The 57,671-nt window shown below is 44.5% G+C and carries 54 protein-coding genes and 2 tRNA genes (2 of these 56 cut by a window edge); 29 read left to right on the top strand and 27 right to left on the bottom strand.

The window, feature by feature from the left end:
• From uvrA to QEP08_RS14975, 4 genes are all read right to left on the bottom strand, one after another.
• A protein-coding gene (gene uvrA, locus QEP08_RS14960) for an excinuclease ABC subunit UvrA (protein WP_285059213.1) crosses the window boundary here: on the bottom strand, positions 1 to 610 show its 5' portion. 2,234 nt of this gene lie to the left of the window's left edge; only the first 610 of its 2,844 coding nucleotides appear in the window; the start codon lies at positions 608 to 610; the stop codon falls past the left edge of the window.
• Positions 611 to 692: 82 nt separating this feature from the next.
• Complete coding sequence (locus QEP08_RS14965) at positions 693 to 1,745, bottom strand: ferredoxin--NADP reductase (RefSeq protein WP_285059215.1); 1,053 nt, start codon at positions 1,743 to 1,745, stop codon at positions 693 to 695.
• A 43-nt stretch (positions 1,746 to 1,788) separates the two neighbouring features.
• A complete protein-coding gene (locus QEP08_RS14970; protein ID WP_285059217.1) occupies positions 1,789 to 2,502 on the bottom strand; it encodes a LytR/AlgR family response regulator transcription factor in 714 nt (237 codons plus the stop codon).
• On the bottom strand, positions 2,499 to 3,512 hold the full coding sequence (locus QEP08_RS14975; RefSeq protein WP_285059219.1) for a sensor histidine kinase: 1,014 nt from the start codon (positions 3,510 to 3,512) through the stop codon (positions 2,499 to 2,501). Before QEP08_RS14975 ends, QEP08_RS14970 begins: the two co-directional genes overlap by 4 nt.
• Positions 3,513 to 3,753: 241 nt before the next feature.
• Between QEP08_RS14975 and QEP08_RS14980 the strand changes: the two genes are divergently transcribed.
• Positions 3,754 to 4,191, top strand: coding sequence for a DUF6223 family protein (locus tag QEP08_RS14980; protein ID WP_285059221.1), 438 nt, complete (start codon positions 3,754 to 3,756; stop codon positions 4,189 to 4,191).
• 58 nt (positions 4,192 to 4,249) lie between these two features.
• Here QEP08_RS14980 and QEP08_RS14985 read toward each other — a convergent pair whose 3' ends face one another.
• Positions 4,250 to 4,873 (bottom strand): lytic transglycosylase domain-containing protein, encoded by a 624-nt coding sequence (locus tag QEP08_RS14985; protein ID WP_349019041.1) that lies wholly within the window; start codon positions 4,871 to 4,873, stop codon positions 4,250 to 4,252.
• 538 nt (positions 4,874 to 5,411) lie between these two features.
• Here QEP08_RS14985 and QEP08_RS14990 point away from each other — a divergent pair.
• A complete protein-coding gene (locus QEP08_RS14990; protein ID WP_285059225.1) occupies positions 5,412 to 6,887 on the top strand; it encodes a pseudouridine synthase in 1,476 nt (491 codons plus the stop codon).
• Positions 6,888 to 6,893: 6 nt separating this feature from the next.
• Positions 6,894 to 8,006, top strand: coding sequence for a lactonase family protein (locus tag QEP08_RS14995; RefSeq protein WP_285059227.1), 1,113 nt, complete (start codon positions 6,894 to 6,896; stop codon positions 8,004 to 8,006).
• Between the two features lie 18 nt (positions 8,007 to 8,024).
• Here the strand turns inward: QEP08_RS14995 and bshA are convergent, their stop codons facing one another.
• The 3 genes from bshA to tilS all read right to left on the bottom strand — a co-directional run bounded on the left by bshA (position 8,025) and on the right by tilS (position 11,152).
• Positions 8,025 to 9,170, bottom strand: coding sequence for an N-acetyl-alpha-D-glucosaminyl L-malate synthase BshA (gene bshA / locus QEP08_RS15000; RefSeq protein ID WP_285059228.1), 1,146 nt, complete (start codon positions 9,168 to 9,170; stop codon positions 8,025 to 8,027).
• 85 nt (positions 9,171 to 9,255) lie between these two features.
• Entirely contained in the window at positions 9,256 to 9,741 is a 486-nt protein-coding gene (locus QEP08_RS15005; RefSeq protein WP_285059230.1) for a hypothetical protein, read from the bottom strand.
• Positions 9,742 to 9,796: 55 nt separating this feature from the next.
• Positions 9,797 to 11,152, bottom strand: a complete 1,356-nt coding sequence (gene tilS / locus QEP08_RS15010; protein WP_285059232.1) for a tRNA lysidine(34) synthetase TilS — start codon at positions 11,150 to 11,152, stop codon at positions 9,797 to 9,799.
• A gap of 62 nt (positions 11,153 to 11,214) precedes the next feature.
• Here tilS and QEP08_RS15015 point away from each other — a divergent pair, with 62 nt between their 5' ends.
• Positions 11,215 to 13,608, top strand: a complete 2,394-nt coding sequence (locus QEP08_RS15015; RefSeq protein ID WP_285059233.1) for an OstA-like protein — start codon at positions 11,215 to 11,217, stop codon at positions 13,606 to 13,608.
• Here the strand turns inward: QEP08_RS15015 and rdgB are convergent.
• Both rdgB and QEP08_RS15025 read right to left on the bottom strand, forming a co-directional pair.
• Positions 13,571 to 14,161 carry an RdgB/HAM1 family non-canonical purine NTP pyrophosphatase gene (gene rdgB, locus QEP08_RS15020; RefSeq protein WP_431844615.1) on the bottom strand — a complete coding sequence of 197 codons (591 nt, stop codon included), beginning with the start codon at positions 14,159 to 14,161 and terminating at the stop codon, positions 13,571 to 13,573. The two genes, QEP08_RS15015 and rdgB, sit on opposite strands and share 38 nt — an antisense overlap.
• Positions 14,158 to 14,736: a hypothetical protein gene (locus tag QEP08_RS15025; protein WP_285059234.1), complete on the bottom strand. Its 579-nt coding sequence runs from the start codon at positions 14,734 to 14,736 to the stop codon at positions 14,158 to 14,160. Before QEP08_RS15025 ends, rdgB begins: the two co-directional genes overlap by 4 nt.
• Positions 14,737 to 14,893: 157 nt before the next feature.
• Between QEP08_RS15025 and QEP08_RS15030 the strand changes: the two genes are divergently transcribed.
• The 3 genes from QEP08_RS15030 to QEP08_RS15040 all read left to right on the top strand — a co-directional run bounded on the left by QEP08_RS15030 (position 14,894) and on the right by QEP08_RS15040 (position 17,832).
• Positions 14,894 to 15,436, top strand: coding sequence for a hypothetical protein (locus tag QEP08_RS15030; RefSeq protein ID WP_285059235.1), 543 nt, complete (start codon positions 14,894 to 14,896; stop codon positions 15,434 to 15,436).
• Positions 15,437 to 15,498: 62 nt separating this feature from the next.
• Complete coding sequence (locus QEP08_RS15035) at positions 15,499 to 16,863, top strand: peptidylprolyl isomerase (protein WP_285059237.1); 1,365 nt, start codon at positions 15,499 to 15,501, stop codon at positions 16,861 to 16,863.
• 6 nt (positions 16,864 to 16,869) lie between these two features.
• Positions 16,870 to 17,832 (top strand): AAA family ATPase, encoded by a 963-nt coding sequence (locus tag QEP08_RS15040; RefSeq protein ID WP_285059239.1) that lies wholly within the window; start codon positions 16,870 to 16,872, stop codon positions 17,830 to 17,832.
• Here QEP08_RS15040 and QEP08_RS15045 read toward each other — a convergent pair.
• From QEP08_RS15045 to mutL, 7 genes are all read right to left on the bottom strand, one after another.
• The gene (locus tag QEP08_RS15045) at positions 17,829 to 18,713 is read right to left on the bottom strand and encodes a glycerophosphodiester phosphodiesterase family protein (RefSeq protein WP_285059241.1); all 885 of its coding nucleotides are present in this window, start codon (positions 18,711 to 18,713) and stop codon (positions 17,829 to 17,831) included. The genes QEP08_RS15040 and QEP08_RS15045 overlap by 4 nt on opposite strands.
• 17 nt (positions 18,714 to 18,730) lie before the next feature.
• A complete protein-coding gene (locus tag QEP08_RS15050) occupies positions 18,731 to 19,588 on the bottom strand; it encodes a DUF4440 domain-containing protein (protein ID WP_285059243.1) in 858 nt (285 codons plus the stop codon).
• Between the two features lie 76 nt (positions 19,589 to 19,664).
• Positions 19,665 to 21,125 (bottom strand): cysteine--tRNA ligase, encoded by a 1,461-nt coding sequence (cysS, locus tag QEP08_RS15055; RefSeq protein WP_285059244.1) that lies wholly within the window; start codon positions 21,123 to 21,125, stop codon positions 19,665 to 19,667.
• 18 nt (positions 21,126 to 21,143) lie between these two features.
• Positions 21,144 to 22,259, bottom strand: coding sequence for an endonuclease/exonuclease/phosphatase family protein (locus QEP08_RS15060; protein ID WP_285059246.1), 1,116 nt, complete (start codon positions 22,257 to 22,259; stop codon positions 21,144 to 21,146).
• Positions 22,260 to 22,262: 3 nt separating this feature from the next.
• Entirely contained in the window at positions 22,263 to 23,129 is an 867-nt protein-coding gene (locus QEP08_RS15065; RefSeq protein WP_285059248.1) for a rhomboid family intramembrane serine protease, read from the bottom strand.
• Positions 23,122 to 23,847: a rhomboid family intramembrane serine protease gene (locus QEP08_RS15070; RefSeq protein WP_285059250.1), complete on the bottom strand. Its 726-nt coding sequence runs from the start codon at positions 23,845 to 23,847 to the stop codon at positions 23,122 to 23,124. The genes QEP08_RS15065 and QEP08_RS15070 overlap by 8 nt, the downstream gene beginning before the upstream one ends.
• A gap of 5 nt (positions 23,848 to 23,852) precedes the next feature.
• Positions 23,853 to 25,721 (bottom strand): DNA mismatch repair endonuclease MutL, encoded by a 1,869-nt coding sequence (gene mutL / locus QEP08_RS15075; RefSeq protein WP_285059252.1) that lies wholly within the window; start codon positions 25,719 to 25,721, stop codon positions 23,853 to 23,855.
• A gap of 144 nt (positions 25,722 to 25,865) precedes the next feature.
• Here mutL and QEP08_RS15080 point away from each other — a divergent pair, with 144 nt between their 5' ends.
• Positions 25,866 to 27,500, top strand: a complete 1,635-nt coding sequence (locus tag QEP08_RS15080) for an amidohydrolase (protein ID WP_285059254.1) — start codon at positions 25,866 to 25,868, stop codon at positions 27,498 to 27,500.
• Positions 27,472 to 29,298, top strand: a complete 1,827-nt coding sequence (locus QEP08_RS15085) for a serine hydrolase domain-containing protein (protein ID WP_285059255.1) — start codon at positions 27,472 to 27,474, stop codon at positions 29,296 to 29,298. The genes QEP08_RS15080 and QEP08_RS15085 overlap by 29 nt, the downstream gene beginning before the upstream one ends.
• Before the next feature lie 183 nt (positions 29,299 to 29,481).
• On the opposite strand, the gene QEP08_RS15090 is transcribed toward QEP08_RS15085, so the two are convergent.
• Positions 29,482 to 30,444 carry an isopenicillin N synthase family dioxygenase gene (locus tag QEP08_RS15090; protein WP_285059257.1) on the bottom strand — a complete coding sequence of 321 codons (963 nt, stop codon included), beginning with the start codon at positions 30,442 to 30,444 and terminating at the stop codon, positions 29,482 to 29,484.
• Positions 30,445 to 30,686: 242 nt separating this feature from the next.
• Here QEP08_RS15090 and msrA point away from each other — a divergent pair, with 242 nt between their 5' ends.
• Positions 30,687 to 31,286, top strand: coding sequence for a peptide-methionine (S)-S-oxide reductase MsrA (gene msrA, locus QEP08_RS15095; protein ID WP_285059258.1), 600 nt, complete (start codon positions 30,687 to 30,689; stop codon positions 31,284 to 31,286).
• Between the two features lie 23 nt (positions 31,287 to 31,309).
• Here msrA and QEP08_RS15100 read toward each other — a convergent pair whose 3' ends face one another.
• A complete protein-coding gene (locus QEP08_RS15100; protein WP_285059259.1) occupies positions 31,310 to 32,404 on the bottom strand; it encodes an SDR family oxidoreductase in 1,095 nt (364 codons plus the stop codon).
• 81 nt (positions 32,405 to 32,485) lie between these two features.
• Between QEP08_RS15100 and QEP08_RS15105 the strand changes: the two genes are divergently transcribed.
• Positions 32,486 to 33,271 (top strand): AraC family transcriptional regulator, encoded by a 786-nt coding sequence (locus QEP08_RS15105; protein ID WP_285059260.1) that lies wholly within the window; start codon positions 32,486 to 32,488, stop codon positions 33,269 to 33,271.
• A gap of 57 nt (positions 33,272 to 33,328) precedes the next feature.
• Here the strand turns inward: QEP08_RS15105 and QEP08_RS15110 are convergent, their stop codons facing one another.
• Together QEP08_RS15110 and QEP08_RS15115 are read right to left on the bottom strand one after the other, a co-directional pair.
• Positions 33,329 to 33,925: a GIN domain-containing protein gene (locus QEP08_RS15110; RefSeq protein ID WP_285059261.1), complete on the bottom strand. Its 597-nt coding sequence runs from the start codon at positions 33,923 to 33,925 to the stop codon at positions 33,329 to 33,331.
• A 172-nt stretch (positions 33,926 to 34,097) separates the two neighbouring features.
• Positions 34,098 to 35,078, bottom strand: coding sequence for an outer membrane beta-barrel protein (locus QEP08_RS15115; protein WP_285059263.1), 981 nt, complete (start codon positions 35,076 to 35,078; stop codon positions 34,098 to 34,100).
• 227 nt (positions 35,079 to 35,305) lie between these two features.
• Here QEP08_RS15115 and QEP08_RS15120 point away from each other — a divergent pair, with 227 nt between their 5' ends.
• Positions 35,306 to 35,938 carry an NAD(P)H-dependent oxidoreductase gene (locus tag QEP08_RS15120; protein WP_285059264.1) on the top strand — a complete coding sequence of 211 codons (633 nt, stop codon included), beginning with the start codon at positions 35,306 to 35,308 and terminating at the stop codon, positions 35,936 to 35,938.
• A gap of 371 nt (positions 35,939 to 36,309) precedes the next feature.
• The gene (locus tag QEP08_RS15125; RefSeq protein WP_285059265.1) at positions 36,310 to 39,033 is read left to right on the top strand and encodes a carboxypeptidase-like regulatory domain-containing protein; all 2,724 of its coding nucleotides are present in this window, start codon (positions 36,310 to 36,312) and stop codon (positions 39,031 to 39,033) included.
• Between the two features lie 26 nt (positions 39,034 to 39,059).
• Here the strand turns inward: QEP08_RS15125 and QEP08_RS15130 are convergent, their stop codons facing one another.
• Complete coding sequence (locus QEP08_RS15130) at positions 39,060 to 40,610, bottom strand: PspC domain-containing protein (protein ID WP_285059266.1); 1,551 nt, start codon at positions 40,608 to 40,610, stop codon at positions 39,060 to 39,062.
• Positions 40,610 to 40,978, bottom strand: a complete 369-nt coding sequence (locus QEP08_RS15135; RefSeq protein WP_285059268.1) for a PadR family transcriptional regulator — start codon at positions 40,976 to 40,978, stop codon at positions 40,610 to 40,612. Before QEP08_RS15135 ends, QEP08_RS15130 begins: the two co-directional genes overlap by 1 nt.
• Positions 40,979 to 41,212: 234 nt before the next feature.
• Between QEP08_RS15135 and QEP08_RS15140 the strand changes: the two genes are divergently transcribed.
• Positions 41,213 to 41,368 carry a hypothetical protein gene (locus QEP08_RS15140; protein ID WP_285059270.1) on the top strand — a complete coding sequence of 52 codons (156 nt, stop codon included), beginning with the start codon at positions 41,213 to 41,215 and terminating at the stop codon, positions 41,366 to 41,368.
• A 1-nt stretch (position 41,369) separates the two neighbouring features.
• Here the strand turns inward: QEP08_RS15140 and QEP08_RS15145 are convergent, their stop codons facing one another.
• Entirely contained in the window at positions 41,370 to 42,512 is a 1,143-nt protein-coding gene (locus QEP08_RS15145; protein WP_285059272.1) for a putative sensor domain DACNV-containing protein, read from the bottom strand.
• A 36-nt stretch (positions 42,513 to 42,548) separates the two neighbouring features.
• Positions 42,549 to 44,816: a TonB-dependent receptor gene (locus tag QEP08_RS15150; RefSeq protein ID WP_285059273.1), complete on the bottom strand. Its 2,268-nt coding sequence runs from the start codon at positions 44,814 to 44,816 to the stop codon at positions 42,549 to 42,551.
• Between the two features lie 116 nt (positions 44,817 to 44,932).
• Between QEP08_RS15150 and QEP08_RS15155 the strand changes: the two genes are divergently transcribed.
• The 3 genes from QEP08_RS15155 to QEP08_RS15165 are packed head-to-tail and all read left to right on the top strand — an operon-like array spanning position 44,933 to position 47,209.
• Positions 44,933 to 45,601, top strand: coding sequence for a metal-dependent transcriptional regulator (locus QEP08_RS15155; RefSeq protein ID WP_285059274.1), 669 nt, complete (start codon positions 44,933 to 44,935; stop codon positions 45,599 to 45,601).
• A gap of 9 nt (positions 45,602 to 45,610) precedes the next feature.
• Complete coding sequence (locus QEP08_RS15160; RefSeq protein WP_285059275.1) at positions 45,611 to 46,894, top strand: DUF2130 domain-containing protein; 1,284 nt, start codon at positions 45,611 to 45,613, stop codon at positions 46,892 to 46,894.
• A gap of 9 nt (positions 46,895 to 46,903) precedes the next feature.
• A complete protein-coding gene (locus QEP08_RS15165; protein ID WP_285059276.1) occupies positions 46,904 to 47,209 on the top strand; it encodes a hypothetical protein in 306 nt (101 codons plus the stop codon).
• On the opposite strand, the gene rlmF is transcribed toward QEP08_RS15165, so the two are convergent.
• On the bottom strand, positions 47,206 to 48,162 hold the full coding sequence (gene rlmF, locus QEP08_RS15170; protein WP_285059278.1) for a 23S rRNA (adenine(1618)-N(6))-methyltransferase RlmF: 957 nt from the start codon (positions 48,160 to 48,162) through the stop codon (positions 47,206 to 47,208). The genes QEP08_RS15165 and rlmF overlap by 4 nt on opposite strands.
• A 102-nt stretch (positions 48,163 to 48,264) precedes the next feature.
• On the opposite strand from rlmF, the gene QEP08_RS15175 reads away from it, so the two are divergent.
• From QEP08_RS15175 to QEP08_RS15205, 7 genes are all read left to right on the top strand, one after another.
• The gene (locus QEP08_RS15175) at positions 48,265 to 48,624 is read left to right on the top strand and encodes a diacylglycerol kinase family protein (protein ID WP_285059279.1); all 360 of its coding nucleotides are present in this window, start codon (positions 48,265 to 48,267) and stop codon (positions 48,622 to 48,624) included.
• Complete coding sequence (gene recO / locus QEP08_RS15180; protein ID WP_285059281.1) at positions 48,614 to 49,339, top strand: DNA repair protein RecO; 726 nt, start codon at positions 48,614 to 48,616, stop codon at positions 49,337 to 49,339. Before QEP08_RS15175 ends, recO begins: the two co-directional genes overlap by 11 nt.
• Before the next feature lie 186 nt (positions 49,340 to 49,525).
• Positions 49,526 to 49,600 (top strand) — tRNA-Val (locus tag QEP08_RS15185).
• Between the two features lie 219 nt (positions 49,601 to 49,819).
• Positions 49,820 to 49,894: transfer RNA gene (locus QEP08_RS15190), tRNA-Val, on the top strand.
• Positions 49,895 to 50,018: 124 nt separating this feature from the next.
• Entirely contained in the window at positions 50,019 to 50,582 is a 564-nt protein-coding gene (locus QEP08_RS15195) for an acyl-CoA thioesterase (RefSeq protein WP_285059283.1), read from the top strand.
• Between the two features lie 95 nt (positions 50,583 to 50,677).
• On the top strand, positions 50,678 to 51,871 hold the full coding sequence (fabV, locus tag QEP08_RS15200; protein WP_285059285.1) for an enoyl-ACP reductase FabV: 1,194 nt from the start codon (positions 50,678 to 50,680) through the stop codon (positions 51,869 to 51,871).
• Between the two features lie 65 nt (positions 51,872 to 51,936).
• On the top strand, positions 51,937 to 52,638 hold the full coding sequence (locus QEP08_RS15205) for a hypothetical protein (protein WP_285059286.1): 702 nt from the start codon (positions 51,937 to 51,939) through the stop codon (positions 52,636 to 52,638).
• Positions 52,639 to 52,650: 12 nt separating this feature from the next.
• Here QEP08_RS15205 and QEP08_RS15210 read toward each other — a convergent pair whose 3' ends face one another.
• Complete coding sequence (locus QEP08_RS15210) at positions 52,651 to 53,475, bottom strand: NHL repeat-containing protein (RefSeq protein WP_285059288.1); 825 nt, start codon at positions 53,473 to 53,475, stop codon at positions 52,651 to 52,653.
• Positions 53,476 to 53,650: 175 nt separating this feature from the next.
• Here QEP08_RS15210 and QEP08_RS15215 point away from each other — a divergent pair, with 175 nt between their 5' ends.
• The 5 genes in view from QEP08_RS15215 to QEP08_RS15235 are tightly spaced (at most 33 nt apart) and all read left to right on the top strand, a layout consistent with a single transcriptional unit that may run on beyond the window.
• On the top strand, positions 53,651 to 54,028 hold the full coding sequence (locus QEP08_RS15215) for a transmembrane 220 family protein (protein WP_285059289.1): 378 nt from the start codon (positions 53,651 to 53,653) through the stop codon (positions 54,026 to 54,028).
• Between the two features lie 3 nt (positions 54,029 to 54,031).
• Positions 54,032 to 54,697, top strand: a complete 666-nt coding sequence (locus tag QEP08_RS15220) for an EboA domain-containing protein (protein WP_285059291.1) — start codon at positions 54,032 to 54,034, stop codon at positions 54,695 to 54,697.
• A gap of 23 nt (positions 54,698 to 54,720) precedes the next feature.
• Positions 54,721 to 55,707, top strand: a complete 987-nt coding sequence (locus QEP08_RS15225) for a TatD family hydrolase (protein ID WP_285059293.1) — start codon at positions 54,721 to 54,723, stop codon at positions 55,705 to 55,707.
• Positions 55,708 to 55,740: 33 nt separating this feature from the next.
• Entirely contained in the window at positions 55,741 to 56,634 is an 894-nt protein-coding gene (gene eboC / locus QEP08_RS15230) for a UbiA-like protein EboC (protein WP_285059294.1), read from the top strand.
• 15 nt (positions 56,635 to 56,649) lie between these two features.
• Positions 56,650 to 57,671: the 5' portion of a 3-dehydroquinate synthase gene (locus QEP08_RS15235; protein ID WP_285059296.1), read on the top strand. 154 nt of this gene lie beyond the right edge of the window; 1,022 of the gene's 1,176 nt are visible here — the first part of the coding sequence; the start codon lies at positions 56,650 to 56,652; its stop codon lies beyond the right edge, outside the window.

Here is a 57,671-nt window from a genome sequence, read left to right on the forward strand (position 1 = left end):
GGTCGACCTGCATTTTTGGAGTAATGTCCTGGATTTCCCCATCAATCCGCACCTTTACATAACCCTGTTTGCGGATCTGCTCAAAAAGCTCCCGGTAATGACCTTTACGCCCTTTAACAACAGGCGCCAGGATATTGACCGCCATATTCCCGTATTTGTTAAAAATATTATTCAGGATCTGGTCCTCGCTCATGCGTTCCATTTTCTCACCGGTATTGTAAGAAAAGGCATCAGCGGTACGTGCGTAAAGCAAACGCATAAAATCATAGATTTCGGTAATGGTACCTACCGTAGAGCGTGGATTTTTGCTGGTGGTCTTTTGTTCAATCGCTATTACGGGGCTCAATCCCGAAACCTTGTCCACATCAGGCCTTTCCATACCGCCCATAAACTGGCGGGAATAGGCACTGAAAGTTTCCATATAACGGCGCTGCCCTTCCGCATAAATGGTATCAAATGCCAGTGAGGATTTGCCGCTCCCGCTTAAACCGGTGATCACCACCAGTTTATTTCTGGGAAAGGAAACGTCTATATCTTTAAGGTTGTGTACCCTGGCACCGTATACTTCTACATCTTTTTGCTCGCCAAGGTCTATGGTAGTTTTGCTCATATATTCTAAAAAACAGGATAAATTGCCAGAAAATCAAGGTTAACAATTTCCTGGCCACAAAGGTAAATCATATGTTTCGCTTTTACCAGACTATTGTCGTCTCATTTTCAGTCGGATGACCGGTACATACCAGAACCCGTCCTGCCGCTATTTCATCGTCGACCAGCACTTCATTGTAGTCCATGCGCACATGCCCTTTTGTACAATTAGCCGTACAAGTACTGCAGATGCCGGCGCGGCAACTGTAAGGAATATCGATATGATGGTCCAGTGCCACCTGCAGGATTGTCCTGTCATAAGGCACGGCAATCCGGTGCTCCTGTCCTTTCAACTTTAAAACAACACTATATGTTGAAGTATCTTTTACCGTTTTCTCAGTCATATCGTCTTCATCTACCTCATCTTCAGGAAGTACAAAAGTCTCCCTCTTAATCTGGGAAATGTCAAATCCAAGTTCCAGCAGTTTGATCCGGCAGGTCACCATATAATCGACCGGCCCGCAAGTATAGAACAACGCATCCGCCCGGTCATACTCCAAATATTCGTGTACGATCTTTTCAATCAGGAACACATTGAGCCTGGCCATAAGCAGGTTTTTGGCCCCGCTGGAAACATAAATAATCCTGAAGCGGTCAGCAAATTGCCCCTGCAACTGGTTCAGCTCTTCGTAGAACAAGGTCTCATCCACCGACCGGCTGCTGTAAACGAGTATGATCTTTGATTGCTGTTCTGTATACAACGCAGTCTTGATGATGGAAAACAGCGGGGTAATGCCCACCCCCGCGCCAAAAAGGAATACGGTCCTTCTCAATGAAGCCTGCGGTTGATAAGTAAACAAACCATTTGGGGGCAGCGCCGTCAGCACATCCCCGACCGAAGTCCTGTGGTGCAAAAACCGGGAGATCTCACCATTTTCCACCCTTTTGATCGCTATGGACAAGGGTTCATCTACATCCGGCGAACTGCAAAGCGAGTACGACCGCCGCAGTTCCCTGCCATGGATCTCAAACACCAGGGTCAGAAACTGGCCCGCCAGGTATTGCGGTTTAACACCATCCGGAACATCAAAGGTCAATACCAGTGTGTCGCCCGGGGTATATTTCATATGTGTTATGCGCAGCCTGATCAGTTCCATAAGTTGGCAAAATAGCAAATTGCAATCTATTAGGAAACAATTATCAATGAGATTTCAGCACCTTGTTTATATTTTCCCTGAAAGTTTCACTGACAGGAATCTCAGTGGCACCAATGCAAACAAAATCCCGTTTCACCGCTGTAATTTTGGACATGGCCACAAGAAAGGATTTGTGAGTACGTACAAAGGTGCCGGCAGGGAGTTTTGCCTCAATGGATTTTAGCGACATGCGGGTCAAAACAGGCTTAGTGCCCGAGGAAAGGTAAATCTTAATGTAATCTTTGAGACTTTCTATGTAATCAATATCAGCAGCAACGATCTTTACATGTGTATATTCAACATTGACAAAGAAATCATGGTTTTTTTCCGTTGCTGCAGACATTGCGGAGTTCATCATACGGAACAAATCCGCAGCCCGGTTACAGGCTTTCAGGAACCGCTCAAAACTGAAAGGTTTTGTGATATAATCGGCCACCTGAAGGTTAAAACTCTCCACCGCATATTTTTCATAAGCCGTCACCATGATCACCAGAGGCGGGCGGTCCAGTGACTGCAGAAACTGCAGGCCGTTTAACCGGGGCATCTGTATGTCGAGGAAGATCAGGTCAATCTGCTCCTCCTGCAATATTTCCAATGCTTCCAATGCGCTTTTACAGGATTTTACCAATTCTAAAAAAGGAACCTCACTCATGTGGTCCTCAAGCAATTCACGAACCAGGGGTTCATCATCTACAACAATACACCGCATCGTCATCATAGTTTCAATGTTAAATTAATACAAAACAGGCGCTCATCAGTACTTATGACCAGATCGTGCCTGCCTGGATAAAGCAATGTTAACCTCGAGCGGACATTATTTAATCCTATACCGGAACTTTCGTCCTTGCTTGAACCCCTTTCCCCGTCAAATTTGTTCTTTACCTGGAAAACCAGCACTTCCTCCCTCACAGTTAAGCTGATGTCTACAAGCGGCTGGTCCGCGTAACCTGTCCCGTGCTTAAATGCATTCTCGACAAAAGGGATCAGGAGCATCGGTTCAATGCTGCAGCCGGTTTCTCCGGGGGACAGCTCCGTGCGGAATACAATTTTTACATCACGCCCAAACCTCAGTTCCTGCAACGCGATATAGCTCTCCAGGTATTCTATCTCCTGCTGCAGGGATATTTTTTCACCGGCATTGTAAAGCATGTAACGCATCAACCTCGAAAGCATTAAAAGCGATGTCTCGATATCACCGGACTTCTTTCTCGCGAGAGAAACGAGGTTTGTCAATATATTAAACAGGAAATGCGGGTTGATCTGAGAACGGAGGAATTTTAGTTCCATCCTCAATTGCAGGGCTTCATTTTCTTTCTGCAATTTTTCCGCACGGATCTTATCAACCGCTATGCAGTAGAAGACACTGACAATAAATACCAGGACAGAAGGGAAGAGTATGTGGGACCTTGCATCCTGCAGCGCGTCGGGAAACCACCATAAGAGGATATAGAATTTTACCCAGAAAGACAAAATGATCAGTAAAATGGCTGCGACCATATAAATCCACCAGTAAGCTCTGTTCAGAAGCTTTGGATAGAGAAAGAGGGTGTTCCCATAAAAAATGATCATGTGGATAATGCCTGACAGCGTAAAATAGAGTCCCGGAAGCGGGCCTATTTTATACTGGTTGTCTGAATCTGAAACCAGGTAAGGCAAAAAGAGCACAATACTCCAGGCCAGTGGGTGGAGTATGAAATTAAAATACCTGTGTTTAACTATATTTATCATCCATACCAAATCTATTGATTTTATATTTGCCGGAACCTGGCTCCGGCAGCAATACCAAAGATGCAGATCCGACCGGATAACCCCGCATTATAAAGTCGACTGATCTTTTGGACTTGTCGCCACATCTGCCCCTGTTGTCTATTTGTCAGAAAAATCACGGATACCACAGTTAGTTTTGTGCATCATCGAGTGGATGATGCACAAAACTAACTGTAATTTAAACTATAAAAATCCAGGACAAATGAAAAAGCCAATCACATCAGGCAGCACCCTGTTCCACACCATAGCAGCCGCCCTGCTTGTACTTGCCATACCGGCAACCGCACATGCCTCATCAGCAGCGGGCAATATCGGCTCCGGACGATTCTTGCCGACTGTGGCCGCCCTGATAGGACTGACCGGAGTGCTCATCGGCAGATGGGCGCTGATCCACTCCAAGCGCACCGAAAACCGCAAGGTCAAAAGCGGAGCACTGCTGGCTTTAATATCGGGACTGATCAGTTTGGCCATCGGCATGCTGCATGCGGTCAACTCCGCCGGCGGTTTTGGCACCGGCAACGGACTGGCCGGAGCAATTGTGGCCATGATATTGGGGCTGACCGCACTGGTCCTCGGTGGACTGGCCCTGGCCCGGTCCAGGCGGGCCTACACAGACAACAGCACCAAAAAGCCGTTCTGATTTAATCAGAACGGCTTTCCCCAATGTCAACGTCTCTTATTTGTGTGTGTTTAAAATCTTACTGGTATGCCTTAAATGTACTTTCAGCTTTATAAGCCAAAAGCGTTCTAGGCGCCCTGTAACCATAACGTACAGGATCTTCTACGATCTCTTTCATAGAAATCAGCTTGTATACATAGCTGGCAGTTTCACGGTTTAGCTTCATTTTGAAGTAATTGTCCTGATTCTGGCGGTCTATTTGCCTTTTCATATGGTTATCACCCACATTATATGCGGCCGCAACCAATGTCCAGCTATCAAAAATCCCGTAAAGTTCTTTGATGTATTTTGCTGCAGCGATGGTCGATTTGCGCAAATTCTTGCGTTCATCTACCTTTGAATTGACCTTCAAACCGTAAATACGTGCGGTACCCGGCATAAACTGCCAAAAACCTGATGCACCTTTAGGCGAAGTACCTTCCCTCAATCCGGATTCTACCAGCGGAACATATTTAAAGTCCTCAGGTATACCGTATGCCGCAAGGATGGGCTCTATCACAGGAAACCATTCTGCCGCCTTTCTATGCAGGCGATTGGTCTGTAAACGACTGTAGCTGAATGCAGAAAGATAGGTTTTCATTTTGCGCTCTACCCTGGAATCTCCTAAAGGGAGCGTTTCTTCTGCGAAATTTAACTGGGCCATAAGAGATAATGGCACCGGATTTTTTTTTGTTATTGTTACTGTATCTTTTATTGACGTTGTTTTGTCATCTTCCGATTGACTTTTTGCTTCGTGGGGCATGTTGTAAGCAAACACTTTTGCCATAACCAGTAATGCAATTATTACCGTACATGTTATTATGTGTTTCTTTATCATTTTCCTCCTTTTTTTGGTTAATAATATAAAACGCCTGCAAACATACGACATATTATCCTTATTATCAAGCATTTACAGAAATACCTGCGAAAATCGCAGTTTAAATAGCTTTAAAGCAAGTTTTTAAAAGTGATTTATCTGCCTCAAAACGGCGAGTTCAAAAGGCCTGAAAAAGATGCCTTTGTTGTTTAAAATAACTTATTCCGGTATAGGACAGTGCTGCTATTACTTATCCCCCATAAAGAGGAAAAGCAGCGCTGCGTAGAAAGACAATAATCCAAATGACCTGGCAGTTAAAATTGTGGATGAAAGCAATTTTGCCTAACTTTGCCAACCCGCATAATTTTGCGGCTAATAGCGTATCATGACAAAAGACAACAACAGGAACAGTCGGGATGACAAGTCCAAGCCGGGAAACCGAAGCACAACTGGCAGAAGGCCAAGTGGAACAGATAGTTCATACAAAGGCAAAAGCAAGTTTGACGATAAAGAGGGGAAAGATAAGAAATTTGGGGGGGCAAAAGATTTTAAACCCCGTGCAGCGAGGGCTGGTGACAGCAAAGACTTTAAACCAAGAGAGAAGAGAGAAGGCGATTCGAGGGGCTTCAGACCAGGGAACGAAAATGACAGCAAGGATTTTAAACCAAGAGCTGCAAGATCTAGCGATGGCGATTTTAAGCCAAGAGGCCCGAGAACTGAGGGCGATTTCAAACCCAGAGGTGCAAGGAGTTCAGATGGAGGCTTCAAACCAAGGAGTTCGGGAACAGGTGATTTTAAACCAAGATCATCCAGAGATGGCGGTTCCAGAGAAAACCCTCCGGGTGAAAAAACCCGCAGCTATATAAAGAAAGACAATTTCAGTTCCGGAGGTGATCAGCCTTTCAGGAAATTCGATGATAAAAAAGGTTCTGCTTCAAGAACTACTGACAGCAGACCATTCAGAAAAAGGGATGATGAGCAGGGCAAACAGGGCTTTAAGCCTTGGGAAGGGCGCCCAGAGCGCGGTGAAAGCGGAGAACGTGGAGCAAGGGGCAGTCGCCAGGAACGCAACAATACCTGGAACGGCCCGGAAAAAGCGCCGACCATGCGTAGCCGGAAGAATGCCCCGGCTAAAGAGGATGACGGACTGATCCGTCTGAACCGTTACATTTCAAACTCCGGCATTTGTTCAAGACGTAAGGCTGACGAGCTGATTACAGCAGGAGTTGTGTCAGTAAACGGCGTTGTGGTTTCAGAACTCGGCCAGAAAGTGGATCCGTTTAAGGACGAGATCAGGTACAATGGTGAGTTGCTGAAACGTGAAAAGAAAGTTTATGTGATCCTGAACAAACCAAAGGATTACATCACCACTACTGATGATCCGCAGGAACGCAAAACGGTGATGCAGCTGGTGGAAAAAGCGAGCCGCGAACGTATATATCCGGTTGGCCGCCTTGACCGCAATACTACCGGCCTCCTTTTGATGACCAATGACGGTGATCTTGCCGATAAACTCTCCCATCCAAAAAATGGCATTACTAAAATATATCATGTGGAGCTGAGCAAAAGTCTGAGCCAGGGGGATCTGAACAAGATCCAGTTTGGACTGGAGCTGGAAGACGGCATCATAAAACCGGATTCGGTATCTTATGTGACCGGCGGTTCAAAACGTGAGGTGGGCATCCAGATCCATAGCGGCAAGAACAGAATTGTGCGCAGGATATTTGAGCACCTGGGCTATGAGGTAGTAAAGCTGGACCGTGTGGTTTACGGCAACCTGACCAAAAAGGACCTTCCACGCGGAAGGTGGCGCTTTCTGGAAGAACATGAGCTGATACAGATCAAGCATCTGATAAAATAATTAGATATGAAAAGATTCCTTCCTATTCCTGTTTTACTGTTGGCTTTACAGGGCGCCGCACAGCAGAGCAATTACAACCTGTTAATCGGCACTTATACTAACGGCGGAAAAAGTGAGGGGATCTATGTCTATACATTTAACACTCAAACTGGTGATGCTCAGGCAAAAAGCATTGCAAAAAATGTAGAAAACCCGAGTTATCTGACAGTAAGCAACAACAACAGGTTCGTTTACAGTGTCAATGAATCGGGTGAAAAAAGTGCGGTAAGTGCCTTTTCATTTGACGGCACCAAAGGTGAACTTAAGTTTCTGAACACACAGCCAACCCAGGGTGCGGATCCCTGCTACATCATTGCTGATGAAAAGCATGTGATCTCCGCCAATTATTCTGGCGGGAGTGCTTCCGTATTTGGGATTCAAAAGGACGGTTCGCTGGGGCCGTTGAAACAACTGGTGCAACACAGTGGTAAAAGTGTAAATAAGAGCAGGCAAAATGCACCGCATGTGCACATGGCGGCGTTTAGTCCTGACCGTAAGTATGCGTTGCTGAACGACCTTGGGACTGATAAGGTATACATCTATAAATACAATGCCGGGCTTTCCAGGGATGTTCTGGTGCCCAATGACAGTGTAGCTATAACTCCGGGGGCCGGCCCAAGACACCTTACTTTTAGTAAGGATGGGAAATATGCATACCTGCTCCATGAAATGGATGGGGCTGTGACGGCTTTTAGCTATAGCAGTGGCCACCTTAAAAGCATACAGGAAACCAAAATCACCGAGGATGGTTTTACCGGTGAAAACGGGGCGGCGGATATACACCTTTCGCCGGACGGGAAGTTTTTGTATGCCAGCAACAGGGGTACTGAAAATAAGATCACGATATTCGCTGTTGAAAAGGGTGGTATATTGAATAAGACCGGCCAGGTAAGCACGCTGGGAAAAGGTCCGAGAAATTTTGTCATTGATCCCAGCGGTAAATTTTTGCTGGTAGCCAACCAGGGCAGCGATGCCGTGGTGGTTTTTGAACGTGATCTGGTTACAGGTGCGCTAAAAGATACTGGTAAAAGAATCAATGTGGGCGCACCTGTGTGCCTGGTGTTTGCTCCGGTTGAGTAAACCCAGTTCTTTTAAATCTTAAGCATCATGCAGTTTCAGCTGCTCCTGAATTACTTTATTGTAGTAGTCGACATACTGCGGCAGGATCTTCTTCAGGTCAAAGTCCTTTGCCCTGATCAGCGCATTTTCTTTAAACTGTTTCAACACGGCATCATCGCTAAGTATACTGATTGCCTTTGCTGCCATATCATCCACATCACCGACATTGCTCATATAGCCGCAAAAGCCGTTGATGTTCAGCTCTGGCAAACCACCGGCATTGGAGGTGATCGCCGGCACTTTGCAGGCCATGGCTTCCAATGCGGCAAGACCAAAACTTTCAGACTCTGAGGGCATCAGAAAAAGATCAGACACAGAAAGGATCTCTTCTATCGCGTCTTGTTTTCCGAGGAACCGTACATGATCACCAATGCCTAAACTGCGGCACAGCTGTTCGTCAGCGGCTCTTTCCGGGCCGTCACCTACCATTAAAAGTTTTGAAGGGATGACAGCCTGGATCTTTTCAAACGTCCTGATCACATCGGCTGTATTTTTTACTTTCCTGAAGTTTGAAGTATGGATCAGGATGCGTTCATTGTTTGGCGCAATGGCCTTTTTAAAATGGTCTTTTGGCTTCAGACTGAACCTGGTGAAATCTATGAAGTTCGGAATGACCTTAATTTCAGTCTTGATGTCAAAGTGTTTTTCCGTATCGTCCTTTAAGCTTTGGGATACCGTAGTTACGCCATCAGATTTGTTGATGGAAAAGGTCACTACCGGTTTATAGGTCGGGTCTTTACCTACCAGGGTAATATCGGTACCGTGCAGGGTGGTTACAAACGGAATGTTGATGCCATAGGTCTCCAGGATCTGCTTGGCCATAAATGCCGCCGAGGCATGCGGAATGGCATAATGAACATGCAGAATATCCAGTTGTTCAAAACGCACTACATCTACCAGCTTGCTGGCCAGTGCCGATTCGTATGGGGCGTAGTCAAACAAAGGATAGTCCCTGACAGAAACTTCGTGATAAAATAAGTTGGCGGAGAAAAAGTCCAGCCTGGCAGGCTGACTGTATGTGATGAAATGGACCTGATGGCCTTCGTCGGCGAGCGCTTTACCTAATTCTGTAGCAACTACTCCGCTACCTCCAAAGGTCGGGTAACAAACAATACCTATTTTCATTAATGTATTTTTACGATACAAAGTACTGCACTTAAACTGAGCTTTATGTTAAACAATTGCAATTATTTAAATTCACACAGGGATGTTACCTGGACTTCATTTCCGCCTGGATGACCAGGTACATTTCATTGGGCCTTTGGGTACCGATATAATATTCAAAACCGTCGTGGTCTGTGAGTACGATGACGTCTTTACCTGAGGAATAAAACCGGATACTTCCTTTACGGTGCAGGTTGTAGACCGGGTTGTTGAAGAAATAATTGCTGTAGGTGTCTTTTCTGACCGCTGCAACCGTATTGAGGTCTATGATTACTTTTTTGGCGGTCCACAGGCCGTCTATGATGATCTTTTTATCAGTGACAATGGTTTTATACTGGATGAGAAAAAGCAAAGCGATGGAAACACCGATAATGCCAAAACCTACAACCAGGAACAGGTCCTGGGTATTGTCGCGGTCACGTTCATAGACGTAGGCAGCAAAGCAGAATGCCGCCATAACCAGCCTGATACAGATGCGGATATAATCGCGTCCAATGTATTGTTTTTCAAGAAAGGCGTAGCGGTTTCCCATTTGTTTAATTTTGTATAAAGTTACTGGTTTTTTATGGTCTGCTAAAACTGAAGTATTATTCTTGTTTATTCATGTGATAAGATGGCCTGAGTTCGAAAATAATTACTTTTTTTGTGGATGCGGTTACTTTATAACGGTCATCCTGCCTCAATCCGCATACCCAGATCACTTCTCCGTTGCCATTAATCAGCAGGGGAACATGTTCCTTTTCGCTAAGGGGAACCTTTTCATCAATAAAAAAATCGCTTAGTTTTTTAAAAGTCTTCATTCCCACCGGGCTAAATTTATCTCCCGGCTGCCAGGTCCTGATCAGTAAGGGATAGATCAGTTTGACGGCATCAACGAATGCTTTGTTACTGGTTTTCTCAAAAAAAGGAATCGCTGATGAGGAAATAGCTATCTGGTGGCGGGGCAGTTCAATGAAATGGTCGTGCTGATGAATAAAAACTACCGGTTGATTGCTGTGGTCTGTTAAAAGGTCGATGATCAGGTCCTCACGGTCGATGATCAAACGATGGGTATTGCTGTAAAAACGGGTCCCGCTCTGTTTATTGATGGACCGAAATACTTCTGCCACCACGGCTTCAGAAAAACCAAAGGGCTTAAGCAGCTCATACAACAACAATTGCGGCGGATGTAATGCGCTTATTTTTGCTATAGAAAGGTGCCAGTTGTGATCTCCCTGTATTAAAATCTGTTCTCTAAGCGACGCAACCGTATTTTGAAGCACCATTTCGGTTTCGGCAAACCGCCGGACGTTTTGCTGAAAAGTCTGACCGAGACTGGGATTGATCTCTTTCAGCTGCGGCACCACATGGTGCCTGATCTTATTGCGGGCGTAGTCGTCGGACAGATTGGAACTGTCCTCGACATAGTCAAGGCCGTTGCTTTCGATGAGCTGGTCTATTTCTTCGCGTGTTAAAAACAGCATGGGCCTGATCAGTTTGCCTCTTTTGGGCAGAATGCCGTGCAGGCCTGCAATGCCTGTTCCCCTGGTCAGGTTTAACAGTACAGTTTCTGTAACGTCATCCTGATGCTGTGCCAGCGCAATCACTTCATAGCCATGGCCAAGACGGATTTCTTCAAACCAGTGGTACCGCAAAGTTCTGGCCGCCATCTGCGTTGATATTTTGTTTGCGGCCGCATAATCTTTTGTTTTAAAATGCGTTACATGAAAAGGGACATCAAGGGATGCGGCCAGTATTCTGACAAAGCTTTCATCTCTTTGGGATTCGTCTGCACGCAGGCCAAAATTGCAATGGGCAATACCGAAATGGTAACCGGCGAGCTTAAACAGGTGCGCCATCAGCACTGAATCCTTCCCTCCGCTCACAGCCAGCAGGACTTTATGTCCTTCAGAAAAAAGCGCATTGCTGCTGATGTGATCTTTAAAATATTGGAGGGCTAACATCTTTCAAAAATAACAACTAACTTTGTAAAGTGCAGAAAATACGCCTTTTCTTTATCTTATTTATGTTACCGCTCTCTTTGCTGGCCCAGCAGAGAACCAAAATTATTCTGCAGCACGCCGAGAGAGGGAGCAGCAATGCCGGGACAAAAGCCTCTTATTTTAAGAAACCGATATTCCGGCACCTTAATGCAGTCATGACCTGTGACAGCGCAGTATTGTATCAGGAAAAAAACACATTTGAAGCTTTCAATAATGTACATATTGTACAGGGCGATACGATAAATATTTATTCTGATCATCTGGTCTATGATGGCAATACCAAGATTGCACACCTGACCAGCAATGTGCGCATGATCGATAAGGAATCGGTACTGACTACCAATATTCTGGATTACAATATGGGCAGTAAGGTGGGCACCTATGTAGAAGGGGGTAAAATCGTAAATAAGGATGTGACGCTGACCAGCAAGAACGGTTATTATTTTTCCAACAGCCGCGATGCTTACTTCAGGTACAATGTGGTGGTGGTAACTCCTGAATCCAGGATCACTTCTGATACCATGCGGTACAACACACTGACCAACTGGTCCTATTTTTACGGCCCAACAAATATCAAAGGCAAAGGGGATAACCTGTACACGGAAAACGGCGCATACAACACCAAAACGGAATATGCTTATTTCGGAAAGAAAAACCTTTATACAAATGCCTCAAAGTCATTGAAGGGTGATAGTTTGTATTATGACGGAAAGGCGGGATACGGAAAAGCGGTAAGGAATATTATTTTTAAAGACACCGCTGACAAAACGGTCCTGTATGGCCAGCTTGGCTACTATTATAAGGCAGATGAACGGGCTCTGGTCACAAAAAATGCTTATGTGGGCATGGGGACGAAAGATTCGGTAACGGTAAATAAAAAACTGGTACCGGATAGCATCTGGATGGGTGCCGATACACTGGAAACTCAGATGGTGCTCCGGAAAACGCTGAAACTCATTGAATTTCCAGTATTAAAAAAAGACAATGAATTGGGCGAAGAGGAAAAGCCTGACCCGAAATCTGCAGGGGTAAAGAAGGGTGCTGCGCTGGCAAGGAATAAGGCGACAGCACAGGCGTCTCCTCCTGCCCAGCCTAAAAAAAAACTATCCAGGAAGGAGAGAAAGGCACTGGAAAAAGCCAAACTGAATGGCTCAGCGGTTGGCGTATTGACAGACAGCCTGTCTAAAGACAGTTTGCTCAAAATACCCGGGGCAGACAGTCTGCTCAAAGGCCTTGCAAAGGATACTACATTGCTCAAAAAAGCTGATTCTTTGGCAAATACGAAAGCTGCCAAAGATTTGCTGAAAGCCGTCAAACCCGGTGATGTCCGTAAAGCGGACAGTCTCCTGAAGAAGAATCCTGTTGTCAGAAAAACAGCCGATACCTTATTGAAAAAAGGATCTGCTGCATTAAAAAAAGCAGCCACTGCCTTGCCCAAAAAGGGCGCACTTTCTGCAAAGACTGACAGTCTGCTAAAAAAAGGCTTACCGAAGGATACGGTGCCACCTAATCCTGCGGATACGGTCAAAACCAGATCGATCAAGGCCTATCACCATGTGCGGGTTTTTAAATCAAATATGCAGGCAATAGCAGATTCGCTGTTTTATACAGCTGCTGACTCCACATTGCGCTGGTATGGCAACCCGATACTGTGGTCGCAGGGTTCTCAGCAAACCGGCGATACGATCTATGTCCGTCTGAAAAACAACAAACTCAATACTTTGCAGGTTCTGGAAAATGGTTTTATGGTCAACGTAAATGCGGACTCCGCGAAATTCAACCAGGTCAAGGGGAAACTGATCACAGCCTTCTTCAAAGACGGAGAAATGAGCAATATGTTTGTAGACGGAAATGCCGAAAGCATTTATTATACCCGCGATAAGGACAGCGTGTATACAGACATGAGCCAGACCGTCAGCGCCAGGATCAAGATCCTTTTCAAAAATAAAGAAATCTCTGACCTGCTGACCATAAAAGATCCGGAAGGGGTAAGGATCCCGGTCAAGGAACTGACTGAAGAAAAAATGCTGACGGGATTTATCTGGAGACCGGAATTCCGGCCGCTTTCAAAGAAAGAGGTGATTATGGGTAAGGCAAAAGCGAAACCAGGCAGTACGAAGGAAAAGTCGACGGTTAAAAAAATAACCGTAAAGAACGGTAAAGCGGTTGAAACCATAATCAATAAAGCCAAAAACCTGGCACCGGATTCGCTTAAAAAGGAAGTAGCACTTCCTGATTCTGTTTCAAACTTTTCCAGAAAAATCGATTCTCTGCGGAAAAAAATGCCTGCTTTACCTATAAAACCAGGTTCAGTGCCCGCCAAGGTCGATTCCCTGGGTAAAAAATTGAGCCCGGTTATTAAAAAAGCTGATTCTGTGCTTAAGAAGGATTTGCCTGCCCCTTTAAAAAAGCAATAAGTTTCTGCATGGCTATTGCCCTGTGGCTGATCCTGTTCTTTTCTGACATACTCATTTGGGCAAAAGTCACAGTATAGTCCAGAGGCTCAAATACCGGATCATAGCCAAAGCCATGGTCGCCGGCAGGGACTTGCCGGATTGTCCCGTTTATCACGCCTTCAAACAGGATATTCTTCCCATTTTTCATCAGCGAGATCATCGTTTTAAAACGGGCCTTCCTATTGGTGAGTCCTTCCATTTTCTGAAGCACCAGCTCCAGGTTAATCTGGTCGTCTTTGATTCCTGAATAACGCGCCGAATATATGCCCGGTTCATTGTTCAGTGCTTCGATCTCCAGTCCGCTGTCATCTGCGAAGCAGTCCAGCCGGTAATGTTCAGCCACGTAGCTGCTTTTAAGGGTCGCGTTTTCCTCAAAGGAATTTCCTGTTTCGGGAATGTCCACCGTACAGCCAATATCTGTAAGGGTCAGGATTTTAAACTGATTGCCAAGAATGGATTGTATTTCTTCGGTTTTGTGTTTATTGTTGGTGGCAAAGACCAGCTCCTGTATCATATCCCCAGTTGTTTCAGACTTCCCCACAATACTTTTTTGCCGTTCTGGTCTTCTTCCAGTTTACGGAGTTCTGCCGAAAAGATCAGTTTTACTTCGCCTTCCGTTACCATGGTATTTTCAGGATGGTTGCCTAAGCCAAGATGCTGCGGGGAAACGCCGAACGCAAAGACTATGACGCTTGAAAAATAAGACTGGAGCTGTGCGAAGCTAACACCGGCGTGATTTGCATAATTTAGTAGGGCAAAATCATTGGCGCTAAGGTTTACCGACTTTACAATTTTTCTGAGCAGTTCTCTGCCCTTCTCGTCACTTACCTCGTTTTCCTTGTCGTTGACCAGGATCAGTATGTTGCGTTTGTTATTTCCAAGAAATTTAAAAGCGGGCGCGGCCGTTTCTGCCTGCGGGGCTTCCTGTACTGCAGGTTCAGCAGGTATAGTCTCCGCTTCCGGCACTTCCCCTATCGTTTCCTCCTGCTTTTCTCTGTTTTGCAGCACTTCAGCTTCAGTGACCAGGTAAATATCGTCTGTGAAAAATAAGCGCAAGGCCTGTTCGTCTGTTGTAAGTTGGCTCGGCATTAATGATAATTTTATTGGAAATCTTTTTTCTGTTAAAATTAGTTAAATATCTCATTATAGTGCCTTTATTTATTACTTTTATGCCTTAAAATTTACACCACAATTTCTTTTGAGAAAAGCTTACTGCGTCATTATCCTGTGTTTTATTACAAGTGCCATGTTTGCACAGAATGTAGCTATAGTAAATGGAAAACCGTTGAGCAGCAGAGAATTTATGTGGTTTTATAAAAAGAACCATGCAGGCAATACCGGGGCGTCTTATAGCGATTTGGAAACTTATCTGAACCTTTATATCGACTTTAAACTCAAGGTACTGGATGCTAAAGAATTGGGGCTGGATAAAGATACGGCTTACCTGGCAGAGGTAAAGGATTATGAACTGGCATTGAACACGCAAAAAAGAGTTTCTAAATCTAAGCCGGAATATACTTTTATGACAAACGAGTACAGGAATGCGGTTTTGATGTTCAACCTGACAGAGCAAAAGATCTGGGAAAAGGCACAAAACGGAGAAATTGAGCTCCGTGCTTTTTATGATGGCCACAAAAGCGACTATCCGCAGGGCTCTTTTGAAGAGGTAAAGGGGCAGGTCATTACAGATTATCAGCAAAGCCTGGAAGATCAGTGGATCGCGGAATTGCGTAAACGGTATGCGGTAAAGATCAACCCCGATGAGTTAAAAAAACTGGCGAAGCATTAATTACCGCTGATAAAATATATAATATTAAATTTGCAAAGAGAATACAATTGAACAACCATAGAATGAGGAAATTTTTAACAATAGCATGCGCATTGATTTGTTTGTTTACCAGCACGCAGGCACAAAAGAAAAATATAGATAAGGTCATTGCAGTCTTAGGGAGCAATATTATTTTACTTTCAGATCTGAACCAGCAGTATGCGCAGTACTTAAATTCGGGAAACCCGGACAATCCGGCTATAAAATGCTATATCCTCCAGCAGATCCTTACCCAAAAACTGTTAAAGCAGCAGGCGGAAATTGATTCGATAGAGGTAGATGAGTCCATGGTTGACGAGGAAGTGGACAAGCGGATGCGCTACCAGATCCAGAAAGCCGGCGGGCAGGAAAGACTCGAACAGTTTTTAAACCGCTCAGTGCTCCAGTATAAGGATGAGATCAGACCGGACATCAAAGAACAGCTGATCTCCAACAAGATGCAGCAAAAGATCACTCAGGATGTCATTGTTACCCCATTAGAGGTGAAACGCTATTTCGACGGGTACAAAAAAGACAGTCTGCCTGATATTCCTACTGAGTTTGAGGTAGGTGAGATTGTACTGCACCCTAAACTGACGAAGGCAGAAAAGCAAAAGACCTATGATAAAATTGATGCGCTGAGGCTAAGGGTAAAAAGCGGTGAGGATTTTGCGTTCTTAGCCAAAACTTATTCAGAAGATACGGGTTCTGCTCCGGACGGGGGTGATCTTGGGTTCTTCGACCGCAAGCAAATGGTGAAGGAATTTACGGCATGGGCTTTCAAATTAAAACCAGGTGAAATGTCCCCGGTATTTGAGACAGAACACGGATACCACATTCTTCAGGTCATTGAGCGCCGCGGGGAGCAGGTCCAGGCCCGCCACATTCTGATCCGCCCGCAAACCACTCCTCAAAGTTTGGAACGCGCTAAGCTTCATGCGGACACCATTTACAAAAGCATTGTTGAAAAAAAGCTTCCTTTTTCAACGGCTGCTTCTATGTACTCAGACAATAAAGATTCTCAATATAACGGCGGTATGCTGCTGTATGCTGATCAGCAAACTGCAAGGACAACATTCATTCCGGCGGACAAACTGGATCCCAAAGTATTCCTTGTTGTAGATACCATGAAAGTTGGAGGAATCTCGAAACCAGTACTTTTTACTGAACCTGATGGAAAAGAGGCTTATAAAATCCTGTATCTAAAATCAAAGATCCCTCCTCATAAAGGAAACCTCGAGCAGGACTATGCCAAATTTAAGGAACAGGCCCAGCAGGAAAAGACCAATAGAATACTAAGTGACTGGTTTGAGAAAAGAAGAGAGGATACCTATATCAGGATTGACGATGAGTACAGCAGTTGTCCTGAGTTAAAGATCTGGACCAAAAATATGACTGCTAAAAAATAACAATATATGCAGTTTGAAAACGACATTAAAGCGGTAGACGCCCTCCATCTGGCCTATAACAACATCAAATCAGAAATCGGCAAAATCGTTATCGGACAGGAAGAGGTCGTAAAATCAGTATTGATCTCTATCTTTAGTAACGGTCACTGCCTGTTGGTTGGTGTACCGGGACTGGCCAAAACATTACTGGTGCAAACCGTAGCTGACGTAATGGATCTGCAGTTCAACAGGATCCAGTTCACGCCGGACCTGATGCCAAGCGACATCATTGGTGCCGAGATCCTTGGTGACGACAGGAATTTCAAGTTCATTCACGGCCCTGTATTTTCAAATATAGTCCTGGCAGACGAGATCAACAGGACCCCTCCGAAAACACAGGCAGCTTTATTGGAAGCCATGCAGGAAAAAGCAGTTACGGCAGCTGGTCAGCGGCATGTACTGCCAAACCCCTTCTTTGTACTGGCTACGCAGAATCCGATTGAGCAGGAAGGTACCTACCCCCTTCCGGAAGCACAACTTGACCGTTTTATGTTCAACATACACCTGGACTACCCTTCTTTTGCTGAAGAGCTGACGATAGTGAAAAGTACAACCAGCAATGCTGATGTAAAGCTTAAAAAGATCATAGATGCCAAACAGATCCAGTACTTTCAAAAACTGATCAGAAATATCCCGGTGACAGACAATGTAGTGGAGTATGCAGTGAAACTGGCGAGTAAAACACGTCCGAATACTGCCCTGGCTACTGAAGATGTCAACAAATACATCAACTGGGGAGCTGGTCCCCGGGCTTCCCAATTCCTGGTAATAGGAGCCAAATGCCACGCTGCGATATCAGGCAAATATTCGCCGGATATCGAAGATGTTCAGGCTGTGGCAGAGCCGATACTCCGCCACCGCATTGTTCGTAATTATCGTGCAGAAGCAGAAGGGTTATCAGTAGAGCAGATTATTAAAAACCTGTTCTAAAGACCGTCCTGTACTGCCTTATAGAGATTGGGATAATCTGTCACTACACCATCAACACCCAGACCTATCAGGTATTTCATATCCTTAGCAGAATTAACTGTCCAGGGGATGATCTTAACGCCGGATTCATGACAGCGGTCTACTAGGCTCTTTCCAACAAGGACCGAATAAGGACTGTACACAGTTGGCCTAAAACCAAGCTCACTAATATTTACTTCGAAGTCTATCTTTTCATCGACAAACAAAGCGGTTTTAACTTTAGGATAGTGCTCATGTAAGTATTGCAGTGTGCGGATGTCAAATGATTGTATAGTCACCCTTTTTGAGAGTTTCTTACGGTTCACCACCTCCATGATCAGTTCAACAAATTCTGCCGGTTCAGGCTGAAATTCGTTGTCCCCGTTAGGAATGGTCTTGGTTTCGATACTGTAATTGGGCTTGGGCAGCTTATTTTCCTTTATATAGCTTTCCACGGAATCGATGGTTTCCTCCAGCAGGGGCTTGCATGCAACGTACTTCTGCTGATAAGGAAACCGGTTATGAACTTTGCTGCCTACATCAAACTTCTGAACATCGGCATAGTCCATCTGGTAAATATTATATGATTTTTGTTCTTTAAGCGTGATGGGTTTACCATCGGGCTTGAGGCTATACTCATGGTTAAAATACGGCTCCTGAGACAGGATTACTTTTTTGTCTTTGGTTATTACCGCATTCATCGAGATGGTATTTGCACCCAGGTCGAGCGCCTTCAGCATACCTTTGATGGTATTTTCCGGCATGATGCCCCTGGCCCCGCGATTGCCCTGAAGATCAAATGCCTGCCCGGATACCCGCACTGCTGCAAAAAGCATCAACAATAGGAATGTATATCTTCTCATATCTGTTTATTGCCGGATTAGCGTTCTGCCGGTGCGAACACCATCGCAATCAGGTTCCAGTTGTGGTCGGCCTGACGTTCATAGACAAACACATAATGAAAGCTCTCTCTCAGATCAGCCTTATAATCCACAGCAGCAACACCGTAGGTATAGGCGAAATCACCACCATCAGCTTTATTTACCTTAGTTGTTTTTAAGTTTACTTTGCTCATCATGCTGTTAAAAAAAGCGATCGCTTTGTCTTTACCTATAATCGGCTCATACCCCGGAAAAAGAATCCTTACATCGGGATTGACAAAACCGGCAAAAGCCGAGACACCATAAGATTTTAACGTTGCATTCAATGTAGATTCAGTGGTTGCGATGATACCCGTCCCGGCTTCTCTTTGTTTGTCGTTCAGGAATTTAGGTTTATACGATTCCTTAGGCTCGATGAACTCTGTCTTTACCTTATTCAATGGCTTATTATGGGAAATGCTCAGATCAAGAGCTAAAACCCATTTTCCGTCAACAGCCTTCCAAACTGAGAAATATTGTCCGTAAGAAGTTTCAGTACCATTATCGGTATACGGGCCGGTTGTAAAACCCCAGTCTCCGCTTTTTGAAACCCTGGCATAAACAGGCTTCCAGCTGAGGTCTTTGGTATCGCCCTCAGTTGCATAATAAGTTTTTGCACTCACAGGATTTGGTCTGAATACTAAAGTGTTGTCATCAGAATAGGTGGAGAAGGCAGTCTTAGCTCCTGTTTTGGACAGTTTCTCGGCAAAATCTTCCTCGGCATTTACTAACGATCTGGTAGTTCCATCAGATTTTTGAGCATAAGCTCCGAATGTCAGGGATGCGGCGACAATAGTATAAAGAAATTTATTCATCATGTTTTTATAGTTAAAAATGCTAATATAGGATTTGACAGGTTTAATCACTTCAAAATTAATCAACAATTGCACAATACTACGCCTTGCTCCAGGTAGTACCTTCCTTGCTATCTTTCAGCTGTATGCCCATGCTTTGCAGTCCAAGGCGTATTTTATCCGAAGTAGCATAGTCCTTGTTTTCTTTGGCCGCTTTTCTGATGTCGATGACCAGGTCCAGCACGGAATTAAGTTCCAGGTTTGAGGTATCTTCATCTTTCAGGCCAAAAATATCAAATACGAAATCATTGATCAGCTTTTTTAGCTTTTCAAGCTCCGGCGCTGATATTGATCCCTTGCCGTCATGAACAGTATTGATGATCCGGACAGCTTCAAACAGCTCTGCAATGACGACCGGACTGTTAAAATCGTCATTCATAGCCTTCACGCATTTATCGGTTATGGCATCAATGTCAAAATCGTTTGTTTCTGAAGCATTCAGTTTATCCAGCAGGTTCACTGCATTCATCAGTTTTCTGAACCCTTTTTCTGAAGCATCAAGTGCCTCATTGGAAAAATCGAGCGTACTTCTGTAGTGTGCCTGGAACATAAAGAACTTCACTGTCATCGGGCTGAAGCCTTTAGTGAGCAAAGGATGGTCTCCCGTAAAAAGCTCTCCCGGAAGAAAACCATTGCCCAGAGATTTAGACATCCGCGAGCCATTGACGGTCAGCATATTGGTGTGCATCCAGTATTTTGCCGGCTGCTTGTGACTGCAGGCTTCCGACTGTGCAATTTCATTGGTATGGTGTGTAGCAGCAAGGTCCATTCCGCCGCCATGGATGTCAAACTGATCGCCCAGGTATTTAGCGCTCATTGCGGAACACTCAATGTGCCATCCCGGAAATCCAATACCCCATGGTGAAGGCCAGCGCATCAGCGTTTCGGGCTTGGCTTTTATCCACAATGCAAAGTCCAGCCTGCCACGCTTTTCGTCCTGCCCGCTCAGCTCACGTGTATTGGCCAGCATATCCTCCAGGTTTCTGTTGGTGAGGATGGTATAATTATATTCGCTGCTGTATTTTTCAACATCAAAATAAACTGTGCCATTGGTTTCGTAAGCATATCCATTATTGATGATCTCTTTGATCATTTCGATCTGTTCGCTGATGTGACCTGTTGCGGTAGGCTCAATACTGGGCGGGAGCGCATTGAATACACGCATCACATCGTGAAAACCAAGCGTATATTTCTGTACGATCTCCATAGGTTCCAGCTGTTCCAGTTTTGCTCTTTTTGCAAATTTATCATCCCCCTCGTCCCTGTCTCCCTCAAGGTGACCGGCATCGGTAATGTTGCGTACATAGCGAACTTTGTAGCCACTGTATTTCAGGTACCTGAATATCAGGTCAAAGGACAGGAAAGTACGGCAATTGCCCAGATGAACATCACTATAAACAGTAGGTCCGCAAACATATATGCCCACATTCGGCGCATTCAGAGGTTCAAAGATTTCTTTTTTACGGGTTAGGGTATTGTATAGCTGCAAGCCTGTATTCATGTTGCAAAGGTAAAAATTTTAAGGGTTTAATTTGAGGTCACTGCGAACAGGAAAGTGGTCTGACAATTTGGCCTCGATCACGCGGTAATTGAGTACTTTAAAGTCTTTCGTCGCGGCAATGTAGTCGATCTGGAAATTGGGAAATTTCCCATTGTAAGTACGGCCCAATCCCGTACCCTGTTCCTTGAAAGTATTATTAAGGGATTCAGTAAGCTGTGTGACTGCATAAGAGGCCGGGGTATCGTTAAAATCGCCGGCGATCAGGAAGGGGGTCTTGCAGGTCTCCATATGGCCTTTCATAATGTCCACCTGGGCGCTCCGTTTCACAAATGCATCTTTCAGCATTTTCAGTATTCTTTTTGAGGGAACGATATCCGCATCCATTTTCTGTGCTACCTTATCAATGTAATTATAATCCTGCTCACGGAAAGAGATAGACTGAAGGTGCACATTGTAGACCCTGACTTTTTTATTCCTGATCACTACGTCTGCGTAAATGCTGGCATTACCGCCAAAATCATCATTAAACTTAATAATGCCCTTATCTTTAATGGGGTAACGTGAAAAAATGGCGAGGCCATAAGCTTCGTAGTCATTTTTCATGGAAGGCACAAAATAATAATAGGGAGTCTTCAGGATTCTCTTCAGGCTGTCCGTAATGTCAAATGTTCCTTTTTTGCGGGTAAAATATTCCTGGAAACAAATGATGTCGGGATTTTCTTTGTCTATCAGATCCAGCATTTGTTCTTTTACTGATTCTATATTTTCCTGTCCATAAGGCTTAAAGCTGTGCACATTGTAAGTCATCATTCTCACCGCTTCCGTATTGCCTTTTGGGCCTTCCCCTGATTCGCCTATTAGTCCGAATGTTGCATTAAGGGCCTGTCCGCCAAGAAATATCAGGACAAGTGTGGAGACGGCAAAGACCCATCTTTTTCTGAGGCACCACCACACAATCATCAGCACGTTAAAAAACAATATAAAGGGATAGGCCAGGCCAAAAAAGGGAATATATTTATACTCGCGCGGATCGAACCGCCCGGCAATAAAGCCCATTACCAGCAAAAGGGCCAAAACAATAGCTGTCAGGCGGACCAATTTATCCAGAAACGTTGGCTTAGACTTTTTCTTCATCCCCTAATGATTGCTTGCCTTAAATAAAGTTTCCTTTTCCTCCCTCGTTAATTTATCATACCCCGATTTGGAAATTTTATCTAAGATCGCATCTATTTCCTTTTGATCCACAACAGAGATGTTCTTTTTTTCATTTCTTCCGCCGGTGCTGTTTTTGACCACCCTCAGTTTCGGTTTCCTCTTAAAGAAGGCACTCCAGTCTGTTCCGTTCTTCAGCAGTTTAATGTAGGTAAATCCAAACAAAGCGCCCCCCAGGTGAGCAAAGCTACCACCTGCATTACCGGAACTTAGTCCTATGAGATCCATGACCACATATGCGATGGCCAGGTATTTCAGTTTCACATCGCCGAAGAACAACAACCGGATCCCGTAGTCGGGGACAAGGGTCGCCGTTGCCACTACAATAGCCATAACTGAAGCAGAAGAGCCGATAACGGTAGCTCCGGAAGCTGTTGCTGCTGCAAAGACCGGGAAAATATTATAGGCAAGCAGGTAGATCAAAGCCCCTGCAAAACCGCCCGCTAAATAAATAAAGTGAAATTGCCTCGGTTTCAGAAAATCAAGAAAGATCCTGCCCAGCCAGTACAGCCAGAGCATATTGAACAGCAGGTGAAAAAACCCTTCATGAAAGAACTGATAGGTTAAAATGGTATAAAATCTTTCGGGCAATTTGGAGATCAACGCCGGGAAGCCGGCATATTCCCTGATAAAGCTGTCATAGGCCAGGCCGCCATTGCCCGATAAAAACACGGGCAAATTGATCAGTGCCAGTACTATAAAAATGACGGTATTGATCCCAATGTATAAATACGAGGGATCGCCGGATTGAAAAACCTTATACCTTAAATCCTGAAAGACTCCTTTATTCATAATATCTGTAAAATCTGTTGTTGTCCTTGTCCTTCCATAATTTCACCAAAATAAAGCCGATCAAAGCCCCGCCGAGATGGGCATAATGCGCTACGGAATCCCCCTGCACTTTAGCTACTCCCATACTCAGTTCAAAAACGATATAAACAGGAATAAGGTATTTGGCTTTTACCGGTATCGGAATAAACATAATATACATTTCTGTATTTGGATATAGCATTCCAAAAGCCACCAATAAACCAAATACAGCACCTGAAGCGCCCAACATCGGCCCTCCATATATGCCAGCCAGCGTCTGCTGCTGATTTATGGTGAGGTTTGGTATCTGGGACAAAGTACTCCCGGGTACCGGGGTCCCCACTATCTGATAGACCTCAAAAGCCTGTACTCCCCACTGTAATGCCAATGCCCCTAAACCTGTGATCAAATAAAAGTTCAGGAATCTTTTAGCACCCCATCTTGATTCCAGTACACCGCCAAACATGAACACGGCAAACATATTGAAAAATATATGTGCAAAATTCGCAGGGCTATGCATGAACATATAGGTGATTGGCTGCCAGATCTTAAAGAAGGGTGAATCAAAATAAAATACGGATAGGTTTTCTACCAGGTAGTAGCCTCCGTCATGGGTCCTGAACATAAATGTAGCGGCAAAGAAGATCACATTGATGATCAGTAAGTTCTTTACTACTGGTGGTATATGAATGTTATACATAGTATCTATTTGTCAAATTTCTTATCAAGCTCTGCCAGTCCCATCGTCTGAATTACCGGTTTGCCACTGATGCTAAAATTAGGTGTTTTACAGGCAAAAAGCTGCTCGATCAGGGTATTCATTTCAGTCTGCCCCAATACTGTACCGCTTTTAATGGCGCTATTCCGGGCCATACTCCTCGCCAGGGCGTCTCTCTTGTCCAGTTTCAGCTCCTGCTGAGAATTTTTAAACCCTTCTATCAGATGCTCAAACAACTGTGTTTCATTAACATTGGTACTGCCCAGGTCTACCGGTATCCCTTCTATCACTAAGGTATTTTTACCAAATTCCCTTACTTCAAAGCCTAAACTTTTGATGTCATCGAGCAAACTTTTGGCCAATTCATAATCATTCGGGCTTAAAGTGACGGTTTGCGGGAACAAGCTTTGCTGCGATGCCCCTTTTCTATCTTCCAGGTGCAATAGAAACCGCTCATATAAGATCCGTTCATGGGCGGCCTGCTGGTCGATCAGCATAAGCCCGGATTTGATCTGCGAAATGATATAGCGGTTGTGCAGCTGCATGAGTTGTTTTTGGACAGGAACATATCCTTCATCGCTTGTTTCTGCCAGTTCAAGTGAAGATTGTTCTGCCGTATTGTGCCTGGCAATTTCATATAAGGTGCCCCAGTTTTTTGCACTTGGCGACATACCAGCTCCCTGACCGCCACTATAACTTTTAGTAAAACTGGCGTAAGCATGATCTCTCGGGGCTGGTCTTTCTTCTGCAAAAGGATTAAAATCAGGGTTAAAACTAATGCTTGGCGGAACGATTTCCTCGGGAGCCTTGTGACTGATCATATTGCTGAATCCTGTTTCCTGGTCAAAGTCTATGGTAGGACTGATGTTAAATCTGCCCAATGACCGCTTTACCGCTGAATGAAGTATAGCATAGATCGACTTCTCATCGAGGTATTTGATCTCTGTTTTTGTCGGATGTACGTTCACATCAATATTTGCCGGATCAATCTCTATGAACAGCACGTATAATGGAAAGTTCTCATCAGAAAGCAATTCTTCATAAGCCCTGTTTACCGCATGGTTCAGGTAAGCATCTTTGATGAACCTGTTGTTCACAAAAAAAAACTGCTCGCCACGGGTCCTTTTGGCAAATTCAGGTTTACCTATAAACCCTTTCAGGTTGATGATACTGGTTTCTTCTTCCACAGGTATCAGCCGCTCGTTATAATTGTTTCCGAATAAATGAACGATGCGCTGCTTGAGCGCAGATGCAGGCAGTCTGTAGATCTCTGATCCGTCGTGGTGAAGACTGAATGCAATACCGGGATAGGCCAGTGCAATCCGCTGAAACTCATCTATAATATGCCGCATTTCTGCAGGGTTGCTTTTCAGGAAATTACGGCGTGCCGGAGTATTAAAGAAAAGATTCTTAATGCTGATGCTGGTCCCCACTGCTGCAGCCGCAGGTTCCTGCCGGATAAAGGAAGAACCCTCGATCACGATCAGTGTACCCACTTCATCTTCGTGCCTGCGGGTTTTCATTTCTACCTGCGCGATCGCGGCAATAGATGCCATGGCCTCGCCCCTGAAACCCATGGTCCTGATCGCAAAGAGATCTTCGGCCTTACGCACTTTAGAGGTAGCATGGCGTTCAAAACACATCTTTGCATCGGCCACCGTCATCCCGCAGCCGTTATCTATCACCTGGATCAGTGCTTTGCCCGCATCCTTTATGATGAGCTGGATCTTATTTGCACCTGCATCTATGGCATTCTCCAAAAGCTCCTTTACTGCCGACGCCGGGCGCTGCACCACTTCTCCTGCTGCAATCTGATTGGCAACGCTATTGGGTAAAAGCTGTATTATATCTGACATCTGACATTCCTCACTAAAGCTGCTAATTTAGGCAAAATAAGCCTCATCCTCCGTTTCATTCAAGAATAATTTGTCGTTATATAGTTAAAAAATTACCGTCCACTTATTTACTATCCTTTATATCCTTTTCCTATCTTTAGCCTCATGAAAGGTTTTCTAACTGTTTTGTCAGTCGCTATACTTCTCTTTACCTCCTGCAGTAAACAAAAAGCAGATCTTATTTTATATAACGGCAAAGTATATACGATTAACGATACTTTTGACACAGTCCAGGCCTTCGCAGTGAGGGACGGCAAGATCATCGCCACAGGTAAGAACGCAGAGATCAGAAAAGCTTACAGTTCCGCCGAAGAGATTGATGCCATGGGGAAGACTGTCTATCCTGGCTTCATTGATGCCCATGCGCATTTTTTTGCATACGGGCAAAGTCTGCAGACAGCCGACCTGAGAGAAACAAAAAGCTGGGAAGAAGTATGCAGCCGGCTCGCCGAATTTGCCATGGCTCATTCTGACGGATGGCTTATTGGGAGCGGATGGGACCAGAATGACTGGCCGGACAAGCAGTTCCCGGATAAAACTAAACTCGACCAGCTGTTTCCCGACCGGCCTGTCCTGCTTACCCGCATAGACGGCCATGCCGCCATCGCTAATCAGAAAGCGCTGACTGAGGCAGGGCTGACTAAAAGCTATGACCTCATTGGGGGCGAAATTGTAAGCCGGAACGGGGCGCTTACCGGCTTGCTTATTGACAACGCAACCAGTCTTGTCGAAAATAAAATCCCCTCACCTTCTCCACAGCAGAAGGAAAAAATGCTGATGGATGCGCAACGAAACTGCTTTGCGGCAGGCCTTACTACAATTGATGATTGCGGACTGAGTGCGGATATGGTAGATCTTATTGAAAAAATGCAGGCCACAAATCAGTTAAAAATGCGCCTGTATGTCATGTTATCAGACAGTAAACCAAATTACGATTACCTGTTTAAGCGGGGCGCCATTAAAAACGAACGTTTAAATGTACGGTCATTTAAAATTTTTGCCGATGGCGCTTTAGGCTCCAGGGGGGCCTGCCTTCTTCGTCCTTATCATGACATGCCAGGGAAGAGCGGCTTTCTGCTTAGCAATCCGGATCATTTTGAACAGACGGCCATAAAACTCGCGGAAAAGGATTTCCAGATGTGCACGCATGCCATTGGCGATTCGGCCAATCGTACCATCCTTAAAATTTACAATAAAGTGCTGAAAGGAAAAAACGACAGGCGCTGGCGCATTGAACATGCCCAGGTGATTTCCCCTGAGGATGTCGGTCGCTTTGGCTCAGCGAATATCATCCCTTCAGTACAGCCCACCCATGCTACATCTGATATGTACTGGGCGAAAGACCGCCTGGGACCGGAGCGCATCAAAAGCGCCTATACATTGAAACAATTGTTAAGGCAAAATGGCTGGATTCCTTTAGGTACAGACTTCCCCGTCGAACAAATTAACCCAATACTTACTTTCTATGCCGCTACCGTCCGTAAAGATGCCAGGAACTATCCTGAAGACGGGTTTCAGAAAGAAAATGCACTGACCGGGGAAGAAGCCCTTCGCGGTATGACAATCTGGGCTGCCAAAGCCAATTTTGAAGAGAAAGAAAAAGGCAGTATCGAAACCGGCAAGTTTGCAGATTTTGTTGTCCTTGACCGGGATCTCCTTAACACCAGTCCCGCACAAATCCTCAGCACACAAGTTTTAAAAACCTATATTAATGGAGAAAAAGTATATGAAAAAAAATAACCTGCTTGGCTTAGCAACCATCAGCCTTTTTACCCTGTTTACCTTTACTGCCTGTGCGCAGGAACACCGGCAAAATGAACAAATTCTTGCCATACTCAACACCATCAGCAGCAATACCGTATTGTTGAACAACCACGACAATAGCATTCCCCTGCTGGATCTCGACAAAAGAAACATCGCATCTGTCAGTTTAAGCTTCAGCAACCAGCAGGTATTTGACAGCCTCCTGAATAAATACACCAAAATCACCTCTTTTTCTGCAGCTGACTATCAGAGCGCCGCTACTTTAAACAGTCTTGAAGATGACCTCAAATATTTCAATACAGTTGTTGTAACCGTTCCTTCCGGGGTTGCCAGCGATCCCAGAAATGTAAGTTTCATTAAAAGCCTGACCAAAAGCAAACAGGTGATCGTATGCTTATTTGGAGAAGGACGCAGTTTAGCCGCTTTTGATGACCTGAAAGCACCACTGATCTGGACAGACCAAAACACACCGCTGGCAGCAACGGTATTGCCGCAGGTAATCTTTGGAGGAATTGGCGTCAGCAAGAAACTTGGCGCTACCTACTCGCCTAAGTATACCGGAGGATCAGGCTTCAGTACTTTTGCCACCCGGCTCAAATATACACTGCCTGAAGATGCAGGAGTAAATGCAGACAACTTAAGGGAGATAGATAACATTGCCGCAGAAGCCATAAAGGCACAGGCCACTCCGGGCATGGTTGTACTGGTAGCCAAAGACGGAAAGGTGATCTTTAATAAAGCTTATGGCCACCATACTTATGAAAAGATACAGCCCGACCGCTTAACGGATATTTTCGACCTTGCCTCGATGACTAAAATTACAGCCACAACCATGGAGGCCATGAAACTTACCGACGAAGGAAAACTAAATATTGACTCCACCCTCGGCAGCTACGTGGCACTTGCACGTCCGACAGATAAAAATAGCCTCACTGTGCGGGAATTGCTGCTGCATCAGGCAGGACTTATTCCGGACATCCAAACCTTTAGCAAGGTAAACCCGTCAGACTACAGCATGGATTCCTCGGCTCTTTTTCCTACCAAGGTCAATGAAAATTACTACCTGAGAAAAAATTACTTCAAAGAGGTGATGCAGCCTGACATGCTGAATTCTCCATTGAGAACCAGGGGGAAATATGTATACAGCGATGTTGGCATGTGCCTGATTCAGCAGGTCATTGAAACGATCACTGCAATACCTGAAAACCTTTATGTGGAGGAGCATTTTTACAAGCCTCTGGGCATGCAGACAACTGGTTTTTTACCGCTGCACCGCTTCAAACCGGAGCAGATCGTCCCGACAGAAAATGACAAGATCCGTCGTGCATTACTTGATGGATATGTACACGATCCTACTGCCGCTTTGATGGGTGGTGTTGCCGGTCATGCCGGTTTATTTGGAAGCGCTAATGATATTGCCATTATCTACCAGATGATGCTCAATAAAGGCAGTTATGGCGGGAAAGAATATTTAAAAAGATCAACTGTAGACTTGTTCACGTCCAAGCAATCGACCATCAGCCGCCGCGGCCTTGGCTTCGATCGCTGGGATCCGGACCTGACTAAAAAATACCCTTCAGAGCTGGCATCACCTCAAACCTACGGGCATACGGGTTATACAGGAACCTGTGTATGGGTAGATCCGGTCAGGGGCCTCGTTTATATATTGCTGTCAAACCGTGTAAACCCGGTGGTATCGGATAAGCTGATCAATATGAGGATAAGGGGGCGGGTACAGGACGTGATCAATAAGGCGATTGATAAAGGCCTTTAAATTTCAGGTCCTTTTAAAGATTGCCTAAAAAAATGAGTTTCGGACAGGTATGCGCCCTGTTTGGCGCGTAAAGAAATTTCGATGTCTCAGAGAAGACATAGGACTCTGTGCGCTTCTTCAGCGCGCTAGGTCCAGTCTTCGAAGAGATCATCAAAATTTCTTTACGCGCCAAAACGAAAAAATCTATTTTTTCAAGCCAATCTCCCTCAGCCGCTCATCAAGGTATTCGCCTGCTGTCATGTCTTCATAGGCTTTCGGATGCTCTCCATCAATACAAGAGTCTAAACATGTCAGGTCCATCGTGGCCCTTGGGTGCAAAAAGAAAGGAACTGAGAAACGGGAAGTCTTCATGAGCTCACGCGGAGGATTGACTACCCTATGCGTCGTAGACCGTAATCTATTGTTGGTCAGCCGCTGCAGCATATCTCCTACGTTCACCACAATATCCGTATGGCCCGCTTTAATAGGCAGCCACTCATTGCTTCTGGTCAGCACCTGAAGCCCGTCAGCACTGGCGCCGATCAATAAGGTGATCAGGTTGATGTCCTCATGTGCACCTGCACGAACAGCATCAGCAGGCAATGAGTCCGGGTCTTCGATCGGAAAATAATGGATCCCCCTCAAGATGGAATTACCATTGTGGACATACTCATCAAAGTAATTTACAGGCAAATCCAGATAAGTTGCAATCGCCCGCAGCAAGTGCTTTCCATTGGCTTCCAGCCGCTGATAAATTTCACGGGTCACTTCGTTAAATTCAGGGATCTCTTCCAGGTATTCATTGTCCGGATATTCATATTTAACCGGATCATTATCGGTCACTTCCTGCCCGATCTGCCAGAACTCCTTCAGATCGGCTGTTTTAGCACCCTTTGCTGTTTCCTTACCCGGGCTTGTGTACCCACGCTGCCCGGCCAGTTCAATTTTTTCATATTGTTTCTTTTGCTCCGGCGGCAGACTAAACATGGCTTGTATATTTTTGTAGAGCTTATCTATCAGAGCCTGGTCCAGTCCATGATTGGTAATGGTTACAAAGCCCGAATCGTTAAAAGCCCTGCCCAGCTCATCAGAAAATTTCCTGCGCTGTTCGTCATTTCCGTTAATGTAGGAACCAAGGTCTAAACTTGGAATATAAGGTGCTGACATAAGATCTTATTTTATGAGTAACAACAACTAATTTAAGAAAGTATTGTTAATAAACCCCAATTTGAAAACTGTAACTTGTATAACTTTCTGCAAACAACTTATTTAAGTTATACACAACGAAAGATTTAAAAAAACCGATTATCAGGTAATTGTAATTTAGGATCATGCCAGGACTGTACATAAAACTATATAGACTCCACTTACGTAACTTTACATAAATGATTTCAAATTGTATTGAGCGTATGAAAACTATAGTATTGATGGTGATGGTACTTTTGTCGGCAGGCAGTGTCGGCGCACAATCTGCGAAACTTCAAAAAGCTACATTTGGCAACGGTTGTTTCTGGTGTTCGGAGGCAGTATTTCAACGCCTTAAAGGAGTGACAGCGGTCAGGTCCGGTTATGAAGGCGGCGCTGTGGTAAACCCGACCTACGAACAGGTATGTACCGGAACAACCGGACATGCCGAGGTAATTGAGGTAACTTATGATCCTGCGAAGATTAAATATGATGAGTTGCTGGAAGTATTCTGGAAGACACACGATCCAACCACATTAAACAGGCAAGGAGCAGATATCGGGACCCAATACCGTTCTGTTATTTTCTATCACAACAACGAGCAAAAGGCAGTAGCTGAGAAGTACAAAAAGGAATTGAACGACACCAGGGCATTTGGCAAGCCGGTAGTTACAGCCATAGAAAAAGCTTCTGCATTCTATGTTGCGGAAAGTTACCATCAGAATTATTTTAATCTAAACGGAGAGAAGCCTTATTGCAAACTCGTGATTCTGCCAAAGCTTGACAAAATGGAAAAGGTGTTTAAAGCAAAGCTGAAACACTGACAGCATTTAACCCCCTTTTCCGGTTATTTTACTTCAGGAATGACCCCTTCTGATATAAGCTTTTTAAACATGCGGAAAAACATTTCTCTTGTCTCCACATATTCATTGAAGCCAGATCTTCGTGCTTTGGAACCGTCAGCAAAGAAATCATAATCCCACGAAAATACCCCGTCGGCAAAGCCCCAGGAAGAAACCTCCCCATAACTATGTTTCTTCAAGCTGTATTTTTCCTGGATATCCTGCCAGAGGCCTCCCTTATCGGCCATTACACTTTGCAGCGACATATGAAGCGGTGGCGCAACTTCGAGTTTGAAAAAACCGGCAATGTCTGGCCACATTTCATTCCATCGGAAGAGGTCGCCATTGGTAATGTTGAAAGCCTGGTTTGCTCCTTGCGGCTGGGTGGCCGCCCATACAGTTGCTTTGGCTAGCAGTTCTCCGTCTGTCATTTCCATAATCTTGTCCCAGGCTCCGGGTTTTCCGGGAAAGCGAAGTGGGATACCGAGTTCTTTTGATATAGAGGCATACACCGCTATGGCGGTCACCAAATTCATAGGGTTGCCAAGCGCCGTGCCTCCAACGACGGAAGGACGGATCGCCGACCATGTCCAGCTTTTGCCCTTTTGCAGTTTTTCAAGAAATTGCTGTTGATCTACATTGAACTCTGGCGGCATATGTCCAGGATCTGATTCCTTAGCAGGTGTTTTAAAAGGCCCAAGATGAGCACCGTAAACTTTATAGCCCTGCATGAGGCTGACGTGCACTAATTTTTTTGCAATGGGCTCGATCACTTCAACCACATTGACCAGCATGGCCAGGTTTGGAGCTACCATTTCTGCCCAGCCCGGACGATCCTGGAATGCCGCATAAAAAATATGGGTAACATTGGTTAAATGCGCTAGCTTACTCCTCGTATCTGTGCCATCCAGCAAGTCTACAGATATAAATTTTAAATGCCCGCAGTCTTGTCCGCCTCGTCTTGAAAGTCCGACAATGTTCCAGTCGCCCAATTCAACCAGGTGCTCAATAAGCGTACTGCCAATTACTCCATTGGCACCTACGACCAGAGCGGTTTTTAAAGATGCGGTCTGTTCAGGCTTAACAACTGTTGTTTTCATAAATTAAATTTTAATCAAAGCTGGCAATTGCGCGACCATGTTTGTTTGTAAAATCCGGTTAACATTTTGTACATAACCACCATGAAGCGTTACCGGCAGTTTAAGCCCATACTCATTTCTGCTTTCGAAGTCGAGCAATGGCATCATCCTGCCCATACCCATAATCATTATGAATTAATCTATATTAAAAATGGATCTGGGATCCACCATATCAATAAGTTAACTGTAATTTATCAAGAGGGGGACATCTTCCTCCTCGGCCCCTCAGAAGAGCATTATTTTGAGATTGAACAAAAGACCAAATTCATTTATCTCAAATTTACTGACCTGTACATGCAGGGGAGCCAGGATGCATGGCATCATCCCGTAAAAGAATTGGAGTACCTGGTACACAACAGGGAATCGCACCTTTCGGGCTTCAAATTAACCGCTAACGACCAGCTTCTCACAGCTCAAATCTTTAACGTGATCGAATTGATGAAGCTGGATCCCCTGCTCAACGAGAGGCTGATCTGGCAGCAGCTGATCTCACTCTCCGTAATTTTAAAGCGAAACCTGTTCTGTACAATGCCGGATCAAATTGGCGAAAACAAAATGGAAGCGATGTTCAGCTATATCCACGAGAATATTTATACACCTGAAAGACTGAGATCAGCAGTTATGGCAGCAGATTTTAACACCACCATCAATTATATCGGCCGTTATTTCAAACGAAATGCTGGTGTAAGTCTTCGTTCTTATATTAAAAGCTACAGGCATACGTTGATATCGAAACGCATGCAAGCCGGAAATTACAGTTTGAAACAAATCGCTGCGGAATTTGGATTGGCAGACGAAAGCCATGTTCATAAGTTAATGAGGCAATAAAAAAAGAGGCAAACTTTCGCCTGCCCCTTTTCACCTTCCCTAATCTTTTGATTCGTATTATTTTGTTGCTGCTGCAGTCAATGAATCTATTGTCACAAATGGACTTTCGGTATTTGTTTTCAGGCTAACAAAATTATCAAGCTTTACGTTTCTCATGTTGCTGGCAATCAAAGTATGCTGACTTGTTGCTCCACTCATTTTTAAAACCGCATCTTCCCTGACTATTGTATATAAATCCCCCACCTTTGCGTCAACTTTTACTTTTGCGTTCTGACTTAAAAACAATTGCAGGTATTTTATGTCGAATTTGCGTTCTGTAACTACAACTGCACTTCCGGCCGCTTCGATCCGCTGCAGGTCCTTTACCGAGATTCTGATGGTTACCTGACTGCTTTCCATCGTGTTGATGTATAAGGTCTGCCCTTTGCTGATCAACGAAGTTTTTTCAGGATTAAAGTACTCATCTACGAATACTCCCTCTTTTTCACTTTGTGTCAAAATGACTTTTACATTTCCGCTCACCCAGATCTTATTGAAACTTTTTGTTACTGTTGCAATTTTAATGACCGGTGCGGCGAATGTGGCCATTGCTGAGGAAGTTAATACGATTGCAGTTAATGCTGTGGCGAATACTATTTTTGTAAGAGTTTTCATGATTTTTATGTTTTAAGGTTTCTTTGTTTTTTATTATTGAGACACCTTCAACCTTAAAACGTTTCAGCGGTTTTTGCCCTATTATACCATCCTGACCTAACTCACGACCAACTCCCTGAAATTTTCGACCAACGCCCGTAATGTTTAAACATTAAAATAAAATCAGCACTCCTTATAAGCTGATCTTAATGCCTGCATTCAGTCCCAGACCACCTATATTGATATATGACCGCAGGTCATCCGACGGTTTATCGGGATCATAGCCTGCGCTGCCCTTCACATTCATAGAAGAGTTGATGGTCTTATGGTAATTTACATTCCGGTCTCCCGCACTTTGCTCCTCGAGCGTAAGTTGTCTAGATCCTACTGCAGTATTGGTTGCATTTACCACTACTGTAGCTGTACCGTCGTATTTTTTTAATTCTTTGTCCTTTCCGCCAACTGACACGTTGTGGTATTCAACTTCAGCGAAAAGGCTGATCTTATTGCCCGCCTTGTAATCCAATCCCAAGGCGCTCTGAAAGCCTATCGTAGCTTTTGGATTGATGCGTTCCTCTCTCTCCAGCACCAGGTTAGTACGTGTTCCTGCTGGAGATACTATGCCCTGCGATGCCGCTACCTGCCCGGTCTGGTCATTTACAGAAGTATTGATCTGCAAGTATCCCGAGAAAGGCACAATGACCCCGATTTTACTATATGGCTGGAATTTTCCGGCTGTTGGGATACGAAATACAACGGCGGGCGCAAGATCAAAGGCCCTGACCTTTCCGATCGCATGTACATTTAGTACTGTCTTCCCGTTATTGATCACGGTTTGTTTCATCATGTCCTGTTCCGCGCTATTGAAATAATTTACACCAAGTTCGAGGCCAATAATACGGTTAAACTGATAACCCCCTATAAGTCCTGCTTTGAAGCCCTGCCCAAATGAGCCTGTCAAAGTTGTTTCTGATGTAGTTGTGCTGGTATTTGCACCCGTTCCGGTGATCGTAGTTGTCTTATCCCGGGCGAGCTGCCCATTTATTGAAGGGAATTCCACGGGCGTTACTTTTATAAAATAACCCCCAGTAGGTTTAATGTAAAAGCCCTTTTCCTGAGCAAATACACCTGAGACAGCAGCTAATAAGATTACAGATGAGATTAACTTTTTCATGGGTATTATACTTTAATGTCCAAGCAAACACGATTGATCTATGCCTGCATAATACTAACGACTCAGACCAGGAATAGTTTGCTATCATTTTAAAGTCATAAGCGGTGATTTAGTTCTTCTATGTAAAGTAACATATTTATATTTGCTAACACTGTTATTTTTACAGCAATAGTTAACTAACAGTCTAAATCACAAGAGATTAAAAACAAAAACTTAAAAAAGAGATTATGAGTACAATAGATGCCTTAAAATGGCGGTATGCTACAAAGAAAATGAATGGTGAAAAAGTTTCACAGGATAAAGTAGATCAAATCCTTAATGCAGCACGCCTTGCACCCACCTGCGCAGGCTTACAGCCATTTAAAGTTATCGTGGTGACCGACCCTGAGCTAAAGGAGAAAATCAAAGCCGTAGCTTACGGACAGCAACAAATTACAGACTGCTCACATTTGCTGATTTTCGCAGCATGGGATAATTATACAGAAGAAAAAATAAAAAATGTTTATGCCCATGCCAATCGGGAACGCGGACAATCCGAAGCTGAAACAGCTGACTTTGTAAATAAAATAGTAAGCTCATTTGCTGGTAAAACTCCTGAAGAAAGCTTTCAGCATGCTGCAAGACAAGCCTATATAGGTTTCGGAGTCGCGATAACGGAAGCTGCATTGTTAAAAGTTGATGCTACTCCTATGGAAGGCTTTGAGCCTGAAAAACTGGATGAGTTATTGGGATTGAAAGCGCTTGGGCTGCGTACGACGACCCTGCTTCCTTTAGGGTACAGAGACACGACCGGCGACTGGCTGGTAAACCTGAAAAAGGTACGCACACCTTTCGAAGATTTCGCCATAGAATATAACTAACTTTTTATTTTAGATTTTTATAGGAGAAGGCCGCCAATGGCGGTCTTCTTTATTCCTTTTCCTGATGATGTAGTTCCTGTCTCCACTATGTCGGGCATATGTATAGTATTTGCAAGGCTTCCCACGTGGACATTCTGAAATAATCCTGAGATCACCCGGACATGGTTGAAAAGCCCTGGGGATCATGCAACCCCCTAGCAACCCCCTAGCGGAGGTCGAGAAGAAATCATGAAGGTATAACAACATATAAGAAACATAGCGAAGATCTGACAAACTGATCAAATGTCAAAAAATGTTAAAGATGTGATTGGTTAACCTACTCCACACATAAATGAATATATTAGCGTGATTAACAATACACATTCATTTTGATGAGATATTTACACTTCATACTTGCCTTTATATTATTATCCGCCGGGCTGCGGTTTTCAGCCCAAGCGCAGCAGGACAGTGTTGTTCTGGACAACATCATTAACAAATCCAAAAAAAATACTGATCAGCGTCCTGTTGAAAAAGTCTATCTCCATTTCGACAAGCCTTATTACACAGTTGCAGACACCATTTGGTTCAAAGCATACCTGACCATGGACCTGAATCTGCCATCACAGCTGAGTAAAATTGTCTACGTTGATGTGATAAATACCCGTGATTCATTGGTCCAAACGGTAAAATTACAGGTGACCGATGGCGTCGCCAGCGGAAATATCCCGCTTACCAAAGGCACCTATCAACAGGGAAATTATTATTTCAAAGCTTATACCTTGTGGATGGCCAACTTTGACCCGTCTTATTTCTTTACCAAGACCATACCCGTCGGAGAAGCCATAGACAAGCAGCTGGTCACTCATTTTAGCTATAAAAATAACCAGACGGATAAAAGCCAGGTGATAGATGCAGTAATTCAGTTTAAAAACAATGACAATGCTGTTATCGCAAACAAAACCGTTAATTGGCAGGTGACTTCAAACTTTGATGTCGTAAGCAAAGGAAAAGGAACTACTGATCAGAATGGCATCTTAAAAATTAAGATTGACCCGCGTAAAAACGACCCGATAACCAGGGGTGAGCTTAAAACTGAACTCATCATGGCTGAAAATGACATATTGACTTCCACTTTTAAGCTGACTCCTTCAAAAAGCACCTTTGACGTTCAGTTCTTTCCGGAAGGCGGCGATCTGATCAGCGGGGTAGCTACAAGGGTCGGATTTAAAGCAATAAATTCACGGGGCCTGGGTGCAGACATTAAAGGTACCATAACGGACAACTCAGGAACCAGCATCACAACTTTCAATTCCACCCATCTGGGAATGGGTTCTTTTTACCTGAATGCTGATGCCTCAAAAAGCTATAAGGCCAATGTTACTTTTAAAGATGGTTCTGTAAAGAGTTTTGATCTGCCAAAACCCCTTGCTTCCAGTGCAACTATTCAGGTTAACAATGCAGATCCTCTGGCATTAAATATTAAAATACTGGCCAACGAAACTTATTTTGCAGCCAATACCGGTAAAACCATGTTTCTGGTGGGCACCAGCGGAGGGATCATTTGCTATGCTGCAAAAACTAAACTCAACAACCAGCTCACCAATGCCAAAATACCGAAAGACAAGTTCCCTTCGGGCATTATGCAGATCACGTTATTTTCTGAGAGCGGGGAGCCAATAGCAGAGCGGCTGGCGTTCAACAATACGCCTTCGCCTTTGAAGGTATCTTTAAAGACCGACCTGCCGGCTTATAAACCCAGGCAAAAAGTAAAATTGACTGTTAGCGCAAAAGACGCGACGGCTCCTTTGGAAGGCAACTTTTCGGTCTCAGTTACAGATGAACAAAAGGTACCTGTAAATGAGGATTCGGAGATCACGATCCTGAGTTCATTGCTGCTGACCTCAGAGCTCAAAGGCTATGTGGAAAAACCCAACTACTATTTTAACAAGCAAGACGAAAAAAAACTTGCTGCATTAGATCTGCTGATGCTGACGCAAGGATACCGCAGGTTCAATTATAAAGATGTCATGGCTGGTAATTTTGCGCCCGTGAAACTTTTGCCTGAGCAGGATATGCGCATTTCGGGCACGCTGAGAGATCGTACAGGGATGCCTGTAAAAAAAGGGGCGCTACGACTAACGGTCACCGGTACGAGGATTGCTTCTGAAGCGATAACAAGCCCCGCCGGCGCTTTTGTTTTCCCAAATCTTGTTGTCCCGGACTCATCTGAGGTAGTGATCAATGCCAAATATTCGGCTAAAGGTTCCAGCCTGATGATTCTTCTGGATGGACAACCGGGTCCGCCGCTTACTAAAAACGACAATACCGTTGATGAAATTGTAAACATCGACAGCGCGCTGGCGCCATATCTGGCCAACAGCAAAAAGCAGTACAGCTATCTCAGAACACTGAAAGAGGTAAAAATAGAAGGTGCTAAAATAAAAAGGCCAAGCCATGCCGATCATCCTTCTCTGAGTGGTTTGAGCAATATCAGCGGACGCACGATAGACGGCGAGCAATTCAAAGGATGTCCTAATTTTGCCATTTGCCTTCAGGGGCAGGCTGCAGGCCTCACTTTTTTTGAAAACAACTTTTATGTGACGCGCGATTACAACGCAGGAAGCAGGGTACCTGTACAAATCTTTCTGAATGCAAGCCCGATTGATTTTTTCGGCCTCACTACTGTAATGCCTGATGAAATTGAATCTGTTGAAATATTTTTAAAGGATGAGCTGGGCACCATAGACCGCCAGTACAATACCAAAGGCGTACTTGTGGTCAATACCAAAAAACCGGTCAAAGGAACCAAGATTAGTCTGGCGCAGCTAAAGGAAATGTTGCCGGAGGCCAATCTGGTTAAATTTAAGCCCAAAGGATTTGCCAAACAGCGTGAGTTCTATTCGCCGAAATATGTAAATCCTGCAAATACTTATAACTTTAATGACCTGAGGACAACCATCTACTGGAACCCTAAAGTGCTTACCAACGCTACAGGCCCGCTGACTTTGGAATATTACAATGCGGATGGGAACGGAACTTACAGAGCGGTTATTGAAGGGGTAGACAAAAACGGAAATGTTGCCCGTTATGTCTACCGCTATACGGTTAAATAACAGGACACTGATTGACTACACTGGTTTTAATCAGTATCCTTAACCGGCGCTTCGTGCCTGCACTTGACACCATCTTCTGTCATGACCCATTCGGTAAAACCCTGGTGGCTGCCATGACCGCAATCCCAGTAATTGGGTCCGTTCAGGTACCTGCCAAGCTCTTCGCTGATGTTTAGAAAAGTGCCAACCGGAACCTTCATGGTCAGCTCTACCTCCTGGCCGCGCCATCTGGTATCTTTATTGAGCTGGACCATCGGATTAAAATTTATCAGTGAATCGGTCTGCAGAAAATCATAATGTATATTCTGAGCGTTTTTTAAAGCCGTCTGAAAATTCCTTCCTCTTGATTTAAAGTTCTGACTCAGTGATATCTTACCACTTTCACTTTTCTCTATCCACAACCTGACATTTCTCGGTGCTTTAAATTCATCGTCAATGTCAGTAAGTATCTTTCTGCCCCTGTAATTTTCTGCATCTATACTGTAGCGCATGCTATCTTCCCTGCTAAAGAACCGGGTCCGGTCTACTGTCAGTGTATAAGTTTGATAGGGCTTAAGTTCGCTAACCTGTGAAAATTCTGCTCCTTCTTTAAATTCAGAAGATATTTTTGTGATGTAAAAAATTAATGGTGCCACACCCGCCAGCCAGATGACGAGCAGCACAAATGACAATGTCTTATTGATATCCCTGCTGCTGAATGCAACCCTTACTGAGAACAGTATGAGTGCAATAAGTGGTATGGCTCCTACCAGGAACGCAGAAACCGCAAGAGGGTTAAAATATTCCTGATTGATGATGTTGAATGGAAAATAATTGGCTACATCAGCATCCCAAATGCCCATAAGGGCTATTAAAGTGATGAATAAGCTAATCAGACCAAATGACGCCGCCGCAATGATCAATAAGGCTATCGTTTTAAAAATCGCCTTTCCGGTTCCTTTAACAAAGTTGCCCACGACATCAAAGAACTCAGCAAGAAATCCTTTTGATTGTTGTACCAGCGGGTCCAGATGAATGTTTGCAAAGCCCCGCAGCGTTGTTTCCTGACCGCGCATGTTCATTTTTTCAGTTTTGGTTTCTGCCTTAGGGATCATGATCCACAGGATGATATAAGCTAAAACACCGGCACCGCCTATGAATAGGGTAAAAAATGTGATTAACCTGATCCAGCGTATATCGATAGCGACATAATGCCCCAGACCTGCACAGACACCGGCAATCATGGCCTGGTCAGTATCCCGGTAAAGCTTCTTAACTGGGTTGAAGGCCTGGCTTTGGGTACGGTAATCTTCAGCGGGGTTCTCTTCTTCAGAGGACTCAAAATCTTTCACAGAACCCATCTGTCTGATTACTGACTGTACATCAAAAATGCTGACTACCTGCTTTTGCTGCTCAGACAGCATTTCACCAAACATCTCTGCTATCCGGTTTTCGATATCTGTTACAATTTCAAAGTCATCAGCGTTTTTTGCGAAATGTTGTTTTACCTCATTCAGATAAACAGTGAGCATTTCGTAGGCATCTTCTTCAATATGAATGATGGAATTGCCAATATTTATGTTGAGTGTCTTCTTCATTACTTGGTTAAGTTTATTGGATTATTATTGGATTGATCGTCCGCTACTTTTTTGGAAGTATTGATGGCGTAGGCCAGCTCCTGCCAGGTTCCGTCAAGCTGATTCAATATAGATCTGCCTTCTTCAGTCAGCACATAATATTTGCGCGGGGGTCCGGATGTGGATTCTATCCAGTTATAGCTCAGCAAGCCATTGTTTTTGAGGCGGGTGAGCAATGGATAAAGCGTTCCTTCTACTACGAGCAGACGGGCCGACTTCAATTCTGCGATGATATCCGAGGCATAAATCTGTCCCCTGGATATGATCAGGAGCACACAGTATTCCAGTATGCCCTTCCGCATTTGTGTTTGTGTATTTTCTGCTATCATAATAATACAAAGATATATGTTTCGTATAGTAATATGCAATACATAGTACTGTATAAAATACATTTATCTTTTATATGTCTGATTACCAATACAATAATTTTCATATTACCCCTTCAATGTTAAGGAATTATCAGATTCTGATGAAACAAACAGAAGTTATCAACAATTCCACAAACGAATAGAATTATGGCTTGAGGTTTGATATTAACCAGATACACCTATCTACATCTACCTATGTTAATTAAATTAAACCCCGTCCACGCTTTTGCCAGGCAAAAAGAGGAAGTCCAGCCCAGAGCGCTGACCAGACAGCAGCGTATCGCCTGTGACCGCATTGTTATTTTGGTTATATTTTTAACCACAATAGTTGCAGCAGTGCTCTTGTCTTAGTTTATAACAACAGGGTATCAATCCGTTGTGCCTGAACCTTGTTTTGATATGCAGACCAGGTGTATATGGTAAAATGTCCGTCTTGCGACGCCACGAGCGCAGTGGCATCCCGCTGATCATGAACAAACTGGGCAGCAGAAAGGTGGCGTGTCCCGCCGACCTTAGCTGGATGTACCACTACAGCATCTCCCCCTGAAATGGGTTCTGAAAAGGCAAGCTCATCTATATTGTCCTTACCTTTCGCCCTTCCTATTTTAGCACCGAACGCCAGCAGCTCATAGTTGCTGCTGATGATGGTTGCCCCGTCTATTGCCGTAAGACCGGCAAGGTGATCTACCTCACGTTTTAAAGCTGTTTGCCAAAAGATCTGGCTGGACTCTTTCCTGTCCTGCTGTAATAATTTAGAAAGCCCGTTAAAAGACGGTTGAACATAATATTGAATAGGCTTTATAATGGACTGAAGCCAGTTGTTGTTTTCATTGTCTACTACGAGCAATGTACCACCCCGGGCATGTGCGCGCATGGAAACAGCCAGCTGGATCAGAACATTAACAGAATCGTTCCAGTAAGAAGGCGCGGTAAGGTCCAGCAGCGACAGCAGCATCGGCGGGCAATCAGGAATGCTGGTACTGTTCCCATCAACCATTTTTACCTGATCTCCTTTGAGCACCGCGACATTCGTGAATTTTCCGAAACCATAGATCCTGCGGTGTTTGATCACCAGCAGTGCCGGCTCAGAAACATCAACTACAAAACAAAAATTTGGTATGCTTACGGTGGTGCCCCAGATGTAAAGTTCACCGTCGTCTACCCAGATGCCCAGGTGAATCCCTGCACGTTCGACTCCTGGCGCAAGTTTGGTAAGAATGCCCGGATTTAATTTAAACCGCTGTTTGAACAGCAATGGATTACCCGCTTGCTGTGGCGGAAGAAATGCAAGGGAAATCTTTGGGGAATGTCCTTCTTCTTTGCGCAGGCTCGCCCAAAACGTAGCGTCCAGTATGGCCTCAACTACCCTGGCAGTAGGTTGCGGAGCAAGATCTTCTTCTCCTTTTTCTTTGGCAGCAGCGAGATGCTCAGCAAAAATAGCCTCAACTTTTGGCGCAATAAGCCGTGCTGCCTGGTAGGTAGATGGATAGATCATGCCATAAAGTTAATTGATTTACGGCAAAGAACTACATCATTTAATTGTCAATCTCACACCGAGAAAACCTCTTATATTTTGATTGGGGCCGTAGACATAAGTAGGATCAAAAGTTAAATTGTAAGGATTGTCTACGTCTGGGCGTTTGTCAAAAGGGTCGTTTGTCCTAGCAATAATGAAGGGATTTCCTTTATTTGGCGTCCAGTTGAGCAAGTTTTTGACCCCGCCATAGATCTCAATATTTTTAAAGCCAGCAAAGGTAAGCTGGATATTCTGTATGCTCCAGACCGGGGAATATTCCTTTCGCGGATCAAGCTCACCAAGTAGCGGGAGACGCATCGGGCTATAGATATTTCCAGTATAATCCAGCGATAGTTTGAGTGGCCTGATCTTGTAAGATACCGCCCAGTTGCCCGAAAATTTCTCAGTAAGGATCTGCTGCTTTTTGATTCCCTGTTCATAAGTAGCAACATCCTGATAAGTTGCCCCGACAATAAACTTTAGTCCGTTATTGAATGTAACATCTATATTGGTGCTCAGTCCTTTGCTCACAGCATGGCCATCCAGGTTATTGTATATGATCTTATTGGGATCGCTGTCAAAATCTCCAATGATCCTATTGTTGAAATAGGTATAAAATGCAGAAGTTTCTACGCCGATGAACGTTCCGTTGCCGGTATATATTTTTTTCAGGTAGTTCAGATTGACATTATATGTTTTTTCAGGCCTGAGCTTATTCGGGATCTCGACAATCCTGGCTCCTGTAAGTGCCGCGTGGTCCTCCGTAAAAATGTTGACCACCCTAAATCCTGTTCCGGCATTTAGACGAAGGATATTATTTTCATTGGGGCTCCATTTGTAGGCCATCCTCGGGGTAAAAATATTGCCATGAACTGAATTGTAATCGTATCTAAAACCGAAAAGCAATTTGTGCTCTCTGCTCAGCGCAATCTCATCCTGCACAAAAAGGCCCGGCAGCCAGGTATTCTTTTCAATCGCCTGGTTCACGCCTGTGGTAGCTGGTGTATTGTCGTCATAAAAACTATACCTGAGTGCTGACCCAAAAAGCAGATCATGGTTGCCGAATTGCTTGTCCCATGTCAGCTGGCCGAAACCTATTTTCTGTTTAGCTATGTAAGAAGTGGTGCCATATCGACTATTCTGGTCATGACTATTGAATGAAAAAGCAAGGAATAATTTTTCGTTAACGGGTAATTGATAATTGCCGATCAGTTCCCAGCGACTGGTATAAATGCTTTCGCCATAAACCTGATCACCACCGCGGTAAGACTTATTCCATTGCATCTCTCCACCCCAGCGGTCTTCATACATAAACCTGGCACCAAGCGTAAAGATGCGCTTCTCCGGCCGCTCAAAGTTCCATTTCTGGAATAAAGACACGCGGTCTGACAAGGTCACGTCGGTAAAGTTATCGTGGTTATGATCCACCGGGTTGCCATATTTGAAATAATTTAAGCCCGTAAGAACGGTCGCTTTTTTCCCGGCGTTGAACTTGAGGGAAAGGTCAGTATTGTGCTCCTGGTAGCTTGTAGTAAAGACGTCGGCGGAGAATAACGCTGCGTTTTGTGGCTTTTTGGTGATGATATTGATCAGCCCGCCAACTGCTTCACTGCCATATAATGAAGAGGCAGGACCTTTCACAATTTCAATTTGATCTACCAGTGAATTGGGGATTCCGGAAAGTCCGTAAACACTGGAAAGGCTGCTCACTATCGGCATGCCGTCAATCAGGATCATGGTATAAGGCCCTTCTAATCCGTTGATATGGATATCACCGGTGTTACAAATATTGCAATTGAGCTGAGGCCTCACACCATTGACATTTTGCAGGGCTTCAAAAATATTTGGCGTGGGGTTTTTCCTGAAATATTTATAAGAGTAGACTTCTACGGGAACGGGACTTTCTATTCGGCTCACCTCCTTTAATGTGCCGGTAACCACTACTTCATCAAGATCATTTTTAAAATTGCTCAGATCGAAATTGAGTTCCGTGGTCTCTCCTTGTTTTAAATTGACGGTCCTGACCATTTTTTTGAAACCAACTCCTGATGCTTCAATCTTATATGTCCCGGCCGATAAATTACTGAAAACATATAAACCTGAACTGTCCGTCTTACTTTTGATCTGCGTGGGTTGGATGCTGATGTTGATGTCAGACAACGGCAATGCCTCAGAAATCACCTTACCCCTTACTGCCGATGTCTGTGCAGATGCAGTAATATCAACAAGCATTGAAAAAAGCAGGAAACCAATAAAAAACACGGCAAGTCGGTATATTTTCATTTATCTAATTTTAACATTAACATCACAAAACTATAAAAGTTAGATTAATCTAACAAATATTATTCGACATTTATTATTCAGTTGTTTTAACTAACAATTTCATCTAAGTTTGTAGTATGCTATCTTATACAGAAGAAAACTATTTGAAGGCTTTACTAAAACTGAGTTTTCAAAATGAAGAAAAACCAGAGGCAGGAACCAATGAAATGGCAGCTTACCTGGGTGTAAAACCAGCCACTGCTACGGATATGCTCAAAAAGCTGAAAGAGAAGGACCTGGTTACCTATAAGAAATATGGGAAGATCCTGCTTACCGACACGGGTAAAAAGAATGGGATCGCCATTTTAAGAAAGCACAGGCTCTGGGAGACTTTTCTGTATGAGAAACTGGATTTTAGTTGGGATGAGGTGCATGAAGTTGCTGAGCAGCTGGAACATATCCAGTCTGCCAAGCTGGTCGACAAGCTGGAAGAGTTCCTTGACTTTCCGGAGTTTGATCCTCACGGGGACCCTATCCCAAAGGCCAATGGTGAGATGCCGGTGATCGCTAAAACGCTCCTGGCGGAGCTAAAAGCCGGCGATACCTGTAGTGTTGCAGCGGTAAAAGATACTTCGACCTTATTCCTGCAGTACCTGGAAAAACTTCAGATCACCATCGGAACAAAGATCAAGATTATTGAAGTGATCGATTTTGACGGATCTTTATATGTCGGCATAGCCGGAGGAGAACCCAGGAGTGTGTCCATGAAATTTGCAGAGAGTTTGTTTGTACAAAAGTTATTATAGCAGAAAGATATGTCAACAGAGATAAAATGTCCCAATTGTGCACATACTTTTCCTATTGAAGAGGTGATGGCCGAGGAGTATAAAAAAGACCTCCGGGAAAAGATGGTTTCTTTTACCAAACAAAAGGAAGAGGAATTCGCAAAGAAACAAAATGAGTTTGCCCTGCAGCAAAAGCAAAGGGAAGCCGCATTTGAACAGCAGCAAAAACAGCAGGCCCTGGCTTATGAACAAAAGCTCGCGGAAGAGAAAAAACATCTGCAAGCTGCTCTTGAGGAAAGCCTGCGTAAAAGCATTGCGACAGATTTTGAAAATAAGCTGCAAATGCTGGACAACGCCAATAAGGAAAATGAGGAGCGGCTGAAACAGGCCCGGGCCAAAGAACTTGATTTCCTGAAAAAAGAGGCACAGATGAAGCAGCGGGAAGAGGAGCTTGAACTACAGGTACAGCGTAAGCTGCAGGAACAGCGCCTGGAAATGACCGAACAGATCAGGAAACAGGAGGCGGAAAAAAACAACATTAAAGAAACTGAGCATCAGCTGCGTGTGAAGGAACTGGAAAAGCAACTGGACGACCAGAAAAAACTGGCGGAAGAAATGAAGCGCAAGGCTGAGCAGGGATCGATGCAATTGCAGGGAGAAGTGCAGGAGCTGATATTGGAAGAACTGCTTAGAAATGCTTTCCCTTTTGACCTGATCACTGAGGTGGGCAAGGGCGTGAGGGGTGCGGATTGCGTACACCTGGTGCGGAACCAGTTTGGACAGGAGTGCGGCAAGATCATTTACGAAAGCAAACGCACCAAAGATTTCTCCATGGAATGGATAGAGAAACTGAAAAAAGATATGCGAAGCATAGGGGTCGACGTAGCTGTGATCGTGACCCAGTGTTACCCCAAAGGGATGGATTGCTTTGGTGAAAAAGACGGTGTATGGATCTGCTCTTTTGATGAGGTAAAGGCAGTTTCTTACATTCTAAGGGATGGAATCCTCAAATTGTACGGAGCCGCAAAATCCCAGGAAAACCGTGGGGACAAAATGCATATGCTCTATGACTACCTGACCAGCACTGAGTTCTCAGAACAGTGGAAAGCAATTCGTGAGGGCTTTATGAGCATGAAGCTGTCTATACAACGGGAACGCGATGCTATGGAGAAGCTTTGGAAAGCCAGGGAAAAACAGCTCGAAAAGGTTATGCTTAATGCAGCCCACGTCCGGGGCTCTATTGAAGGTATTGCCGGAACCGACAGCATCCAGCTGAGCCTGACAGATGACGACGAGCCTTTGCTGCTGGAATAATATTTTAATATGATTTACGCAAAAAAGAAAATTCAGCATGCTTCAAACCTGGTGGCACAGACGGCAAAGATCATTACCAATGTTAACGAACTCGAGGAAAAGAACCTGTTGCGCATAGAAGGGAATGAGGTTTTTGTTTATCCCCAGATCTGGAAAGATAAGGTAACGGCACTGAACTGGATCAAATGCCTGCATTTGTATTGCATGGTCAAAAAACGTTTTAAAGAAAGCGATACGCTCCATTTTAAGCATTTCGAAACCGGGGAGCTCATCGGCTCCTTTAAGCATAAAAAAGCCAGCGTACTGATTTTCTAGGCCTTATTCTTAGTCCATCTTTTCATTGTCCATTCCCGGCGGGCTTGCTTCCCCATAAATGTCCAGGCGACGAAACGGCTGACCTTCTGTCCCTGAGCCATCTCTATTGTCCGGATTTCTGCCGGCCTGAGTGCCTCCAGCATGTGGTAAATGTAGGGCAGGTTGCTACTTTTGGAAACCAGGCTGCTAAACCACAGACACTGCCCGCCGATGTCTTTGCTTTCCATGATCATATTCCGGATAAAGGCCGCCTCCCCGCCTTCATACCAGAGTTCCGCATCTTTTCCTCCGAAATTAAGCGCAGCTGTTTTGTCTCTGTCTCTGCTCAGGTTTTGCACTTTTCTTTTATTACCGGACCGGGCTTCTTCAGCAGAAGCATGAAAGGGCGGGTTGCAAATACTGAAATCATATAGCTCACCAGGGCTGACAAGTCCTTTAAAGATGTACTGCTTATTGGACTGATATTTTAAAACAATATCAGCGGACAACGAGGAGTTAGCTGCACAGATTGCTTTCGCTGCCTTTATCGCATATTGGTCAATTTCGGAGCCTGTAAAGCTCCAGCCATATTCCTGGTGGCCGATGATCGGATAGATACAATTAGCGCCTGTGCCGATATCCAGACCTTTAACCTGCCGGCCGTTTGGAATGACTCCATCGTGATCTGACGACAAAAGATCCGCGACATAATGAATATAGTCGGATCGTCCGGGGATAGGCGGACAAAGATAGCCCTCCGGGATATCCCAGTGATCGATCCTGTAGAAGTATTTCAACAGGGCTTTGTTCAGTGCCTTAACGGAATCAGGATTGGAAAAATCAACAGAAAGATCACCATAAGTGTTATTGAACACATAGGGAGCAAGTTCGGGACAGCTCTTGATGAGTTCCGGAAAATCGTATCTTGAACGGTGTTTGTTCCTGGGATGAAGGGAAACTTTTTCTACAGACATGGCTTAAAAATTATCCAAAGGTAAAGCTTCCTGACAAACAATTGGATATGTAAAAAAGCATGACGTACTTTGCAGCTGTAATCTATCAACTGCTGAGGTCAAATGAACAAGTTTCTTAAAAGTTTCGGATATTCTTTTTCAGGCCTTGCTTATGCTTTTAAAGCCGAATGGAATTTTAGGTTTCACCTCATAGCCCTGCTATTGGTTACCCTGGCAGGCTGGTTCTTTGAGCTGAGCCTGAACGAGTGGCTCTGGATCACAGCAGCGGCCGGCATGGTGCTCACTGCCGAACTTTTCAATACAGCAATTGAAGTGCTTGTAGACCTGATATCACCGGAGATCCACCCAAAAGCTAAAATAATTAAAGATGTAGCTTCAGCTGCTGTACTGCTAAGCGCTATCACTGCATTCATCATTGGCCTGATCATTTTCCTGCCTAAAATCTTTTTGCATGTTGCATAAAACCCGTGGCATCATCTTAAAAACTACGCTGTATAGCGAAAGCAGTGTTGTGGTCCAGATTTTCACGGAGAAGTTCGGCATCCAGTCTTATATGATCAACGGGGTTAAAAAGCCCAGGGCAAAGATCAGTATGAATATGCTCCAGCCGCTTCATCTGGTGGATATGGTCGCCTATCACAAACACAATACTGGCATACAACGCGTCTCGGAACTACGGCCGGCTCCGGTTTATAGTACCATTCCCTACAATATCGTCAAGAGTACGGTCACTCAGTTTTTAAATGAGGTGCTTTATAAGAGCATCAGACAGCAAACAACCGATGAGCATCTATTTGATTTTATTTTTAGTGCCATGTGCTGGTTTGACGAATGCAGCCCGGAGAATGTCAATTTCCACCTGGCTTTTCTTTTGAAGCTTTCCAGGTTCCTGGGTTTCGCGCCCAGTACAATCACCAAAAATGATGATAACTATTTTGATCTGCAGGAAGGAGAATTCAAATCAAGAACACCCGCACACCCAAATTTTTTAAACAGGGAAGATGCTTTATTATTCATTTCCCTGTTTACTTCGCCGTTTGAAAAAATTAACGAAATAAAAATCGATAACAAAACCAGAAGATTTATATTAGATAAGATACTGGTTTACTACACTTTACACACGGCTTCTTTTGGAGATATCCGATCCCACCAGGTATTGGAAGAGGTGCTTTCTTAAAATCTTCCAAAAGTTTTGGAGTTTTAAATTAGAGGTGTATATTTGCACTCCCTAACGATCAGGGTATAGCTGGCTCAGCTGAATAAAAGAGCAGAACCTTAGGGAGATTAGCTCAGCTGGTTCAGAGCATCCCGATTTTACATCGGGAGGGTGACTGGATCAACTAAGTAAACCTTCAACCCAAATGGGAGATTAGCTCAGCTGGTTCAGAGCACCTGCCTTACAAGCAGGGGGTCACTGGTTCGAACCCAGTATCTCCCACACAAAAACAGTTTATTCTGCTGTTTCAAAATAAAAGAATAGAACCGAAGGGAGATTAGCTCAGCTGGTTCAGAGCATCCCGATTTTACATCGGGAGGGTCACTGGATCAACTAAGTAAACCTTCAACCCAAATGGGAGATTAGCTCAGCTGGTTCAGGCATCCCGATTTTACATCGGGAGGGTCACTGGATCAACTAAGTAAGCCTTCAACCCAAAAGGGGAGATTAGCTCAGCTGGTTCAGAGCACCTGCCTTACAAGCAGGGGGTCACTGGTTCGAACCCAGTATCTCCCACAAAAGACCACCTCAACAGGTGGTCTTTTTTCATTATGTACCATTCATATCATTTATCCTGCTTATTTTAGCCTTAAAGTGTCAAACACTTAATTAATAAATATAGCCAACCTAAATTACACCAATGTCAAGCCCTGCTCAACCCATTCCTTACAAGCCCGTGAGCTTTTCCAAAACTGTCCTTACAGAATTGATGATTCCCTCCTATTCAAATTTCGGAGGCAAGATCCATGGCGGTATTTTACTTTCACTGATGGACAAGGTGGCCTACGTTTGTGCATCCAAACATGCCGGAAATTATTGTGTAACCGCCTCTATTGACACCGTTAACTTTCTGGAACCCATTGAAGTGGGGGAACTTGTATCATTAATGGCTTCTGTGAACTACGTAGGAAAAACCTCTGTAGTAGTGGGGATAAGAGTAGTTTCTGAAAATGTGAAAACAAACAAAGTAAAACATACCAATACCAGCTATTTTACCATGGTAGCTAAGGATGAAAACAATCAGCCGACCGAGGTGCCAGGACTTGTGCTGGCAAACAGCGATGACATCAGGAGGTTTATCCGGGCCAAAAGCCGGAAAGAGATCAAGCAAAATTACCGCAAAGAACTCGAAGAGATCAGCATACCTGCAAATGATGAACAGTGCAAAACACTGCTGGCCGGAGAACGCTGTATCCTTCTTTAACAAGCAGAGGTCTGCCTGAATTCAATTCACAGGTTCCCGATAAAAGTTCTAGCTTTGTCGAAATTTAGTTAAACATTTCAATTATATCACCAGTTATGATCATCAGCCCAAGAACACGCGGATTTATTTGCCTTACATCACATCCTGAGGGATGCAAACAAAATGTATTAAAACAGATCAATTATGTGAAATCTAAAGGCCCGGTAAATGGCCCCAAAAAAGTCCTGGTTATCGGCGCTTCAACCGGCTTTGGGCTGGCTTCAAGAATTACCAGTGCTTTCGGCGTGGGTGCTTCTACCATTGGTGTATATTTTGAAAAACCAGGCAGCCCTGGCAAGACTGCTTCGGCCGGATGGTACAATACCGCAGCTTTTGAGGAGTTTGCAAACGAAGCTGGCCTGTATGCGAAAAGCATAAACGGAGACGCATTTTCCGATGAAATCAAACAGCAGACCATTGAGCTGATCAAGGCTGATCTTGGGCAGGTAGACCTGATCATCTACAGTCTGGCCTCACCCAAAAGAGTTCATCCGGTGACAGGCGAAACACATAACTCTGTACTTAAGCCTATAGAGGGGGATTTTAGTGATAAAACAGTCGATTTTCATACCGGTATCGTCTCGACCGTTTCCATTACCCCTGCAAACGAAGAAGAAATTAAGAATACTGTTGCCGTAATGGGTGGCGAGGACTGGGAAATGTGGATAGATGCACTGAAGAAAGAGAACCTTCTTGCCCCTGGAGCGACCACAGTAGCCTATTCTTATATCGGTCCGGAAGTAACAGAGCCGGTATACCGCAAAGGCACTATCGGCCGGGCCAAAGACCATCTGGAAGCTACAGCATTTACCATTACGGATAAACTAGAAGACCTTGGCGGAAAAGCATATGTATCCGTTAATAAAGCCCTGGTTACACAAGCCAGTTCGGCTATCCCCGTAATCCCGTTATACATCTCTTTACTGTATAAGGTGATGAAAGCAAAGGGAATTCACGAGGGCTGCATAGAGCAGATCAGCAGGTTGTTTCACGAGCATTTGTATTCGGGCAGTGCCTTGCAAACTGACGAAAAAGGAAGAATCAGGATAGACGATTGGGAAATGAGGGCTGATGTACAGGAAGAGGTGTTTAAACAATGGCAAAATGCCACTACTGAAACCCTACCGGAAATTGGAGACCTTGAGGGCTATAAGCAGGATTTCTTTAATCTTTTTGGATTTGAAGTTGCGGGCGTAGACTACGGGGCGGATGTAAACGAAGTAGTTGCAATCCGCGGACTGCAAGATTAATATTGACATTCATAGTAATTTGTTACCTTTAGTATAAAACTATTGATAACCAAATTATGAATGCTATGAAAGTATTTTTTCTGCTGGTATTGACTACCATAACTTTTAATGTTCTTGGACAGAATGCCGTCGTGACAGGCGCATGGGAATTGAGGAACGGCGATGAACAGCATCACCTGTTCTTTCAGGATGGTTTTTATCTTCATACCGTTCATAACGGATCCCAGTTTGTATCCAGCCAGGGCGGCAGTTATGAAGTAAAGGACAAAACCCTTAAAGGAAAACTGCTGTTCAATACTGCGGATTCAGCCAGTGTGGGAACAAGTACGGATGTCCCGTTTTCTGTTTCAGGCAGCCAGCTCTCCTTAGAATTGCAGGACGGCAATGTAAACTTCGACCGTGTTGACGATGGCAAAGCACCACTGGCCGGTGTTTGGCGTATTACCGGAAGAATGGGTGAGGATGGCAAAGTAGCCGCTATACATCAGACAGGGACACGGCAAACCTATAAAATGCTGACCGGCACCAAATTTCAATGGGTAGCGATAGACCCGGGCAAAAAACAGTTTTCAGGAACAGGCGGTGGCTCTTATACCTTCAAAGACGGCAAATACATAGAAAACATAGAATTCTTTTCCAGGGACAATACCCGGGTGGGTGCCTCATTAAGCTTTGACGGGAAACTTGAGGATGGCAACTGGCACCACAGCGGACTGAGCAGCAAAGGCGCCAAGATCTATGAAGTCTGGAGCAGGGTAAAAGAATAGCAGGCTTATGCTTTATTTAAGCTGATAAGCTATTACACTTTTCTTAAAAAATGTAGGGATATAAACGACCTTTTTCGCAGGATCATACCCAATATCTGCGGTGTTGATCTTTTGCAGGTGTGTATCCAGGAGCAGCTCATTTCTACCATCGGCATACACATAGTAAATGTAACCTCCCCATGCCGAGAACAGCCAATCGCCGTTGCCTATGGGCTCAATCCCATCGCCACCCTGTGGCAGGCCGGCTATTTTGACCATACTTTTAGACGCATCAGCTTTGAGCAGATTTTTACCCCCGCCTGCAATGAACAGCTGATCACCGACAGCCTTCAGGCCATTGAGTCCATCAATGTTCTCCATATACACCTCATCTTTATCGTTGATGATCCGGTGGATCTTTTTGGTTTTTGAATCCGAAACATACACAATACCCTTGTCACTTATAGTCAGGTCATTCAGAAATCCTGAACCCGCTACCGGTATGGTCAGCTCCACCTTTGCCCTGGCAATATCGATCACGACTACATCCGTGACATCGGCCACATAGAGCCTGTTTTTATAGATGCCCATTCCTTTAGGAGAGTTCAGACCGGTCACCCAGTCCAGATTGATCACCTTGCCGCTCATGTCCAGCTTTCCTATCCCTCCAATGCCATCCTTCGCATCGGCGCTATTGCCCATTATTGCGACATACAGGACCCCGGCTTTTGTATCCGCCAGAACAGACTCAGGCATGTTTATGATACTGTCTGTTTCCCAGAGTTTTTCAAGTTTATGCTGAGCGTTCAGGTTTAAACCCAGCAAGATCATCACAGATAGACACAGGTATTTTATCATGATACTTTTTTTAATAATCAACAATCACCATGAATTTAAATAAAAATCAATGAACCAGGGAAAAATATTGCTTATCCTATTTCATTTTTTACAATTGCATATTGCTAAATCGGTATAATTATCTGTTTATTTGTATTTACTAACAACACAAAACACAAATTAAACCTTTACGAGTATGCTGCTGAGCATTTTAAATTCAATTTTTTGTATTGCATTCCTGGCGTTTGCGTACTTAAATCTAAATGACGTAGACCCATGGCTTTGGGTACCTATATACCTGGTAGCCTCCATTTGTTGTGGATTTGCCATATTTAATAAATTTTACCCGAATGTTTATCTCGGAGCCATATCTTTCTATCTGGTTTACGCCGTCATCCTGTTTTTTTCAAAAGATGGTGTGCGTGACTGGATAACAAAGTACAAAAGTCCAAGTTTAGTAGAAAGCATGCAGGCAACGAAACCCTATATCGAAAAGACCAGGGAATTCTTCGGATTACTGATCATTAGCGGTGCCCTTGCCATCAACTATTTTGTGGCGGTTAATATAGGATAAAGCATGCTTTTAACAGAATTTGAACGGATAATCAGACGCAGTCTGAGCAGCGGGGCGATGGATTGGCTGGAACAAAAGATCGGCCTGATCAAAACAGAAGAAAAAAACTTACAATTGAATCTTGCCTTTTCACACATCCCAAGGTTTGTAGAAAAAAAGACAATAGCACTACAGCCATCAGAAGTTGCAGAAATAAACCAAAAGCTTCCGGGATTTGACCTATCAGGCTGGTCCGCGGACCGTCTGGCCCGGGTATACCTGCTGATGCAGGTGCCTGATCAGGATAAAGAAGTCTACCTCCGGAAGATCAACGGGCTTTTTACAGCGGCTGAAATGAACGAGCAAGCCGCATTATATTCCGCCTTACCTGTTTTTAGTTATCCTCAGGAATGGATACACCGCTGTGAAGAAGGGATCAGGAGCAATATCGGGACTGTTTTGGAGGCCATAATGTACCACAACCCTTATCCGGCCAGATATCTTTCTGAAAATTCGTGGAACCAGCTGGTACTGAAAGCCTTTTTCACGGAAAAGGATATAACCAGGATCACCGGAATAAAAGAAAGGAAAAACAAAGCGCTTTCTGAAACCTTAAAGGATTATGTACAGGAGCGCCTGGCTGCACACAGAACGGTGCATCCCGAGATCTACAAATTAATAGAACTGTAACACCAGATATAAAAACTTGAATTATGTGCTGTAATGAAAATTTCCGGGAAAGAAGTGAAGGAGAAAAAATTCAAACCTCCCTTGATCTGAATGACATTAGCGGGATGAAGTTCTTTGACCCGCATGTCCACATGACCTCCCGCACCACCGACGACTACCAGGCCATGGCAGACGCAGGAATAGTAGCCCTCATAGAACCAGCTTTCTGGCTGGGCCAGCCACGTACCGGACTGGACAGCTTCACAGACTACTACAGCAGCCTGATCGGCTGGGAAAGGTTCCGGTCTTCTCAGTTTGGGATCAAGCATTACTGTACCATAGGCTTAAACTCGCGTGAGGCCAATAACGAAAAATTGGCAGAACAGGTGATGGAAATCCTCCCCAACTTCATCTTTAAAGAAGGTGTAGTTGGCATTGGTGAGATCGGTTTTGATGACCAGACCGCAGCAGAAGAAAAATATTTCAGACTGCAGCTGGACCTGGCAAAAGAAGCAGGCCTTCCTGTCCAGATCCATACCCCGCACCGTGACAAGAAAAAAGGAACCCAGCGCAGCATGGACATTTCCATTGAGCAGGGCCTTGCCCCCAGTATGGTTATTGTAGACCACAACAACGAGGAAACGGTAAAAGAAGTTTTGGACAGAGGCTTTTGGGCTGCCTTTACCATCTATCCGTTTACCAAAATGGGCAATGAACGCATGGTGGAAGTGGTAAAACAATATGGATCTGAAAGGATCATGATCAATTCTGCAGCAGACTGGGGAATCAGTGATCCGCTTGCGATCCCGAAAACAGCTGCGCTGATGAAAAAATCAGGGATCAGCCTGAAAGACATCGAACTCGTTACTTACCGCAATGCCATCACCGCATTCGGGCAGAGCGGGCAGATCAATGAAGCCGATTTCCTTACCGTTAAGAATATTGATCAAAGTCAGAAATTTGAAAGCAACTCAATTCTGCGGGGTGGCCAACAGCCAAGGATAGACAAGAATTCAATCATCATCTCATAAGAAGTGCAGAAACTAATAGGATACCTAAGGCTAATGCGGCCCGCAAATGTGGTGACTTCCGTCGCCGATGTGCTGGCCGGCATTGCTATTGCCGGATATTTTATTCCGGCTACAGCTAACGGAGGCTTCTGGTGGGGAGGCGTGCCCGAGTCGCCTGTCAGCCTTCTCGCGGTATCCCTCCTTTGTATTTCGACCATCGGACTTTATAGCGGCGGCATCATTTTCAACGATGTATTCGACGCCGATCTGGACAAAGTTGAACGGCCGGAACGACCGATCCCCAGCGGGCTCATCAGCAAAAATGCCGCTGCGATCTTTGGAGGCGTATGTTTCTTTATCGGTATTTTTGCTGCTGGTCTGTACAGCCCAACTTCACGTTACATCGCTGCCGCAATAATGATCGCCTGCCTGAGCTACGACAAATGGCTGAAGCACCATTCCATATTTGGCCCATTAAATATGGGTCTCTGCCGGGGACTAAACCTGATGCTGGGTGTTAGCATCATCAACACTTCTTTACAGACCTGGTGGTTTCTGGCACTCATACCCATCATTTATATCGCATCCATTACCATGATCAGCAGGGGGGAAGTACATGGCGGAAGCAAAAGAATGCTTTATTTTGGAGGGATTCTGTATGCAATAGTCATCCTCAGCGTACTGTTTTTCGCTTATACCAGGCACAATATCACTTATGCCCTGATCTTTGTGGTGCCTTTTGCCCTGATGATCTTTATCCCTTTGTTCAAAGCCATACAAAACCCTGTCGGCCCCAACATCGGCAAGGCAGTTAAATCCGGAGTTATTGCGCTGATCTTATTGAATGCTGCCTGGGCCAGTGCTTTCGGTGCCTTAAATGTGGCCGTTTTCATCGTTATTCTTTTACCAATATCAATTTTACTAAGTAAAGCTTTTGCGGTTACTTAGGTAATATCATTAAATATGAGTCATTTAAAACAATCGTTTAGTGTCAAATTTGAGTACAATGTTTACTTTACTTCATCGCTATTCGATACCGGCAACACTACTTTATCCAGTTTCTTCAAATCGCGCCCTTCCGACGCGCTGAAAAAAATATACTTTGTCATAGATCGGGGAGTCGCAGATGCGCATCCCGGACTGACCGCCAATATCAAAACCTTTTTTGCCAGCCAGACAGAAGTGGAACTCATTGAGGAGATCCTGATCGTCCCGGGTGGAGAAGCATCAAAAAATGACACCACATTATTTGATCAGATCGTAGCGGCGGTAGACCTGCACAAGATTGACAGGCATTCTTATATTGCCGCTATCGGCGGCGGCGCTGTGCTTGACCTGGTCGGCTATGCTGCTGCAGTCTCACACAGGGGCATCAAGCACATCCGCATCCCAACTACCGTACTATCTCAGAACGACTCAGGGATAGGCGTAAAGAATGGCATCAATTACAAACGCAAAAAGAACTTCCTCGGAACATTTGCCCCACCCGTGGCCGTATTCAATGACGAAGACTTTCTGGCCACATTAAGTGACAGGGATTACCGTGCAGGAATTTCGGAGGCCGTAAAGGTAGCACTCATCAAAGACGTTGAATTTTTCTACTGGCTGGAAGATCACGCCGCACAACTCGTGGCAAGAGACAAAGAAACGATGAACTACCTGATCAGGCACTGCGCAAAACTGCACATGGACCACATCGCCGGAGATGATCCCTTTGAAACAGGTTCTGCCCGTCCGCTCGACTTTGGCCACTGGGCCGCACACAAACAGGAACAGCTTAGTAATTTTAGTGTATTACACGGAGAAGCCGTAGCCATGGGCATCGCGCTCGACAGCGTCTACTCCTTCAAAAAAGGAATGCTCAGCGAAGAAAAAGCACAGCGGGTCCTAAAACTGCTGACCGACCTGAACTTTGGCATTACAGACCAGGTCATCAACATTAAAGATACAAACTCACCTATATTAAAAGGCCTTGCCGAATTTCA

Origin of the sequence: Pedobacter ginsengisoli (assembly GCF_030244015.1) — a bacterium.
Taxonomy (GTDB): Bacteria; Bacteroidota; Bacteroidia; order Sphingobacteriales; family Sphingobacteriaceae; genus Pedobacter; species Pedobacter ginsengisoli.

Coding starts and splice junctions, on each gene's coding strand:
- tilS (WP_285059232.1), bottom strand. CDS start 11,152: ATGTTAGCCCTCCAATATTTTAAAGATCACATCAGCAGCAATGCGCTT.
- QEP08_RS14995 (WP_285059227.1), top strand. CDS start 6,894: ATGAAAAGATTCCTTCCTATTCCTGTTTTACTGTTGGCTTTACAGGGC.
- rlmF (WP_285059278.1), bottom strand. CDS start 48,162: ATGTCTGTAGAAAAAGTTTCCCTTCATCCCAGGAACAAACACCGTTCA.
- QEP08_RS15035 (WP_285059237.1), top strand. CDS start 15,499: ATGAGGAAATTTTTAACAATAGCATGCGCATTGATTTGTTTGTTTACC.
- QEP08_RS14970 (WP_285059217.1), bottom strand. CDS start 2,502: ATGATGACGATGCGGTGTATTGTTGTAGATGATGAACCCCTGGTTCGT.
- QEP08_RS15210 (WP_285059288.1), bottom strand. CDS start 53,475: ATGATAAAATACCTGTGTCTATCTGTGATGATCTTGCTGGGTTTAAAC.
- QEP08_RS15135 (WP_285059268.1), bottom strand. CDS start 40,978: ATGATAGCAGAAAATACACAAACACAAATGCGGAAGGGCATACTGGAA.
- QEP08_RS15005 (WP_285059230.1), bottom strand. CDS start 9,741: ATGGGAAACCGCTACGCCTTTCTTGAAAAACAATACATTGGACGCGAT.
- QEP08_RS15080 (WP_285059254.1), top strand. CDS start 25,866: ATGAAAGGTTTTCTAACTGTTTTGTCAGTCGCTATACTTCTCTTTACC.
- QEP08_RS15100 (WP_285059259.1), bottom strand. CDS start 32,404: ATGAAAACAACAGTTGTTAAGCCTGAACAGACCGCATCTTTAAAAACC.
- QEP08_RS15090 (WP_285059257.1), bottom strand. CDS start 30,444: ATGTCAGCACCTTATATTCCAAGTTTAGACCTTGGTTCCTACATTAAC.
- QEP08_RS15145 (WP_285059272.1), bottom strand. CDS start 42,512: ATGATCTATCCATCTACCTACCAGGCAGCACGGCTTATTGCGCCAAAA.
- QEP08_RS15175 (WP_285059279.1), top strand. CDS start 48,265: ATGAACAAGTTTCTTAAAAGTTTCGGATATTCTTTTTCAGGCCTTGCT.
- QEP08_RS15040 (WP_285059239.1), top strand. CDS start 16,870: ATGCAGTTTGAAAACGACATTAAAGCGGTAGACGCCCTCCATCTGGCC.
- QEP08_RS15015 (WP_285059233.1), top strand. CDS start 11,215: ATGTTACCGCTCTCTTTGCTGGCCCAGCAGAGAACCAAAATTATTCTG.
- recO (WP_285059281.1), top strand. CDS start 48,614: ATGTTGCATAAAACCCGTGGCATCATCTTAAAAACTACGCTGTATAGC.
- QEP08_RS14990 (WP_285059225.1), top strand. CDS start 5,412: ATGACAAAAGACAACAACAGGAACAGTCGGGATGACAAGTCCAAGCCG.
- QEP08_RS15160 (WP_285059275.1), top strand. CDS start 45,611: ATGTCAACAGAGATAAAATGTCCCAATTGTGCACATACTTTTCCTATT.
- QEP08_RS14975 (WP_285059219.1), bottom strand. CDS start 3,512: ATGATAAATATAGTTAAACACAGGTATTTTAATTTCATACTCCACCCA.
- QEP08_RS15070 (WP_285059250.1), bottom strand. CDS start 23,847: ATGTATAACATTCATATACCACCAGTAGTAAAGAACTTACTGATCATC.
- QEP08_RS15150 (WP_285059273.1), bottom strand. CDS start 44,816: ATGAAAATATACCGACTTGCCGTGTTTTTTATTGGTTTCCTGCTTTTT.
- QEP08_RS15045 (WP_285059241.1), bottom strand. CDS start 18,713: ATGAGAAGATATACATTCCTATTGTTGATGCTTTTTGCAGCAGTGCGG.
- QEP08_RS15115 (WP_285059263.1), bottom strand. CDS start 35,078: ATGAAAAAGTTAATCTCATCTGTAATCTTATTAGCTGCTGTCTCAGGT.
- QEP08_RS15050 (WP_285059243.1), bottom strand. CDS start 19,588: ATGATGAATAAATTTCTTTATACTATTGTCGCCGCATCCCTGACATTC.
- QEP08_RS15065 (WP_285059248.1), bottom strand. CDS start 23,129: ATGAATAAAGGAGTCTTTCAGGATTTAAGGTATAAGGTTTTTCAATCC.
- mutL (WP_285059252.1), bottom strand. CDS start 25,721: ATGTCAGATATAATACAGCTTTTACCCAATAGCGTTGCCAATCAGATT.
- QEP08_RS15120 (WP_285059264.1), top strand. CDS start 35,306: ATGAGTACAATAGATGCCTTAAAATGGCGGTATGCTACAAAGAAAATG.
- QEP08_RS15165 (WP_285059276.1), top strand. CDS start 46,904: ATGATTTACGCAAAAAAGAAAATTCAGCATGCTTCAAACCTGGTGGCA.
- bshA (WP_285059228.1), bottom strand. CDS start 9,170: ATGAAAATAGGTATTGTTTGTTACCCGACCTTTGGAGGTAGCGGAGTA.
- QEP08_RS15195 (WP_285059283.1), top strand. CDS start 50,019: ATGTCAAGCCCTGCTCAACCCATTCCTTACAAGCCCGTGAGCTTTTCC.
- cysS (WP_285059244.1), bottom strand. CDS start 21,125: ATGAATACAGGCTTGCAGCTATACAATACCCTAACCCGTAAAAAAGAA.
- QEP08_RS15085 (WP_285059255.1), top strand. CDS start 27,472: ATGGAGAAAAAGTATATGAAAAAAAATAACCTGCTTGGCTTAGCAACC.
- QEP08_RS15220 (WP_285059291.1), top strand. CDS start 54,032: ATGCTTTTAACAGAATTTGAACGGATAATCAGACGCAGTCTGAGCAGC.
- QEP08_RS15130 (WP_285059266.1), bottom strand. CDS start 40,610: ATGAAGAAGACACTCAACATAAATATTGGCAATTCCATCATTCATATT.
- QEP08_RS15030 (WP_285059235.1), top strand. CDS start 14,894: ATGTTTGCACAGAATGTAGCTATAGTAAATGGAAAACCGTTGAGCAGC.
- QEP08_RS15105 (WP_285059260.1), top strand. CDS start 32,486: ATGAAGCGTTACCGGCAGTTTAAGCCCATACTCATTTCTGCTTTCGAA.
- fabV (WP_285059285.1), top strand. CDS start 50,678: ATGATCATCAGCCCAAGAACACGCGGATTTATTTGCCTTACATCACAT.
- QEP08_RS15140 (WP_285059270.1), top strand. CDS start 41,213: ATGTTAATTAAATTAAACCCCGTCCACGCTTTTGCCAGGCAAAAAGAG.
- QEP08_RS15125 (WP_285059265.1), top strand. CDS start 36,310: ATGAGATATTTACACTTCATACTTGCCTTTATATTATTATCCGCCGGG.
- QEP08_RS15025 (WP_285059234.1), bottom strand. CDS start 14,736: ATGCCGAGCCAACTTACAACAGACGAACAGGCCTTGCGCTTATTTTTC.
- QEP08_RS14965 (WP_285059215.1), bottom strand. CDS start 1,745: ATGGAACTGATCAGGCTGCGCATAACACATATGAAATATACCCCGGGC.
- QEP08_RS14985 (WP_349019041.1), bottom strand. CDS start 4,873: ATGGCCCAGTTAAATTTCGCAGAAGAAACGCTCCCTTTAGGAGATTCC.
- QEP08_RS15110 (WP_285059261.1), bottom strand. CDS start 33,925: ATGAAAACTCTTACAAAAATAGTATTCGCCACAGCATTAACTGCAATC.
- QEP08_RS15225 (WP_285059293.1), top strand. CDS start 54,721: ATGTGCTGTAATGAAAATTTCCGGGAAAGAAGTGAAGGAGAAAAAATT.
- QEP08_RS14980 (WP_285059221.1), top strand. CDS start 3,754: ATGAAAAAGCCAATCACATCAGGCAGCACCCTGTTCCACACCATAGCA.
- rdgB (WP_431844615.1), bottom strand. CDS start 14,161: ATGATACAGGAGCTGGTCTTTGCCACCAACAATAAACACAAAACCGAA.
- msrA (WP_285059258.1), top strand. CDS start 30,687: ATGAAAACTATAGTATTGATGGTGATGGTACTTTTGTCGGCAGGCAGT.
- QEP08_RS15205 (WP_285059286.1), top strand. CDS start 51,937: ATGAAAGTATTTTTTCTGCTGGTATTGACTACCATAACTTTTAATGTT.
- QEP08_RS15060 (WP_285059246.1), bottom strand. CDS start 22,259: ATGAAGAAAAAGTCTAAGCCAACGTTTCTGGATAAATTGGTCCGCCTG.
- QEP08_RS15155 (WP_285059274.1), top strand. CDS start 44,933: ATGCTATCTTATACAGAAGAAAACTATTTGAAGGCTTTACTAAAACTG.
- QEP08_RS15215 (WP_285059289.1), top strand. CDS start 53,651: ATGCTGCTGAGCATTTTAAATTCAATTTTTTGTATTGCATTCCTGGCG.
- eboC (WP_285059294.1), top strand. CDS start 55,741: ATGCGGCCCGCAAATGTGGTGACTTCCGTCGCCGATGTGCTGGCCGGC.